Genomic DNA, 57,671 nt, shown 5'->3' on the forward strand with positions numbered 1-57,671 from the left:
CAAGCTTTATTAGGCTTTTTCTTTTTGTGTAAAGGCATGAGGCCGCGTCCAAATTCTGGGCGCGGCCTCATGCCTTTCAAATTACATAACGCGTTACCGCGCCGCTGTTAACTGTTCACTATTCCCTGTTAACTGCCTTTAATGATTCCCCGCAGCGCCACGCCCACCACTTCGTCCACCAACGCCTGGATCTCTTCTTCGGTTTCGCCATCGCGAGGGTGATACCAGTTAATCACCGAGTTCATGGCACCAAACACTGGCTTGATGGACACCCGTGGGCGCAAGGCACACATGGTGCCTTCGGCCATACCTTCTTCAAGGACAGTCATAAACAGGGCTTCGCAGCGATTGCGGCGTTCCTGGAGCCTGGTGAGCTGGCTGCGCTGGTCTTCGGTAGTGCTGTTGCGCAGCACCATTTGCACCGCCTCGGACACCGCCCGCTGATAGGGCTGGGTCTCGATCAGGGTACGCACATAGCGACGCGCCATTTCCGTGAAACGTTGCGGTGCAGGCAAGGACTGCTCGGCCACCGGTTCCACCTCGGCGAACAGCGCGTCCATGGCGCGATGGTGAATCTCGAAAAACAGCTCTGCCTTGGAACCAAAGTAGTGATAAACCATGCCCTTGGTGGCCGATAGTCGGCGGGCAATATCATCAATACTGGTTGCGTTGAAGCCTCGCTCCATAAAACACAAGGCCGCCGCGTCCAGAATGGCATTACGGGGTTCACAGGCCAGTGCTTCGCTTTGATCCGCCATGGGTCCTCGGTCCTCTGTATTCGCTAGCAGGCTGTTGAACAGCCTGCTTGTGGGCCGCCAGCATCCCGGCCGGGCCCCGGTTGTTTTCTTGAATTTTGGCACAGCCGCCACCCACCACCATTGACCTTGACGCGCCCGGTGTCGGAAATCTCGCCCTTCACGCCGCTTTTCACCCTTTACGGTCATTTACGCCGCCCTGCATACTGCCGTTTTCAAAATATAATTCTGAAATTATGCGTTTGTGCCATGTCACAAGCACAATCAGGGAGAGCACAATGAGCAGAGAGACAGTCCGGATCGAGGACCTGCAAACCCGAATCGGTGAAAGCCCGGGTCAATCCACCTGGCGCACCGTGGATCAGCGGCGCATCGATGGCTTTGCCGATCTGACGGAAGATCCGCAATGGATTCACACCGATCCCGCGCGCGCGGCAAAGGAAAGCCCCTTTGGCGCCACCATTGCCCACGGGTTTCTCTCCCTGTCACTGCTGTCGGCCATGGCCATGGATGTTCTCCCCGTCATTGAGGGCCAGGTGATGGGCATCAATTACGGGTTCGACAAAGTGCGTTTCATGAACCCGGTCCGCGAGGGCAGCAAGGTGCGTGGCCAGTTCACCCTGATGGAAGTGAAACGTCGCTCAGATAACGAGTGGCAACTGCGCCATGGTGTGCAGGTGGAAATTGAAGGCCAGGAAAAACCTGCTCTGATCGCCGAATGGTTGAGTCTGGTGATCGTACCGGCATAACCGCACACCTGTAGGAGAGCCTGTCAGGCCGCAGAATACGAAGCAGGTTTTTATCACAGAGGTCACAGGGTGCATCGAGAAAAGCCTTTCTCAGCCTCTGTGACGAATTTGATCTGGCGCCCCATTCGCGTCTCACGTGTCGCGCCTGCCTTTAGTGACGGCCAGCGGCATAAACCCTTGGAGAAGCAAGCATGACCATTCGATTTGATAACCAGGTGGCGATCGTCACCGGTGCCGGAAACGGCCTGGGGAAATCCCACGCACTGGAACTGGCCCGTCTGGGCGCGAAGGTGGTGGTCAACGATTTTGGTGGCGCCCGTGACGGCAGTGGCGGTTCCAGCGAAGCGGCGGAAAAAGTCGTGGCAGAGATTCAGGCGGCTGGCGGCGAAGCCATTGCCAACGGCGCCGACGTGTCCAGCCCCGAGCAGGTGGAGGCCATGGTCAAGCAGGCCATGGGCACCTGGGGACGGGTCGATGTGCTGATCAACAATGCCGGGATTTTGCGCGACAAGAGCTTTGCCAAAATGACCCAGGACGACTGGGACAAAGTAGTGGCCGTACATCTCACCGGCTCTGAAATTTGCTCCCGGGCGGTATGGCCGATCATGCGCGAACAAAGCTATGGTCGCATCGTCATGACCACCTCCACATCAGGGCTCTATGGCAACTTTGGCCAGGCCAACTACGGCGCCGCCAAAATGGCAGTGGCCGGACTGATGAATACGCTTTGCCTGGAAGGCGAGAAATACGACATCAAGATCAACTGCATTGCACCCACTGCCGCTACCCGCATGACCGAGGATCTGATGCCCCCGGAAGTGCTGGCCATGCTGGAACCCAAAGCAATCACTCCGGCCGTGCTGTTCCTGTGCAGCCAGCAGGCCCCCACCCATCGCATCGTTCTGGCTGGGGCCGGTTGCTATGCCATGGTTCGCCTGATGGAAAGCGAAGGCGTCTACCTGGATGAAAACGAACGCAACGTGGATGGCGTAGCCGCCCACTTCGAACGCATTGGCAACATGGACAACGCCCGGGAAATTCTCGCTGGCGGCGACCACGTCACCAAGATCCTGACCAAGGCCGCCCACGCCAAGGGCATCAAGCTTTAAACTGATTGGAGAGGCATCATGAGAGAAGCCGTTATCGTATCCACCGCTCGCACCCCCATTGGCAAGGCCTACCGGGGCGCGTTCAACGACACTCAAGCCCAGGCATTGGGTGGCCATGCCATCAAGCACGCTGTCGAGCGCGCCGGCATTGATCCGGAAACCATTCAGGACGTGATCATGGGCGCCGCCCTGCAACAAGGCAGCACCGGCGGCAACGTGGCTCGCCAATGCGCCCTGCGTGCGGGCCTGCCCACCAGCGTGTCCGGGATGAGCATGGACCGCCAGTGCGCCTCCGGTCTGATGGCCATCGCCACCGCCGCCAAGGAAATCATCGTCGACAACATGGACGTGGCCGTGGCCGGCGGCCTGGAATCCATTTCCCTGGTCCAGAACGACAAGATGAATACCTTCCGTGCCGGCGACCCCTGGCTCAAACAGCACCGTCCGGACATCTATATGTCCATGCTGGAAACCGCCGAGATCGTGGCTGACCGCTACAAGGTATCCCGCGACGCCCAGGATGAGTACGCCTACCAATCACAGATGCGCACCGCCGCGGCCCAGCAGGCCGGCAAGTTCGATGATGAAATCGTCCCCATGACCAGCATCATGAAAGTGATGAACAAGGAGACCAAGGAAATTTCCGATGTGGAAGTGACCCTGGATAAGGACGAAGGCAACCGCCCGCAGACCACTCTGGAAGGCCTGCAAAGCCTGCAGCCTGTGTTCAAGGGCGGCCAGCAGGTTCAGGAAGGCGGCTTTATCACTGCCGGTAACGCCTCCCAGCTGTCGGACGGTGCCAGTGCCTGTGTCCTGATGGAAGCGAGCGAAGCCGAGCGTCTCGGTCTACAACCCCTTGGCGCCTACCGCGGCATGGCGGTGGCCGGATGTGATCCCGATGAAATGGGCATCGGTCCTGTCTTCGCGGTGCCGAAACTGCTCAAACGGTTTGGTCTTACCGTGGACGATATCGGCCTGTGGGAGCTGAACGAAGCCTTTGCCAGCCAGTGCCTGTACAGCCGCGACCGTCTTGGTATCGACCCCGAAAAATACAACGTCAACGGCGGCGCCATTTCCATTGGTCACCCCTATGGCATGTCTGGGGCACGGATGACCGGCCACGCCCTGATCGAAGGCAAGCGTCGTGGCGTGAAGTACGTAGTCGTCACCATGTGCATCGGCGGTGGCATGGGCGCTGCTGGCCTGTTTGAAGTGTTCTAATTCATTCCTTTCCGCCTGATCCGGAAAGACTTCCCCTTCGGGGCGCCGCCTGGCGCCCCTTTTTTTTGGTTCTTCGCAGATTGGAGGAAAAACCCCGATTACCTCCTCCCTGCTTGCCGCAGGAGCGTCACTGGCGGCGCGATTTTGGGCGTTGGGGAACGCGCCACCAGCGGCGCCCCTACAGATAGTCTTTGTTGTGTGCCATTGCAGGCTCTTGCATGGCATTTCGCGTGCAAACCGCCCCCACAGGCAACCCATAAATGTGGCTTGCCAGGGAAACCACACAGAAAGCATTAACGACACCAGGGAAACACGGTGGGGCCCAAAATCACAAACACGTTTTTTAAAAAAAACCGGCTAAACCCGCAAAAATGTCACAAAAATGGAATCACCTTCCATCTGTTACCCAGAGTAACGAACATCATTCGAAAATATACATATATCGATTAATAGTATATTTCTCTGTCGCAATCGGATCGAAACCTGGTTCAAACGTCCTATTTTTTCTCCATAGCAGGGTGACATGACCCCCCTCAAAGTCACCGTATTGGTCTCTCGTCGTATTGACCACATACCAGTCAGTATGTATGAATTGATCACGACAGATCATTTTTTCGGAATTGTGATCCATAAAAATGAAACTGCCAGTTTCATCACCCGCAGGGACCCTCCCGCAATGCCCAGGCATTACCGGGAGGTCGGGTGAAGCAAGACGTGCGCTACAACACTTTTAAAACAAAAACGGACAGTCTGCCCGGGATCATCATCGGGCAGTGGGAGAGCAAAATAATGCGAAGCAAAGCAATCGCTGTTGGCTACAGCAGTGCCCTTGCGCTGGGCCTGTTGACTGCCTCAGCGCCGGCCTTGGCCGGCGGTGAAATCAAATTCAGCGACGATTTCAGTGCCAAGTGGAACCTCAAGGCCTCGGTCGGGGCCACCGCAAGAATGGAGTCTGCCAGCAAGGACAACCTGTTTGCCGGCGACACTCCTGGCGGCACCGCAGGATCCGCAGTATCTGACGACGGCAATCTGAATTATCAGGCTGGAGACATCGTCTCCTCCGTGGCCAAGGCCGTAGGCGATGTGAATCTGCAATTCCGCAATTTCGGCCTGTTTGCCCGAGCCAAGACCTGGTACGACTACACCCAGAAGGAAAAAGACGTACCGCATGGTAACTATCCAAACGGCTTTATTCCTGATGAACCGCTCAGTGATGACGGTTTCCACCGTAACTCAAAATTTCAGGGTGCAACCTTCCAGGAAGTCTATGTCCACGGCAAATTCGAGTTGAAGGGTCAGCCGCTGAAAATCGCCGCAGGACGCCAACTGTTGCTCTGGGGTCGTAGCCTCTACTCCCGTGGCTCTCTGGGCTCACTCAACGCCATCGACCTGGCCGCGCTGCATCGCCCAGGCGCGGAATACACAGAGTTCCTGACCCCCTCTGGCATGCTGACCCTGGACTACAAGTTCACCGACAACCTGAGCATGAAGTCTTTCTACCAGTATGAATGGCGCCCAGCGAATCTGGATGGCTGTGGCACCTTCTTTTCAACTTTGGACAATACCGCTCTGGGTTGTGATGCCACCTTTTCCAGCTCGGTGATCCTGCCCAATCAGGACGCCTATAACGCCGGGGTCTATATTCCCCGTGTTGACGAAAACGAGCCCGAAGACGGCGGCCAGTTTGGCTTGAAGTTTGACTATGCCTTCCCCGAAGCCAAGGCCAAGGTAGGCACCTATTTCCTGAACTATCACAGCCGTCTTCCCTACTACTCGGTGACCAAGGAGAGCAGCGCGTTACCCCAGGGCATTACACCGGGCAACGATGTGGCTTATTTCTATGAGTACCCGGAAGATATTCAGGTCTTTGGCCTGACCGCCGACAAGACCTTCGAAGGGGTGGGCAACCTTGCGTTAAACCTCAGTTACCTGCCGGACATGCCGATCCAGATCAACACCCCGGATCTGACAACCTCCCGGGTACTGGAAGCGAATGGCGTACCGGCCTCTGCCGTGCAGGGCGCCGGCTATTCCATCCCGCAGGGCACCATTGATTACGTCTACGACTCCGGCAGCCAGGTCCATGGGTACCAGGAGTTCGACATTCAGCGTGCCGAGCTGGCCTTCACCACTGTGATCCCGCAAGTGCTTGGCGCACAGAAGACCATTGTCTCCATGCAAGTCGGTTCCGAGTACATTCCGGACCTGCCGGACCAGGAAGAGATGCGCTTCCGTCGTCACACCAACTACGGCGTGGGTGATCTGGATGATGATGGCTATGTCACGGATTTCAGCTGGGGCTACCAGCTGACCCTCAAATCGACTTACGCCAATGCCATTGGTGCCATGACACTGACGCCGGCTGTCACCCTCAAGCATGGTGTAGAAGGCTTTTCCAGCGACGATGCCATGCAGGAAGACTCGCGCAGCCTCGGGGTCAGCCTGGGCATGGCCTACAAGAAGCTGACGGCAGACCTGTCGTACACCACCTACAACGACGCCAGCTACAGTGTTGTTGAAGACCGTGACTACCTGTCCTTCAGCACCGCCTACAACTTCTGAAACGGATAGCGACCTGTCGGCGGGCGCCGGCAGGTCTACGAGGATGAGACTATGAAACAACTGAAGATTGCTCTTACTGCCGTGCTTGCTGTCGTACTGTCAGCCTGCCTCAGCGGCTACCACGATACCAAAGTGATCAATTCCGACACGGGCACCCAGGCTACCCCGAAAGGGCCTTACCAATCCCTTGTGGTGGGCGTTCTGGTCGATCATGAACTGCGCGGCCACCTGGAAGATGCCATCGTTGCCCGCTTCGCCGAAATGGGTGTCAAAGCTACAGCGGCCTACACCGTCTTTGGGGACAAGGGCGTTGAAGGCAAAAGCCTGGATTACCTGGCAAAACGCATGAAGGAAAACGGCTTTGACAGCGCTCTGGCCATTCATCTTGAAGACCAGACCTCCAAGACGGTTGAAGTCAAAGGCGATCCCGGTGTCAGCGTTCCGGCCAGTGCCGGCATGACCATGACCCCCCAGGTTTACAGCCCGGACTTCTTTGTAAACGAGGATATCTATACTGCCCGGCTCGAACTCTGGGACGTAGACCAGAAGGCCATTGTCTGGACCGGACGCACCGTGAGCTTCAACACCGGCGGTTTCAAAGGACTGGAGAAAGGTGCCTCACACTACGCCAAGACCATCACCGATGCCATTTCGGAGGCCGGCATTTACCCGTAAAACAGCAACTCCATTGTCTCCACCTTCCAGGCCCACTTCGGTGGGCTTTTTTTTGGCTCTAAGTGGATAAGCCCGCCTCTTCGCAGGAGCGTGCGGTGAGCCATTCCCTCAAATCCTCGTTCGACGAAAAGGGTTCTTCGCAGATTTGAGGGAAACTTGCGAGGTCTAGTTGGGCATCTGACGTCTACACGGGGCAAACAACCACGACGAAACCACCCGAAACGTCACAACTAGCGACCGCAGCCCTTCATCTGCTGCTCATAACGGTTGGCCATCTGCGCGGTGCGCTGGGCGGCACCTTTCATCCATTTATTGTTCTTCCAGGTACCACGGGCATAGCCTCCGTGGCCGGCATAATAATTGAGATACAGACTGTAGGTGTCGTTGCGGGGCACGCCATTCTTCTTGTAGCTCTGGTAGTGATACCAGCCCACAAACTGGATAGCGTCCTTGAAATCATCACGGTCGGCACCACGACGCCCCGTTTCCTGTTTGTACCAGTCCCAGGTGCTGTCCAGCGCCTGGGGGTAGCCATAGGCCGTCGACGGGCGTTTCCAGGGGATGAAACCCAGCAGCTTGGTTCGCGGCGGTTTGGCCTTGGCGTTGAAACCGGATTCCTTGTAGATGGTCGCCATCAGCACCGGCACCGGTACGCCGTATTCCTTCTCGGTGTTCCTGGCGTACTTGTACCAGTTGTTAAACCAGCCCCCCCGTTGATCGAACACCGCACACACATTGTCTGTGTTAGTGGGCGTGCCGGCACAGCCACTCAAGACCAATGCCATCAGCAACAGGGTCAGCCAGTGTTTCATAATGCTCCCGGGTCGATACCGTGCTCGTTGAACAAGGACAGTAGCGCGGCCTCGTCACACACCTCAACCCCCAGCGCCTCGGCCTTGGCCAGTTTGGAGCCCGCCGAGGCACCTGCGGCGACCATGGACGTGTTCTTCGACACCGAGCCGGCCACTTTTGCCCCCAGCTGCTGCAGCCCTTTCTTGGCCTGATCCCGGGTAAAGGCTTCCAGCGTGCCGGTCAACACCCAGGTCTGGCCATCCAGTGGGCGGCTCTCCGCCTGGGCCGGTGCCCGTGCCTGCAGTTCGCTGGCCATGGCTTCGGCATCTTCCAGCCGTGCCTGCCACTGGTTCTCCGCCAGCGCCTTGCGCAGTTGCAGCATGACACCAGAGCGCACGCCCTTGGGTTCTGCTCCCGCGCCTTCCGCCGCCCCTGCCACCAGCCCGGCCACGGTGGTGTAATGGCTGGCCAGGGTTTCCAGCGACTTGTCACCAATGCCTTCCAGATCCATGCCCAGGCGCTTGGCAGATTTCAGCAGGTGTGCCAGCGTCAGGGAGGCAGTAAAGGCTGCCGAGGGTTGGCCATCGGATTGGGGCGACACCCCTGCCGACAGCAGTCCATCGATCACCGCTTCGTTGTCAGCTTCGGCAAAGAAAGCGCCAATGGCCTTGGCCACTTCCATGCCCACATCGGGCACCGCCAGCAGCAACAACGGCGGCGCCCGGCGAATGGTTTGCAGATCACCGAAGCAATCGGCCAGGTTCTTGGCCGTTTCCTCGCCAATCTGCAGGATGCCCAGGGAAAACAGGAAGCGCCCCAGACTCACTGTCTTCGAGACCTCGAGGGCAGCAATCAGGTTCTCGGCGGACTTGTCGCCCATCCTTTCCAGCCCGGCCACTTGCTCGGGCTTGAGACGGTATAGGTCGGCCACCGTGGCAATCAGTTCCTGATCCACCAGGGCGTCCACCAGCTTGTCGCCCAACCCATCAATATCCATGGCTCGCCGCGACGCGAAATGCTTGATCGCCTCGCGTTGCTGGGCACCACAGATCAAACCGCCGGTACAGCGAGCCACCACTTCGCCATCGCCGCGGAGAATATCGCTGCCACAAACCGGACAATGGCTGGGCAAGGTGATGATTTGAGCCTCCGCCGGGCGCCGCTCAGGGATAGGGCGAACCACTTTGGGAATCACGTCCCCGGCCCGGTACACCACCACGGTATCGCCGATACGAATATCCAGCCGCTGGATCTCATCAATATTATGCAGGGTGGCATTACTGACCGTGACGCCCCCCACCGACACCGGCTCCAACCGCGCCACCGGCGTCAACGCGCCGGTACGACCGACCTGCCAGTCGACGCCGTTGAGCGTGGTCAGCTCTTCCTGAGCCGGGAATTTGTGGGCGGTGGCCCAGCGCGGCGCGCGGCTGACAAAGCCCAGATCCCGCTGCCAATCAAAGCGGTCCACCTTGTACACCACACCATCGATGTCGTAATCGAGCCGATCACGCTTGTCGAGAATTCCATGATAAAAGGTCAGCAACTGGTCCACGCCCTGGCAGACCCGCACTTCCGGGTTCACCCGCAGGCCCCAGTCACGCAGCATATCGAGCATGCCGGAGTGGGTGGCCGGCTCATCCACGCCTTCCAGCTGCGCCATGGAATAGGCATAGAATTCCAGCGGACGATCGGCAGTGATGCGAGAATCCAGCTGACGCAGACTCCCTGCCGCCGCATTACGCGGGTTGGCGAAGACCTTCTGCCCGGCGGCTTCCTGGCGCTCATTTAATTTGGCAAAGCCGGCATGGGGCATCACCACCTCGCCGCGCACTTCCAGCCGCTCAGGCAGTTTCTCTCCACGCAACGTCAGTGGCACTGAACGAATAGTGCGCGCATTGGTAGTAATGTTCTCGCCGGTCTGACCGTCACCACGGGTGGCGGCTCGCACCAGTTCACCGTTTTCATAGAGCAGGGAAATGGCCAGACCATCCAGCTTGGGTTCGGCGACATAAGCCACCTCGCCATCAACATCCAGGCGTTCACGTACCCGCTGATCAAACGCCCGCAGTTCGTCGTCGTCAAACACATTGTCGAGGCTGAGCATGGGCACTTCATGCTGAACCTGATCAAAGGCATCCAGCGGCACATCACCCACCCGCTGGGTCGGCGAATCCCCCGTTATCAGTTCCGGATGTGCGTCTTCCAACGCCTTCAATTCACGATACAGGCGGTCATATTCCGCATCCGGCACCGCCGGATCGTCGAGAACGTAGTAACGGTAGGACCAGTCGTTGAGCTGGTCGCGAAGGGATTGGGCTTGTTGGGAAAGGTCGTTGTTATTGGGCACGTTAAAGGCAGTGAACAGTTAATAGTGAATAGTTAACAGCGATTCGCCCGTAGGGCAGAAATCGGCGACGGCCGATCTTCGCCAAAAAAACGGCGGAGATTGCCAATAGCAATTTCCGCCCTACGGTTTTGATTTTACTCATAGCTGACAGCTCGTAGCTCACAGCGGCTGTTACGCGCTCGGCACCCGCTGGCGACGCTCGAATTCCTGCACCTTCTGACGCAGGTGTTCCATCATCTGCGGGGTCAGCACGCTGTGTTGTTCGTCCTTCAGTTCGCCGTCCAGTTCCGTGGCCAGGCGTTGGCAGATGGACAACATGCGATCCAGCGAACCGATGGCATCGGTCGGGCCTGGCAGCTTCATGAAAAAGGTAACCCCGGCAAAGGTTTTTTCTTCCATGGTATCCAGGTCGAAGGTACCCGGCTCCACCGCATTGGCCATGGAAAACTGCAATTGATCACGGCCATCCACACTGACATGGCGATGGAAGATATTCATCTGACCATAGCGCAGACCGGACTCCAGCAACATCCGCAGCAACTCACCGCCGTCAAAGGGCGCGCCACGACGGGCAATCAGGTGCACCACGATCACTTCCAGCACGGGCTGGGGTTCACGGGGGGCCTCGGGCTTGCGTGCTGCCGGCTTCTGGGCCTTCGGCGCCGGAGCCGGTTCAGGTTCCGGGGTGGGCTCTGGCACGGGCTCAGGCTCAGGGGCGGCCTCGTAGGCCGGCTCCTGCACAACCTCGGGCTCTGCCGGTTCATCGCCGGCGAACAGGCTTTGCTGCTCGGCGGCACGGGCCTCGCTAACCGCTTCATCCGGTTCCATGACCGTGGGCGGGGTTGCTTCCTGCTCGGCCGTGTCCTGCGGAAAAATACTGTCCTGCTTGATAGCCTCACGCACAACCCGGGCAGTACCTATCACCTCCGGGTTATAACCGTCCTGCTCTTCCTCCTGCGCATCCCGGTAACGGGGGTCGATACGCATGCGCAACCGGCCATGCCGCTCACGAATCATGCGCCGCACGCCGTCGGCGAGAATCAGCAGAATCAGAATTACCAGAATGCCAATCAGTGTTTCCAGGTTCAGGCCCATTGCCTCGTCTTCCTTGCTTACGCTGATTATGTCGCCCGAAGGCGACACGTATTCCTCACATGGCTGCCATTTCGGCAGCTTCTTCCACATCCACCGATACCAGACGGGAGACCCCAGGCTCGTGCATGGTCACCCCCATCAGGGTAGCAGCCATCTCCATCGCAATCTTGTTGTGTGTGATGTAGATGAATTGGACTTTTGCAGACATTTCCGACACCAGGTTACAGAAACGGCCCACGTTGGCGTCATCCAGCGGGGCATCTACCTCATCCAGCAGACAGAACGGTGCCGGGTTGAGCTGGAAGATACTGAACACCAGTGACAATGCGGTGAGCGCCTTCTCACCACCGGACAACAGGTGAATCGTGCTGTTCCGCTTGCCGGGCGGCCGCGCCATGATCGCCACCCCGGTATCCAGCAGGTCTTCGCCGGTCAGTTCCAGGTAGGCATGGCCGCCGCCGAATACCTTCGGGAACAGCTCCTGCAAGCCGCGGTTGATCCGGTCGAAGTACTCCTTGAAGCGCGCCCGGGTTTCGCGGTCGATCTTGCGAATGGCGTTTTCCAGGGTCTTGAGGGCGTCTTCCAGATCGTCATTCTGGCTGTCCAGGTAGTTCTTGCGCTCAGACTGCTGCTGATACTCATCAATGGCCGCCAGGTTAATCTGGCCCAAACGGGAAATGCGCTGCCCGATCAGGTCCATCTCCTGCGCCCACTCCTGTTCGTTGGCTTCCTCGGGCAGGTTGTCGAGAATCGTCTTCAGGTCGAAGTTCTGCTCGGACAGCTGCTCCGCCACCGTCTGGCGACGGGTGCTCAGATCCTGCCACTGCATGCGCTTCTGGTCCATGGTGCTGCGGATTTCCTGGGCCTGGCGCTCGTACTGCCCACGCTGGCCTTCCAGATTGCGCATCTCGTGGTCCACGGTTTCCAGCTCACGGCGGGCTTCGGTGAGCTTGTGCTCTGCCTCCAGGCGCACTGCCAGCTTTTCTTCCAGCTGTTGCTGCAGCTCGGCGCCCGGGTCGTCGCCCTCCCGGGTCTGCTCTTCCAGCAGGGCCTTGCGCTCGGCCATGGCCTGCACCTGCGCTTCCAGGCGAGACAGGTTCTGGCGCAGGGAATCGGCCTGAGTCTTGGCCCCCTGCACTTCCATAGCGACCTGGTGGGATTGATCCCGGTCATGACGGGCCTTCTGGCGGGCCTCGTCGAGCTTCAGACGCAGTTCGTCACGGCGTGACAACAGCGCTTCGCGCTGGCCACTGTCCGCCTCCATGGCGTCCAGCGCTTCCGCCAGCACCGCCCGGCCCTCTTTCATCTGTTCCTGTTCCTGCTCGAGCTGCTCGTTGGCTTCGTCCATTTCCTTGCCAAGGCGCTCACGGCGCATGGTGATCTGCTCCAGACGCACCTGACGGGCACTGACCTGGGCATTGATCTCGCCCAGATCGCGGTTCAGGCGCGCCGCCTGGCGCTGAACGTCCTCACGCTCTTCCTCCAGCTCACCGATTTGCTCACGGGTGCTTTCCAGCTGCTCCTTGAGCTCATCCACGGTGACCTGCAGGGTCTCAATCTCATCTTCCAGGCTTTCCAGTTCGCGGCGTCGCTCCAGAATGCCGGCTTCCTGGTCTTCCTCTTTGGCCACTTTCAGCCAGTCCGGCCCGAGCCAGATACCGTCACGGGTCACCACCGACTCGTGCGCCGCCAGCTGCCCGCGCAGGGTGAGGGCTGCATCCAGGTTATCGGCCACATACACCCCGGCCAGCAGCCCTTCCGGGACCTGACCGTCAACCTTGTCACGGAGCAAGTCGCCCGCACTGCCCTCGCCTTTGACACCGGCTGGGCTCACCAACGCAAGACGACCATGATCCAGATCGCCCAGCCAATCGCTGACCTGATCCAGCCCGTTGACCGCCACGGCCTGCAGGGCGTCGCCAAGCACCGCTTCGAGGGCCTTCTCCCAACCTTCCGCCACCTGGACCTGATCTGCCAACCGCGGCTCGGCGTCGAGCTCGTGGCGATTGAGCCAGTCACTGACCGCTCCGTCATCGCCCATGGCCGCTTTCTGCAAGGCTTCCAGCGAGGTGCGACGGCCTTTCAGCGCCTGCAGCTTCTCGCGGGCCTCTTCCAGCTGGCGGCCCCGATCGCCGTTTTCGCGGCGCATCTGGTTAATCTCTTCCTGCAGGCTCTCACTGCGCAGCTCGCTTTCCTCGGTCTGGGCACGGAACTGCTCCACCTGCTCTTCCAGCTGACGCATTTCCTGCGCCAGCGGGCCGGCGTCCAGAGACTCCTGCTCTTTCTTGAGCCGCTCAATGCGGTCCTGCAGGCGCTCCTGGGATTTCTCCAGATGCTGGATGCGGGACTGTTCTACCTCGGCCTGCCGGCGCGATTCGCCAGATTTGCCGTTGAATTCTTCCCATGCCTGCTGCCAGTTCTGCATGGCCTCTTCGGCCAGCGCCAGCGCCTCACTGGAGACCTCCTGCTGCTCGCTGATCATTTCCAGCTCGGGCTCACGCTCGGCCAGAATGGCATCCAGCTCGGCCACTTTTTCCGTGTCCATCGTCAGGTGCTCGTCGGACTCCCGGAAGCTGGCATTGATCTGATCCAGCTCTTCATAGAGCTGCTGCTTGCGCTCGCGCTGGTTCTGGATGTTCTGCTCCAGCCGCGCCACCTCGGCACCCAGGGCGTAGAAGTGCTGCTGCACTTCGTTAAACCGCTCCTGCACCTCGTGGTGCTGCTCTCGGAGCCGCTCCACCTCGGCATCCACATGGCGCTGCTCCGCCACCTTGGCTTCGATGGAGACGTCCAGCTCGCCAATCACATGGTCAAGCTGCTGCACCTGGGTATCCAGGCCTTTCCAGCGCAATGCCTTGAGCTGAGCGCCCTTGAGACGCTCTTCTTCCTTGTATTGCTTGTACTTTTCCGCCGCATTGGCCTGACGGCTCAAGCGCTCCAGCTGGCGCTCCAGTTCTTCGCGGATGTCGGTCAGGCGCTCCAGGTTCTCGCGAGTACGGCGGATGCGGTTTTCCGTCTCACGACGACGCGCCTTGTACTTGGAGATCCCGGCGGCTTCTTCGATGTAAACCCGCAGCTCTTCCGGTTTCGCCTCGATCAGGCGGGAAATCATGCCCTGCTCGATAATCGCGTAACTGCGCGGCCCCAGGCCCGTACCCAAGAAGATATCGGCAATGTCCTTGCGACGGCATTTGGTGCCATTCAGGAAATAATTGGATTGGCCATCCCGGGTCACCTGGCGCTTGACGGAAATCTCGTTGAACTTGCCGTATTCACCGGTGACGGTGGCATCGGAGTTATCGAAGATCAGCTCGATAGAGGCCTGGGCCACCGGTTTGCGGGCGTTGGAGCCGTTGAAAATCACGTCGGCCATGGACTCGCCGCGCAAGTGCTTGGCGGAGGATTCCCCCATCACCCAGCGAACCGCATCAATGATATTGGACTTCCCACACCCGTTGGGCCCCACCACAGCGGTGAGATTTTCCGGGAAATTGGTGGTGGTAGGGTCCACAAAGGACTTGAACCCGGCCAGTTTTATGGATTTCAGTCGCATAGTGTCTGCTTAACTCGGGCCAGCAGGCCAAATAATGGGCGAAAATCTGTGTTTCGCCGCCCCCTTAAGCCGTAACGGCGCACCGTGGGCATAACAGGCTGTTGAAAAGCCCCTTGCATGCTCAGCGTGGCCTGAAGGGTGCAGCTGTTGTGTTTTGTCGCGACGGACATGGTCGTTCCCTTTCCTAGCGGCAAAGCGCAGCAGATGCGCCCTTCAGGCCGCGCCCTACGGGTCTTCCAGGCTGGCCCGCACTCGTTGTTGCGCTTTCTTGATGGATGGACATACACCTTCAAAAGCGCGCCCCTCTTGACCTTTTGGCCCATAGAGGGGGCGAACCAGCCTGAAAGACTGAGTACGCAACGGGCTTTTTAACAGCCTGTCAAAAGGGCTAAGTCTAGCGACAACCGGCAGTGAATTCATCAGGCGAGATACCGATAAAGGCCGCTACACGCCTTACTCAGCACACTGCATGCCCAAGGTCGGTCAGCTTTTACCGAATTTGATGATTGAGCAGCGGCCAGGCCTAGCAGTGATTCCACCGAAAAGCTGATGCTTCGCCAATCGCGGTCGAACGACCGCTCCCACAGGAAAGGATGGTGCCTTTCCTGGCAGCTTGCCGCTTTCCCCCACCCTGTGCAGCAGGGGACGCGACAGGTACCATTTCCACAACCTGTCTTTTCCTCGCAGCCGACAGCTCCAAGCTCGCAGCTGCTCTTACCCAAGGATTGCCTGTGTCCCAGATTGCCGACGCCATCAGCTACCTCAAACGCAGCCTGCAGCTGGCCCGCACCCGGGAACTGCGGCCGTATGTCATTGTGCCGCTGATTTTCAACATCCTGGTGTTCGGTGGCCTGTATTGGGCCAGCGGCAGCTGGATTGCCGGCTGGATCACCGCCAGCACCGCCGACTGGGCCCTCACCGGCACCTGGAGCTTCCTGAACGGTGCCATCGACTTCATCCTCGATGCCGCCATCATCCTGGTGTGGATCCTGTTATTGGCGCTGTTCGCCAGCATCTTCTCCATCGGCGTGCAGCTGATCGCGGCACCGTTCATGGGGTTCCTGGCGGAAAAAGTGGATTTCCAGGTGACCGGTCACCCCATGCCGGAAGAATCCATCCCCGCCATGATCGTGCGGACCTTCAAGCGCGAACTGCGCAAAACCTGGTACTGGCTGTGGCGTGCCCTGCTGGTTCTGCTGGTGGTCGGGGTCATTTACTTCATCCCGGTCATCAACGTGTTCGCCTCCGCCATCTGGTTCCTGTGGTCCGGCTGGCTGCTGGGCATGCAGTACATCGATTTCGGCGCCGATAACCGCCAGGTCCCCTTCGAGGTAATGCTCGAGCGACTGAAAACCCGACGTTGGCTGGTACTCACCTTCGGCGCCGTGGTCATGGCGCTTACCATGATCCCGCTGGTTAACCTGTTCATCATGCCGGTGGCGGTAATTGCGGGGACGCTGATTTGGGTGGAGCAGCTGAGTGAACAAGGAACAGTTAACAGTTAACAGCGGCGCGAGCCGCGTTTGTTTTTGTCTTCAAGCAATGAGGCCGCGCCCAACCCATGGGCGCGGCCTCATGGTTCCAGGAACCTAAAAAGCTTAACGCGCACTGTTCACTGTTAACTATTCACTGTTAACTGCTCTCTAGCGCATAAAACCTAACTCACGCAGCTGATGAATCTGATCCCTTGTCGCCGCCGCATCTTCGAATTCCAGGTTCTTGGCGTGCGCCATCATCTTCGCTTCCAGCTTTTCGATTTCCTTGGCCAGCTGAGCGGGTGACATGGACTCGTAGGGTGAGGTTGGCTCGGCCACTTTCTTCTGCGGGCCCTTGCCCGCCTTGCGGTCAAACTGGCTGCCGCCACTGTCGTCCATGATGTCACGGACTTTCTTGTTGAGGGCCTGCGGGGTGATGCCATTCGCCTTGTTAAAGGCTTCCTGCTTCTCCCGGCGACGGTTGGTTTCGTCGATGGCCCGCTCCATGGAGCCGGTCATCTTGTCGGCATAAAGAATGGCGCGTCCCTTCACATTCCGCGCAGCACGGCCAATCGTCTGGATCAGCGAGCGCTCGGCCCGCAGGAAACCTTCCTTGTCGGCATCCAGAATCGCCACCAGCGCAACTTCCGGCATATCCAGGCCTTCTCGCAACAGGTTGATCCCCACCAACACGTCGAACTTGCCCAGCCGCAGGTCACGGATAATTTCTACCCGCTCCACGGTATCAATGTCGGAGTGCAGATAACGCACACTGATCCCATGCTCGCCCAGGTACTCGGTCAGGTCCTCTGCCATGCGCTTGGTGAGCGTGGTCACCAACACCCGCTCGCCCTTCTCGATGGCCTCTTTGGCCTCCCCCAGCAAGTCGTCCACCTGGGTGGTAGCCGGGCGAATCTCGATTTGTGGGTCCACCAGGCCGGTGGGGCGCACCACCTGTTCCACCACCTGGCCCGCGTACTTCTCCTCATAGGGGCCAGGGGTCGCCGACACAAACACCATCTGGGGGGCCAGCTGCTCCCACTCCTCGAATTTCAACGGACGGTTATCCATGGCGGAAGGCAGCCGGAAGCCGAAGTTGACCAGCGTTTCCTTTCGGGAGCGGTCACCTTTATACATGGCTCCCAACTGCGGGATGGTCACATGGGACTCGTCCGCAATCAGCAGCGCATTCTCGGGCAGATAATCGAACAGGGTCGGCGGCGCTTCGCCAGGGGCGCGACCGGAAAACAAACGGGAATAGTTTTCCACCCCGTTGCAGTAACCCAGTTCCTGCAGCATTTCGATATCGAACCGGGTGCGCTGCTCCAGTCGCTGGGCTTCCACCAGCTTGTTTTGCTCTTTCAATTCCTTGAGCCGCTCATCCAGCTCTTCCTTGATCATGTCCACCGCTTTCAACACCACCTCCCGTGGGGTGACGTAGTGGCTCTTGGGGTACACCGTGATGCGACTGACCCGCTTGATCACCTCGCCGGTGAGCGGATCGAAAATGCTGATGGACTCCACCTCATCGTCGAACAACTCGATGCGCACCGCTTCCTTTTCTTCTTCCGCCGGAAAGATATCGATCACATCGCCGCGCACTCGATACGTGGCCCGGCGAAAATCCATTTCGTTGCGGGTGTACTGCAGCTCCGCCAGACGGCGCAGCAGATCACGCTGATCGATGCTGTCGCCACGCACCAGGTGCAATACCATCGCGTGGTAGCTGGCCGGATCACCCAGACCATAAATGGCTGATACCGTGGCCACGATGATGGTGTCCTGTCGCTCCAGAATCGCCTTGGTGGCCGACAGTCGCATTTGCTCAATCTGCTCGTTCACCGACGCATCTTTCTCGATAAAGGTATCGGAGCTCGGCACATAGGCTTCCGGCTGGTAGTAATCGTAGTACGAGACGAAATACTCCACTGCGTTTTCCGGGAAGAACTCCTTGAACTCCCCGTACAACTGCGCCGCCAGCGTCTTGTTGGGTGCCATGATGATCGTCGGACGCCCGGTCTGCTGGATCACATTGGCCATGGTGAACGTCTTGCCCGACCCGGTTACCCCCAGCAGGGTCTGATGCCCCAAACCATTGTTGATCCCCTCGATCAGCTGGGCAATCGCAGTGGGCTGATCGCCCGCAGGCTGGTAATCGGAATGGAGCTTGAACAGGCTTTCAGACATGAGGGCTTCCTGATGGCCGCCGCCCGGAGGGCAGCAAAATCACAGTGGCAAAATCGGCACCTAGTGTAGCAGAGCTGGCATGGCAAAGGCGTGATGACAGCAACCCCTCTGCGGGGGCAGCGGCACCTCGATGATTCTGATGAGCCAGTCAATCGCGGTCGAACGACCGCCCCCACAGAAAACACCTCCTGCCCGACGTGGGAGCGGTCGTTCGACCGCGAAGCCTCCCCGCCCCCACAGGAAATACGGGACATTAGCTACCAAGTCCGGTAAAATGCACGCCCCTTTCTACGTCCGACGCTGCGTCAAAAGCGCCGCCGAGCGACTACTCAGACGAACGAGGAGTGCATGTCCGATATCAGCCTTTCCGACCGCGTACAACGCATCAAGCCCTCTCCCACCCTAGCCATCACCGCAAAAGCCGGTGAGCTGCGCGCTCAGGGCAAAGACATTATTGGGCTGGGTGCCGGTGAGCCGGATTTCGATACCCCGGAACATATCAAGCAGGCCGCTATTGAAGCGATTAACGCCGGCAAGACCAAATACACCCCGGTCGACGGCACTCCCGGTCTGAAAAAAGCCATTATCGACAAGTACAAGCGCGATAACGGCCTGGACTATGAAGCCAACCAGATTCTGGTCTCCAGCGGTGGCAAGCAGTCCTTCTTCAACATGGCTCTGGCCCTGCTGAACGACGGTGACGAAGCCATCATCCCCGCCCCTTACTGGGTCAGCTACCCGGACATGGTGCTGGTCGCTGGCGGCGTACCGAAAATCATCGAAACCGACGTAAACAGTCGCTTCAAGATCACCCCGGAGCAACTGGAAGCTGCGATCACCCCGAAAACCCGCCTGTTCGTGATCAACAGCCCCTCCAACCCCTCCGGCATGGCCTATTCCATCGAAGAGCTGGCTGCCCTGGGTGACGTGCTGAAGAAACATCCGGACATCATCGTCGCCACCGACGACATGTACGAGCACATCCTGTGGACCGGCAAGCCGTTCGTGAACATCGTCAACGCCACCCCGGAGCTGTACGACCGCACCGTAGTCATGAATGGGGTCTCCAAGGCCTACTCCATGACCGGCTGGCGCATCGGCTATGCCGCTGGCCCGCAGAAACTGATTGCGGCCATGAAGAAAGTGCAGTCCCAGTCCACCTCCAACCCGGCCTCCATCAGTCAGGCCGCCGCAGAAGCCGCGCTGGCTGGCGACCAAGGCTGTGTCGACGAGATGGTCAAGGCATTCAAGGAGCGCCATGACTACCTGACCGCAGCACTGGATGCCCTGCCCGGCGTGAAATGCGCCCAGGGCGACGGCACCTTCTATGCGTTCCCGGACTTCTCTGAGGCAATCGCCAACATGGACGGCATCGAAACCGATACCGATCTGGCCGCCCTGCTGCTGGAGACCGCAGAAGTGGCACTGGTACCCGGTTCCGCCTTCGGCGCCCCCGGCTGCATGCGCCTGTCTTTTGCCGTTGGCATGGACACCCTGAAGGAAGCCATCAGCCGAATTGAGAAGGCACTGGCTAAATAAGCAACAAACGCACCCCCGGGGTGTTGACGACCCCGGGGCGCGTCACTAATATACGCGCCTCAAGACATTCCGCCTTAGCTCAGTTGGTAGAGCAAATGACTGTTAATCATTGGGTCGCTGGTTCGAGCCCAGCAGGCGGAGCCAAATAGAAAGGGCCTACCCATCGGGTAGGCCCTTTTTCTTTGCCCAATGATTGGCGGCTTTTCTGTCCATCGTGAGCAACTACCCACCACGACACAGACACAAGACTATACCGGGCCGCCGTTGTCACCCACCCCGAAGACACAAACCTGCCAGCACATTAGCGCATCACATATCGATAAAAGACTCGCGGTGTAGCCATCCCCGCTCACAGGATAAATTACGCCGTCCGGAATAGCATCGAATTGAGGATGGTTGCCATCATGGTAGAATCCCCCACCGCCTGAGGCTATCCATCATATGGAGACAGGCTTTGACACTTTCGAGCCGGAACGAACTGAACATGCACAAGGGTCCGATTACCATTTCCCCGTCCCGTCATAATCGGTGGTATGAGCGAATTCTGCTAAACCCATTGATTGGACATTTTTGGGGACTCACAAGCATCGTTCTCGGCGCACAATTTCTCAGCTATCAAACCTGGGTGCAAAACAGCAACCAATCCATCACCCTGGTACTGCTATCCGTTATCTACGTCATCAGCGTATATCTGAGCAAGAACATCGCCAAGTTTGCGGGCGGCAAAGCGCTTTCCCACATACTTGGCACCAGCCTGCTCGCCATCTCACTGGCGATGATGGTAGTTCTTTTAGTCCGTATTGGTTACGCGCGCAGTTCGTTGATTATTGGCTGTACTCTTTTAATTGCCGTTCAACTGCTTGGCGTACTCATCAGCAGGCGATTCCGAAAGCTCAAAGTCGCTATCGTCCCCTCCCCGGCCATTGAAAACTTACTGCCCCGAAATGCCAAAAATCTCGAGTTCAGGACACTTGAAAAGCCCGAACTTGGCGAAACCCGCTTTGATGGGATTGTGGTGGACATGGACGCAGAACTTGGGAGCGACTGGATACGCTTTATCAGCCACTGCAACATTTCCGGCATACCGGTTTTCAATGCCCGCAAGGTAACAGAAACACTCGATGGCAAAGTCAATCTCGCCACGCTGCAAAGTACAGATCTCGCCAACCTGCAACCGCAGCCGGTCTATCTTGCAGCCAAGAGAGCCTTCGATATCGCGGCAACTCTTGCGGTGGCGCCACTGCTAATCCCTGTGTGTATTGTGGTCGCCCTTCTGATTCGGCTTGATTCACCCGGAGCGGCTATTTTTGTACAGCAACGAATCGGAAAGGGGAACACCGTCTTCCGCATGTACAAGTTCCGGTCAATGCGCCCGCTCGAGGAAGACAACGCAGCGCCACAGTTTGCCGATCAGGACGCGCATCGAATTACCCGCCTGGGGGCCTTCATACGCAAGTTTCGCATTGATGAACTACCGCAGTTTCTGAATGTCTTCAAAGGCGACATGAGCCTGATTGGCCCAAGACCGGAACAACCCGGATTTGTCGAACAGTTTGAGAACGAAGTCCCCTACTATAGCTATCGCCATATCGTCCGCCCTGGAATTACCGGTTGGGCACAAGTAAATCATGGCTACGCAGCAGACACCGAAAGTACAAAAGAAAAAGTCGAGCACGATTTCTATTACATCAAGCATCTCTCGCCTGGACTGGATTTCTTAATTGTTATTCGCACATTAAGAACAATTTTCACAGGGTTCGGAGCGATATGAGCACTCGCATGAATTGGCCGCTGGTAACAGTCTACATACCGACATACAACCGGCCCGAGATGCTTGAGCGCGCCGTAGACTCGGTGCTTAGCCAAGGTTATGACAACCTTGAAATCCTGGTAGTGGACGATAGCTCCGAATCCATCCATCAGAAAAAACTAGAGCAGCTGTCCTGCCAGAAAGGGTTCACCCTGTTAACAAACAGACATCAAAAAGGGGCATGTGGAGCAAGAAATACAGCCATCATGAATGCAAAGGGGCTCTTTATTACCGGGCTGGATGATGATGATGAATTCCTGCCAAATCGAATTGAACAAATGCTGGAAGCATTTGATCATGAAAAATATGCGGCTGTATCTACAACCACCTTTGTACAACTGGGTAACAATGATCGTGTTTTAAGGAATGCTGACCGAGGAGTCTTTCACACAGAAGATCAGCTCCATTACAACAAGATTGGTAACCAGGTTTTCACGCTGACCGAAAGGCTCAAGAGCATCGGAGGCTTTGATGAAAACCTGCCGGCATTTCAGGATTACGATGCATGGCTACGCCTCTCATGTGACTACGGACCGATTCTGAAAATAGATCTGCCAAGCTACATCACTCATACCGAGCACGAAAACCGGATCTCGAGCAGCTCGCAAAAAAAAGAAAGGGGCCTGCAGTTATTCAGACAAAAGCATGCCGCATTAATGAACAAAGAACACAAAAAATCCTTAAAGCTACTGGAAATGCAGCACTCTGGTAAAAAGATCCCCCTGTGGGAGCTGTTTTCCGTCATTTCAACAAAAAACTGGAAACCCGCAGTCAGTCTCTACCTGGACCAAAACGTACCCAGCCTGGCAAAGCATATCCGGTTATTGAAGTTGATGATGGCGAGGGCACGATGAGCCACACCAAGTTAACGCTTGCTATAAGCACCCTTACATCCAGGCTAGACGCCGCACTTACAGTATTTGATAAGCTTACGCCGTGCGATTCGGTAGAGATGCTTATTCTGGTTCAAGGGGGCGCCTCAGAGGCAGAAAACGGAACAGATTCAGGTACGGTACGGATCGAATATCTTGATACCCTGGGTCTCAGCCATAGTCGAAATGCTGCTCTTGAAATTTCCAAAGGCGACTTTGTCTGGTTTCTTGACGATGATGTGGCGATCGATAACCAGGACCTTAACTGGCTACTTCGACAGCTTGGGAACCACTCCGCCGTTCATATTGGCCAGATAAAATGCTCTGATTGCGACAACCTTTATAAAGACTACTCTCGAAACAGAGAGGGAAAGGTTGGTGCACTTAGAACAAGCTCTATCGAAATCATTGCCCCAAGGCAGAAAATCCAGGATGCTGGAATCAAGTTCAATACACAAATTGGCTTGGGTACCGCATTTCCCTCTGGAGAAGAAAACCTGTTCTTGCTGGACGCGCTTGCGTCAGGGCTCATTTTTCAACACCTGAACCGCCCGATCATCAGTCACCCTTGCCTGCTCGAAGAACGAAAACCCGGCAATAGCTGGAAAAATCAAGCATTGGTGAGATCAAAAGGAATTATTGCAAGGCATGTCGGGGGTATCACCGGCATTACACTTGCCATTTGGTGGGGTGCAAGAGCCTCTTACTATAACCGCTCACCCATCGGCATGCTGTGGGTTCTAAGCTCTCTGGTCCATGGCCAATCAATCACGAACGGGATCCGAGATAATAAACGATGAAGCAACATAACGATTTCGCTGAAGCCTCCCTTTCCGTTACGGCACCCACAGTGAGCATCATCACCCCCTGCTTTAATGCAGAACACACGCTTAAAAAAACCGTCGACTCCGTTCTGGCCCAATCTTTCCAGGAATGGGAGCTGCTGCTTATAGACGATCGCTCCACTGACAACACCTATGATGTGGCACAGAAACTGGCAAGGACTGACAGCCGTATCAAGGTATTACAGCTTGCGAACAACGGCGGCGCAGCCAAGGCGAGAAACCATGGAATCGAGCACGCAACAGGACAGTTCATTGCATTTATTGATGCTGACGATCAATGGGAAACAGAAAAACTGAGCACACAAATCAAATGGATGATCGAACAACAGTGCCCGCTTTCCTATACCGCCTATAGCAGATCAACCCCTGAAGGGGCGCTCATCAATTGGGTTGGTGTCCCCAAAAAGATAAACTATCGGGAATTGTTAAAAACAAACTACATAGGATGCTCGACGGCTATATATGACTCTAAAGCTATTGGCAAAGTCTACATGCCGGATATCCGCAGAAGGCAAGATTACGGGCTGTGGTTACGCATCCTTAAATTAATTCCGGAAGCGAGGGGGATTAATACCCCGCTGACAGACTATCTCGTGCATGACCAGTCTTTATCAAGCAACAAAAAAGTCAGTGCGAGCTACAACTGGAAGATCTACAGACAAATCGAAGGGCTCTCTCTGCTCACAAGTGCTTACTATTTTTTTCAGTATGCAATCAGGGGAATACTGAGAACTAAAGCACCCGGGCTATCAACCAAGCTCGGACTGTTACACACTACGGACAAGAAAATTCAGCCCAAGGGCCCGCCGGGCTCATCGCGTAAAGCATAACCGAGCTTTTCCGCTACGACTCTGGTACGCTGAATGACATAGCGAGCCTGATCTTCTGACAAAGACGCTTTCCAGCCATCAATATTTTGAGTGATTTTTCTTGATACCTGCCGGGACCTGACGCGCATATTCGAGCTAGTGGTTTCATTGTCCAGATAGGCCGTCTCTCCCGCATCGAGAATAGCAGGATCATAAGACAGGCCGGCAAAACGACAAACCTCACCAAAGACCTTCTCGGGCGACATCGTAAGATCCTCGAACCGAACGACCAAAACCTGCTCCTTCTCGGCCAATGCAAGCACCTGATTATTATCGTTTATCCACCGATCAATGCATAAATCCAGATCATGGAAACGCTTATTAAGGGATGAAACCGTGTCCAGAGGATTTCGAATCATGGCAACCATTTTATGGTCTGGCACAACCTTGCTAATTCTATCCACACAGTAAAGATGCTTCGGTGTTTTTTCTAATACGCATTGTTTTTTATCGGAGAGTGCAAAATCCTGCCATTCGGCGAGAATTCTTGAAGACATATAAAGGGAGTTTTTGTACGGGAGGAAAAGATTGCTTTCTTTACCGATGGAAAGAATATCGTTATGTCTTCCAAGCTTTGCTGCCAACAGGGTGGTCCCACTATGCCCACAGCCAACAACAAAAACCGTATTAACCGTAATTCTGACAGGGCGAAAAAACCAGTCTTCGATTTTGGTGACTGCACGCTTCAAAAGATACTTGAACAAGAAGCGAAAAGTTACCTTATGAATCACCAAAGACTTAATCGTGAACATCCCTTTAGCATTCTCTGGCATTATTTTGTCGATACCCGACTCCAAATTCGCCTCCAATACATCGCGAATAATCAGGCGTTGATTACCTGAGCAGAAACTGATTCAGCACATTGGCATAGCAGGAAGCGATGAACCCTTTGGGTTGCCCATTGAAGAAATAGGCATTCCTGATATCCCATGATCTGGAGAGGCTGGAATCAGGATCAGACGCCGAGGGGATATACATATAACCTGCCTGGTTATAAACCGTAATTTCGCCCAACCACCAATGCGTCCCATCAAAAAGCAGATCCACTCTGACATGATCAAAATGAGAGCCAAGCAGACTGGCAATAGTGACAGCCTCTTCAATTCCAGCGGGCAAGGTCAACTTATGATCCTGACCGGCTACGGTCGCCTGTTCAGGGCTACTTATCAGCTCACCGTTTGGGTCATATTCCCATGCATTAGCCCGAATTTCACTAAAGCGGCCTGAGATATGAACAATTCGTTTAACTTCTTTACCAAAGGTAAAGATCTTGACTTCATCAAGGTCGCGGGAAACTCCGGCTATCAAGTCCTCCCAGAAATATTTACGCGGCACACAGGAATAAGCCCACTCACCATGTTCATAACCATGGTTATAAGAAAGCCAGTCACTTGCCACCCTCTCAATTTCTGCTCGTGAGATTCCCCCTTCTTCAACAAGAAGATTAGTTCCACAACCATGATTTGCCTTCAAAACGCCGGCTCGGCTTATCAGTTCCTCAGGCAACGCATCAATGGATAAGCCCTCCCAGCGAACGGGGGATATGTTAAGTTCGGGAACCTGTTTCGCCACCCATGCCTTACACGCGATTTTATCTGAGAGCGTAATAAACCCGGGGTTGCGATCAACAAGCTTTCGCCACAGAAACTTTTCGTTGATCGACCGCGGGAAGGCAATATCAGGAAAGCACCCTGTTCGCCGATAAAAGTACGCGATTAGAACAGGATGCCTAAGCCAGAAAAAGCCGTTTACGGCGATTCGCCAGAGGAAAATCTTCATTGCAGATTCACTTCACGGCTTTTGCGTATAGAAGCGACCACCGAAGTCCGAATCCGCCTTCGACTTCATCAACACCCAAAAGCTCCGTTAGCGTAGAAGCAATCGCATTTTGGTCTGCTTTCACCAACCCGAATAATGACTGGCAAAACCCAACAAGGTCATTAAAGGTTGAAAAGGTCCAATAGAATTCGCGAAATGTCTCTTCAATTTTATCGAAGCCTGCCTCCGAAAGCAGAGAGGTAAAATCTCCGCGTCGAAAAAACACTCCTTCGTGGCCCGTCAAGGTCCATTGGTCAACGGGGCCATTAAGAAACGTTGCCACAGGGGTTTCATCAAGCACATCAGCAACAGCGATTACTCCACCGCTTTTCAACGCCGAGTGGCAACCTTTAAAAAAGTCAAGAATTTGCTCTCGATCCAAATGATGCAAACCCGCAAGACTGCCAGCCTTGTCGAGTGGGCGCCCGAAATCGGGCATCAGAAAAATATCAGAATGATAGGTCTCATATCGACCACCAAGAGGCTTGGCAAAATCTTCAGATGGCTCGACGCAAACCGGGGCAGAGCCCGAGCGATGAAGGCCATCCGCCAGATACCCGCCGCCGGCCGGAGCATCGAGAATAAGCTCACCAGGCCTCGGATCGAGCATTTCAATGAGAATCGCCCTTTCTTTTTCTCTGGCGTCAGGAAAGCGATCCATTGCTGCATTGTAGCTTTCCCCCCGCACGTCAAATACATCCGTATAAAAAGACACGCTATATTCCTTTAAAAGTTTAAAATTTCATTACCACTTGATTATTTGCCAACTAAACCCGTTAGCAACAAAGTAGATAGTTAAGCCCCTTCGATTAACTCAATGCATGCTTATTCTTTGAGAAAAGACAGAACCACTGCACGCTTCAGGCCACCCCTGGCATTAATGCTCGTCGGGGAATGCAAGGGTTTATTCAGGAACCCCTAATTTGACACTATTCTTCCAAACACAACCAGATATTAATTCCTGGTTTTAATTAATGCGGGTATTCGCTTGGCAGAATCCCAGACACGTCCACCCCCTGGAACAAACAAGACGGCGAGCTTTAAAACGTAACGAACATCCGGATAAGCAATAAAATTTGAAAAAATCAGCCGATAATCAATCTTTTCATTCAGCCCCTTTGAAATGGCAACATATTTCACTGCCGCCAAAGCTGAAGCGATAGAGAGAAAACGCCTCTCCAACCTTGAAAGACTATTCTTTTTCTCGGTCAGACTCGCAAGGAGAACTTCCGCCCCTTTTAGATGCTGATCGCTCTTTGCTCCAGTCATGATCGATGATGGCCTGACTCTTTTGAAATAGAGCACCTCATCGAGCACAAAAAACTCATCTACCGAAAGCATTAATCGATAAAAAAATTCCGTATCTTCATGAAAATATTCATGAAACTTCAACCCCTTCTCTTTCCATATCGATCGTTTAGTCACATAGAGAAAGGCATTGACAGTCCAGCGCCCTTGCTCACAAAAGCAAGAAATGATTTTCTTTCTGTCAGCCCTCCCGGCAGGCAGGCCACGAGAGTGATCGGGAAAACAGCTGCGGTCGATATTTCCCTCATCCAGAAACAAATCACCAGATATAAGAACACACTCGACCTCCGGCTCATCTTCAAATACCTGCTTGAAGCGCTCAATAGCATCGGGCGCAAGCATGTCATCAGAATCCAGGAAGTAAACATAATCTTGCGTTGCAAGATCAATTCCCGTGTTCCTGGCCGGGCCAGGCCCCTGGTTTTCCTGTGAATGCACTATCACAGGAAAAGGAAACACAAATTCATCAATAATTTTTAGCGAGTCATCTGTACTACCGTCATCAACGATAACCAACTCATCCGGGTGCTCAGACTGCTCAACAAGGGCCACCAAAGACGATCTCAGATATTTTTCTGCATTGAACACCGGTAAAACAACTGAAAGCCCACCCATATCCCTTCTCTCTTCCACTTATTCTTTTAATCGCCCCTCATAAAAATGAGGGACGAATCTTGACCCGTTTAATAACGCAGTAGGCAACAAATACATTAACAACAAAATGGCCAGCCACTGTACCTAATGCGGCACCAGAAGCACCCCACAGTGGAATCAAGGCAACAGCGATACCCGCACTTACGATTAACCCCAGCAACTGCGACCAGACGACATCGCGCTCAAAGCCTGTCATTGCCAACAAAATGAGTGCCGCGCCAAACAAAACATTCACCAGCTGCCCAATCGACAATATTACCAAAGGGAGATAAGAAATCTCTTTAAAGTCATCACCAAAAACCATCCCCACTATATTTTCGCCAAACACAATAAACACGAGTGCAATGGGAAGTGATAACAGAAGACCATTCAGAGCCGACTGTGACAGGATTTTTTTTACTTTACGTCGATCATGGTTCCTCCATGCCTCGACAATATAAGGCGGGATAACAATATTTATTAACACCAATGCCATACCGACAAAATACGCGCCTCGCTCAGCCACCCGGAATGCAGCCACGGCTTGGTCAGTATCCATAAACCCAAGCAGCAACATTGCCATATGGGTTCCAAGGACTTTTATCAGGTTAATGAAGAAAAAGGGCAGCAACATTCTTATCCAGTTGCCCGTTGCATACCGCTCACCTTGCCTGGCACCAGAAAAACTTTCTTTGCTTGTCAGCACAAACCATGACAAGAACAAAACCAGGACCATCGCGACCATTTGGGATAGCAGCCCACTTGCAACAGTAAGCTCACCAAACCAGAAAACCAGCGCGACAATAGCAAGCAAAAAGAGTGGATGCAGGAAAAGGGAAAGAAACACAACCCAAAAAGGTTCTTTCATTCCCTTCAATAGCCCGTCCCTGACCGCCCCCAGCCCCATTAAGGGAAGCATCACAATAACGATCCAGAGGTAGGACCATTTTTCACCATCAGGTATTAGTGACAGCTGTATCGCCAGAAGCCCAAGCATGCAGAACAATGCTGAACATGAAACCACCCAGACAAACGCTGCCCTTGCAACACTCTTGAACCTGTCCAGGTCTTCATCGTGCCTTGCAATTGCAACTTCTCTTGTCAGAATAGACCTGACTCCACCTGTAACAGGAACAGCAAGTACGGCGAGCAGAGTCATCATGAATGAGTACTGGCCAAAAGATTCAGCCCCCAGATTACGGGCCAGTACGATGCTCGTTATCAAGCTAACCGGGATTGCAACTATCCGGAAAAAACCCATCCCTAACAGTTTGGACAGCAGCCCTCCCCGCTTTTTTTTAACATTCTCTTTATCAGGCATTTCCGTATTCCCACCGAAGCCAGTTCGCCATCGGCTATCTGTGATTCAACCCGCAAGGCGCAGTTAAAAGCCAGATTAATTAGCCATATATTCCTTTATTGCCTGATAGTCCGATTGATAGCCAAATCTCTCCACATCTTCCCGGTAACGATTGAAGACAAGATCCAGAATATCTTTATTTTTATAGTAGTCCCGATAGTCGTAACTGGCAGACCGGTTGGCAAACTCAAGACTGGAAAAGCCGAACCTCTCCACCAAAGAAGGATAGCTTTCATTGATCTCTTCCAGCTTGAAGATATCTTGTGGTTTGTGGGGAGCCAGATGGTCCACCAGATAGCTCTGACTCATAAAATGGCGATCGCAGACCCGGTCAGGAATTTTTGCTATTTTTCTTACAAACTCCTCAAATGAATCTGACAGCTTCAAGTACCCGCCAAGATACTCATCATACAGAAAGCCGCTTCGTTTTATTTTTTCCATATCTTCAAACTTGTTAATATACGCTGAAACCAGGCGAGCAAAGGGGTTTCTTACGTAGGTAAACACGTATTTGTCTTCCAGACCCTTCACTTTTCCCCTTATCATCAACCGTGCTATTGCTGCCCGTCGTTTTTCGACATTATTCGCGACTTCCTCACCCTCTGCAGCAACAACCATTGAACGTTTTATAGATGTGCAAGCGGCTTTTGGCATTACCAGGTATGCCACACCAACGTCTTCAACAATCAAATAATCGGGTTTTTCTATCTTGCCAGCGACAAAGAACTTGCCTGCGTGCACGACTAATTTAACAACTCGTTTTAGCCGGTCAAAAAGTGCAACCGCAAAGAACTTCATAAAATCTACTTTCTCACCCATTTTTATGCCTCGGGCCTGCTATACCATTCTCATGGTCAATAACCATTGGGGTTAGCACTTTGCCAAGCCCAATGATCTCGACACATATCGCCAATTCCATGTTTCGCTTCCCAGCCAAGTCGCTCTTTCGCCCTCTGAGGATCCGAAAAGCATATTGCGACATCACCAGGACGCCGCTCCGACAATTCGTAGGTTATTTCCTTGCCGGAAGCCTGTTCGAAAGCTGACACCATTTCCAGTACGCTATACCCTTTCCCTGTTCCCAAATTCACAGTTTCCAGTCCACCATTGGCTTCCAGGAACTCCAGTGCGGCCAGATGCCCTGCAGCAAGATCCATAACGTGAATATAATCGCGAACCCCGGTTCCATCCTTGGTTGGATAGTCACTACCGAATACAGTGAGTTTATCGCGCTTCCCTACAGCGACCTGGGCAATGTATGGCATCAGGTTATTGGGAATACCGGCTGGGTCTTCTCCAATCCTACCGCTTTCATGAGCTCCTACCGGGTTGAAGTAACGAAGTAATACCAACCCCCAGCGGTTATCCGCGCGATAAAGATCGCGAAGCATATTCTCAATGTGCAGCTTCGTAGCCCCATAGGGGTTGGTGGCGCACAGAGGCGAGTCCTCTCGGATCGGAACAGAGGCCGGGTCACCGTAAACCGTGGCAGAAGAGCTGAATACCAATCGCTGCACACCCGCACGATCCATCGCCTCAAGCAAACGGATCGTCCCGACAACATTGCAATCATAGTAGCGCAGCGGCTGAGCAACCGATTCCCCCACCGCCTTGAGACCGGCAAAGTGGATCACCGAAGCGATGTCGTGGTCGGAAAACAGCGTATCCAGGCACTCTCCATCGCGAATGTCACCCTTGATAAAAGTCAGCTCTCGTCCTGTCAGCGTTTGCACGCGCCGCAGGCTTTCCTCACTGCTGTTGGAAAGATTATCCAGTACCACCACCTCATATCCCGCTTCCAGCAGCAGCAGGACGGTATGAGAACCGATATAGCCGGCTCCGCCGGTCACTAGCACTTTTTTCATTGGGGCATCCTGTTCCGGGGGTTCGTCCTAGACAGCAACAATCTTAACGCAGGAGCTTACCTGCAAGCGATTTTCCATACCGCTACAGTGATAGGAACGCTGCGGGCCGGCACCCAGGGGGTGTCAACCCACTGCCGCCATGGCTTTGGCAACATTGTCCTCGAAAAGCGCACGGATCCGGCCAAGCGCCTCGTCGTTTTCTGCCTCAAACCGGAGCACCAGCTTCGGTGAAGTATTGGACGCCCGACACAGGCCCCAGCCATCGGCATAATCCATGCGGATGCCATCAATCACCCTACGCTCCCCCTCACCAAATTCCGCCTGGGTCTGCAGATAGTCCACAATCGCAAACTTGCTTTCTTCCGTCACATCAATATTGATTTCCGGGGTAGTGCACAGTGAGGGATAGCTGGCGAAAAGAGCATCTGCATCGTTGCCGGAACGGCTGATAATGCCCAAAATCCGGGCAGCGGCCACCAGCGCATCATCAAATCCGTACCAGTCTTCGGCAAAGAAGATATGGCCGCTCATCTCCCCGGCCAGCAGTGCGCCGGTTTCCTTCATGCGCGCCTTGATCAGTGAATGGCCGGTCTGCCACATCTCTGGCTCACCACCCGCTCGACGAATCACCTCGAAGAGAATGCCGGTGCACTTCACGTCAAAAATGACCTTTGCCCCAGGGTGCCGGCTTACCATGTCCTCCGCCAGAGCCATCAGCAAGATATCAGGAAAGACCACCTCGCCCGAAGGTGTCACAACCCCTACCCGGTCACCGTCCCCATCAAACGCCAGCCCCAGATCCGCTTTCTCCGATTTGACCGCATCTATCAGATCCACCAGATTCTTCATGTCACCTGGATCAGGATGGTGATTCGGGAAGCTACCATCTATCTCGCTGAACAGCGGTACCACGTCACAGCCCAGGACGCTCAGCACGGCCGGAGCCTGGATCCCCGTGATACCGTTACCGCAATCCACCACTACCTTCATTGGCGCGGCAAGGGAATGGTTATCCAGAAAAGCCCGCTGATAGCTCTCCAGGATCTCCAGTTCCCGATATTTTCCCTGCCCTTCAGCCAGCTCGTCATCAAGAATACGCTCGCGCAAGGCGGTGATGCGCTCACCGGACAAGGTGACCCCGTTAATCACGATCTTGAAACCGTTATAGTTACCCGGATTGTGGCTACCGGTCAGCATGACCCCAGAGTTAAGCCCCTCAATGTGGTAAGTCGCAAAATAGAGGGTCGGCGTCGGCACCATGCCAACATTGACCACATCACATCCCGCCGCCCGAAGACCATCACTCAGCGCCTGCAACAGCGCAGGCCCGGACAAGCGCCCATCACGCCCGACGGCGATCGCGGTCTGCCCCTGTGCCAGCACCTCAGAACCAATCGCTCGACCGATCTGAAAGGCAATCTCGTCTGAAAGGGTTTCCCCATAGATGCCGCGGATATCATAGGCACGAAAAATGGAGGCGGGCACAGCATGACTCATAGGTGATCTTCCTGAACGGAAAGAGTTTGGGACTCTCATGATACGTGAAATCAGTTGGTATCGCAGAAAGGAAGCCGCACAACCCAACCCGCTCAAGACCGGTAAGGCAAAAGCCGGGGTGTGGGCAACTCCCCATGCTTACAGGCGAATTTTAGCCTGGTGCTGAGTATATTGACGCTGCCGACTAGTCGCGGCTTTTTTGCTTCCGGGCAATGTGTCGGGCCAGCGCCTGTGACGAGGCATCCAGACCTTCAGCGTTATCCGGGTCGGTGAGTACCGCGAGCATATCAGTAGCGATCAGCTTCCCCATCTCTACCCCCCACTGATCGAAGGGATTGATACCCCAAATCACCGCCTGCACAAACACTTTATGTTCATACATTGCCAACAACGCACCCAAGGTCCCCGGCGACAACTCGTCCAATACCAGGGTGGTGCTGGGTTGATTGCCACGGTAACGCTTGTAGGCAGGAAGGGCGACTTTCGGGTCCAGTGCACGCTCGCCCAGGGCCAGCAAACGTGATTGGGCCAGACAGTTCGCATTGGCAAGGGCATGCTGACCTTCCAGCTCTACCGCTGCATCGGAGTGCATGTCCTCTGTATAGCGCCGTGCGGTCATCAGGAACTCACAGGCGATAGGCTGGGTCCCCTGATGCAACAGCTGAAAAAAGGCGTGCTGGGCATTCGGGCCAACCTCACCCCAGATCACCGGACAGGTATCGTAGTCCAGTGGCTCACCTGCCCGGGATACGCTCTTGCCGTTGGATTCCATCTCCAACTGTTCCAGGTAGGCCGGCAGGTGCTTCAGGCGTCCATCGTAGGGCAACACCGCGCGGGCAGGAATCTTCAGAAAATTGATATTCCAGACATCCACCAGAGCCAACATCACGGGAAGATTCTTTTGCCAGGGCATACTACGGCAATGCAGATCCATAGCATGGGCACCGCCCAGCATCTCACGAAAGCCGTCCATCCCAACCGTTAAGGCGATAGGCAGGCCAATAGCAGACCACAACGAATAGCGACCACCAACCCAGTCCCAGAACTGCAGTTGATTTGCTGGCATGATGCCCCACTCTGCCATGCGCCGGGGATTGGCAGAGATGCCAATAAAATGGCATCGCAATAACGATTCACTTGCATAGTCCAGGCCCAATCCTCGGGCAAGCCACTGACGTGCAGTCTTGGCGTTATGCAACGTATCCACTGTCGTAAACGATTTGGAAGAGACCAGAAACAGCGTAGTGCGAGGGTTTAGCTCCTGAAGAACCTGCGAGACCTGACTGCCATCCATCGACGAAGCAAAGTGAATCCGGGGCCGCGCCTGACCTTCGGGAGGGAGGCTGCATTGCAGTGCAAACGCCGCCATCAAAGGGCCAAGATCGGACCCTCCTACCCCAACGTTGACCACATCGGTAATCGCATCCCCGAGAACTCCACGCCAGTGACCTTTAAGGATACGCTCCACCATTCTCTCCATGGCATCCAGTTGCTCATGGACCTGTGGCGCATGTCCTGCTTCCTCTCGTAAACACCAGTGCTTTGCCGCTCGTCCCTCAGTGCAATTTACCTCAGCCCCATCAAACAAGGCATCCAGCCAATGACGAAGCTGACGCTCTTCCGCCAGCGCCACCAGTAAATCGCGGGCCTCATCGCTCATGCGCTGCTTGCTAAAGTCCGCCAATAGCCCGCAGGCATCAATGTTGAAGCGCTCAAAACGCTGCTCATCCGCCTCAAACAAGTCCGCAAGATGCAATGCTTTTTCCTGCGCAGCGCACTGAGTCAATTGCGACCAAAGGGAACTGATACTAAGAACGTCCTGATCCGGTACCATGTTTAACGCCCTATTCCTCGATAGATCAGCCCTTGCTCCCTGACAAAAGCCGGCTCGTAAATATTGCGGCCATCCAGGATCAACGGTTCACGCATCCTGCGCTTCAAGCGCTGCCAATCCGGGCTCCAGTAGGGCTTCCACTCAGTAATCAACATCAGCGCATCCGCACCCTCAGCGGCATCATAGGGATCATCACACAGTGTCAGCTCGCCCCTGCCCTGGGCCCAGTTTTGCAGATCCGGCAATGCCTTGGGGTCATGGGCAGTTACCTCAACCCCTTGTGCCCACAACGCCTCAATGACCTTCAAAGCCGGAGCATTATCGACCCGGTGGGTGCCGGGCTTGAACGCAACGCCCCACAAGGCCACTTTTTTGCCTGCCAAATTCCCGTGATGAAACTGCCAGAACTTGCGAAAAAGCACCTCTTTCTGTCGCTCATTGGTTTGCAGCACACGCTCAAGCAAGCCAGGCTCAGCCGCCAGCTTATTCAAAGCGTCTACCAGCGCCAGAACGTTGCTGCTCAGGCCCGGACCACCAAATCCACAACCGGGGTACAAGTAGGATTCGCCAATCCGCGGGTCGGCCCCCATGGCCACCCGTACAACATCGATATCCACCCCCAGCGACTCAGACAAACAGGCCATATCGTTCATATAGCTGATACGTGTCGCCAGAATGCCGCTGATCGCGAGTTTGGCAAATTCCGCCTCACGCAGACTCATGACATGAATCACGTCCTTGCGACGGTTGAAGGGGCGCAGCAACTCTCGAACCAGGGACTCCCCCTCTCCCTCTTCACAGCCAAGCAGAATGCTGTCCGGGCGGGTAAAGGTCTGGAAGGCATTCCCTTCCTGGATCAAATCCGGCAAAGCCACCAGCACAGCGCGCGGGTCAATCTGCTTGATAATATCCCGCAACTGCTCGGCAGCCCCTACTGGCCCCACGGTCTGGTTGACTATCACGCCGCACCCCGTGGAGGAGGCCAGGCGCCTTGCCAGGCCCTCTGCCGCGGCCTGCTCACCTGGCGGAAAAGCCAAAAAAACCGCGTCCGGTGCGGTCTGGGGCAACTCCTGCCAGAAACCCGGGATCAGACGGCCGCTCTCTAGCTGGTCCGCAAACAGGCGATCCAGCCCCTGCTCCCGGAACAAGGGGCGCCCGCAGGCAAGCCGCTCACGTGATGCCGGCTCAACAACGCGCCAGTTAACACGGTGGCCCGTCTGCGCCATGGCCGTAGCCGTTACCTGAGCGCACAAGGTGTCACCATAAACCGTTATATGCATGCTATCCCTTGGTTGTTCACCCGTTGAACCATCCATCGCGTGCAAACCGATACGACAACACGCGTCTCTCTCCTGGCGGCGTTTAAATTCCCTTTCGATCGAATACTGTCAATTTGCTGCAGATTCGGCCAGTTCTGCCGCCATGAGTTCCCTTGCCTTCTCACCCAGCTGAGGGTGACGGGAGGCATAATGCAGAATGGCCTGCAAATAGCCGACCTTATTGCCGCAGTCAAAGGTCCGCCCCCGCATAACGTATGCGTCCACCCGGGCGCGTTGCATCAGGGTTGCAATGGCATCGGTAAGCTGAATTTCGTTCCCTGCGCCCGGCGGCGTTTTGGCCAGAATGCCCATAATGTCGCCTGGAAGCACATATCGACCTACTACCGATAGGCATGATGGCGCCGCATCCACTGCGGGTTTTTCCACTACCGATGTCATTGGTGCAGACTCACCCGATGCTGGCACCTTGCCTTCGAGCGCCACAATACCGTATTGATCGACGCGCTCCTCCGGCACCTCTCTTACCATTATCTGGGCCGCACCACTGGCGCGGTAATGCTCCACCATGGCTCCCAAGTCTTCCTTCTGACCATCACAATCCACCAGCACATCAGCCAATAGCACCGCAAACGGTTCATTGCCCACCACTGGTGCGGCACACGCCACCGCATGCCCCAGCCCCAACGCCTGGTGCTGGCGCACGGAGATCACACTCACATCCTCAGGCAGAATATCGCGCACCTCAGCCAACAGCGCATGCTTGCCCTTGGCCTCAAGCTGCTGCTCCAACTCAAACTGACTATCAAAATAGTCTTCAATAGTGGTTTTCGCTGAGTGCGACACAAGAATGATTTCCTTGATACCAGCCCTCACGGCTTCCTTCACCACGTACTCAATGGCAGGGCGATCGACAATGGGCAGCATCTCCTTGGGAATAGATTTTGAGGCCGGCAACATCCTGGAGCCAAACCCAGCCACCGGTATAACCGCTTTTCTAACCATCATTCCCTCTACTTAAACACCGTTTACCGAGCCATAACACGAGCAACCCCAGACTCGCACCAAGTGCATTGTCCACCACATCCCACCAGCTGGTAGAGCGATACGGAATCCACAGTTGCATCAGTTCAATCAATCCACCTAACGTCATTACCATGACAAAGACCGATAAGGGGGATCGTCCGATCCCCCCCAGCAACAACGCGATCAAGGCACAAAAAAATACATGGGCGTACCCAGCAATACTGCCTAGTGACAAGCTCTTGCTGACCGCCTCGCGGATATCTCCGGGCAACAAAGCTCCACCAACAAAAGCGAGAGTAATGACGGCCAGCGGAGTCATTCTCAAAAGGCTAGGCATAAAGTATCAACTAATCACTGCCGAACAGATCACGGGTGTACACCTTATCCGCCACCGCCTCCAGTTCATCTACCATGCGGTTGGCAACGATGACATCACTCGCACCAACAAACTGATCAAAATCCTGCACGACTTCGGACCCGAAGAAGGTTGCATCCGCCAAAGCCGGCTCGTACACCAGAACCTCAACCCCCTTGGCTTTCAGGCGTTTCATTACACCCTGTATCGACGAAGCCCGAAAGTTATCCGACCCCGCCTTCATTACCAGGCGGTACACCCCCACTCTCTTCGGGGCACGGCGGAGAATATCCTCGGCCACAAAATCTTTACGGGTCCGGTTCGCATCCACAATCGCCTGAATCAGGTTGTTGGGCACATCACGGTAATTGGCGAGTAACTGCTTGGTATCCTTTGGTAGACAGTAACCGCCGTAACCGAACGAGGGGTTGTTGTAGTGGTCACCAATACGTGGATCCAGACAAACCCCATCGATAATCTGCCGGGTATCCAACCCGTGAGAGGCCGCGTAGCTGTCCAGCTCATTGAAGTAGGCTACCCGCATGGCCAGGTAGGTATTGGCAAACAACTTGATGGCCTCTGCCTCCGTGGAATCCGTGAACAGCATAGGGACATCTTCACGAATCGCACCTTCAGAGAGTAAGCCCGCAAAGGTACGTGCAGCATCGCAGTCTCCGCCAACCACAATTCTGGAGGGATAGAGATTGTCATAGAGGGCCCGGCCCTCACGGAGAAACTCCGGTGAAAACAGCAACCGAGAAGACGGAAAGGTTTGCTGCAGAGAGGCCGTATATCCCACTGGCACCGTAGACTTGATAATGATGCAGGTATCAGGATTAACCGCCTGCACATCGCGGATCACCGCTTCAACAGAGCGAGTGTCAAAATAGTGGGTTTCGGGGTCATAGTCCGTGGGGGTCGCTACCACCACAAAATCAGCCCCTTCGAAAGCGGTGGCTTTATCCGTGGTTGCCGTCAGCGCCAGCGGCTTGTTTGCCAGATAATCCTGGATCATCTCGTCTTCAATAGGGGAAATCCGACGCTGGATTTTCTCTACCTTGTCGGCATCAATATCGAGCGCCACCACCGTATTGTTCTGGGCCAGCAACACGGCGTTGGACAGCCCAACGTAACCCGTCCCGGCAACCGCAATCTTCATTCTCGCCCCCTAAGTTAAGACAAATATCCGGCCCTCCAGGCCGGACATGGAAAGCGCTCCAGTATACCGCCAGAGAGCGCCAACCAACACCTCCCGGGGCGGGCGGTGAAAGCCCCAATAGCCCCAACCTCAGGTATCTTACGCTGCCTGCCCCCCCTTTTGTTTGACCTGTCAGGGTGTCTCCCGCGTCGGCCGCAAAATCCTGCCGACAGGGCCAATGAGACAACGCCCAGGGTTCCGTCTTACGCTCCGCCGTAAACGTCCATGAGCCCCAAAAAAAGGCCGCACCCACTGACGGGCGCGGCCTTTTTCCGAACAAGGCGGAACCCTGGGTTCCACCCTGTAACGCGGTGCATTAAATGATCGCGGCGATCAGCTGCTTCACGCAGGCCTCAATGTCGTTTTCAGCCGTATTGACCACCACTTCAGGCTTCTCCGGCGCCTCATAGGGGCTATCGATACCGGTAAACTCCTTGATGATGCCCTGGCGAGCTTTCTGATAGAGCCCCTTGGGATCACGCTTTTCGCACTCTTCCAGCGGTGCATCCACAAAGACCTCCACGAACTCACCGTCCTCAAACAGCTCACGAGCTGCATCACGGTCAGCACGGAACGGGCTGATGAAGGCAGTTACGACGATCAAACCGGCATCGACCATCAGCTTGGCCACTTCAGATACCCGACGAATGTTCTCGGTCCGGTCCTCATCACTCATACCCAGGTTCTTGTTCAGGCCATGCCGTACGTTATCCCCATCCAGCAGATAGGTGTGCTTACCCTGCTCGGTCAAGGCCACCTCAAGGGCGTTGGCCAATGTGGACTTGCCAGAGCCAGACAAACCGGTCAACCAGATGCACTTCGGCTTCTGATCCTTCACCTTGGCACGGTCAGCCTTGGAGATATTGGATTCATGCCAAACAACATGGGCTTTGGATTCGTTGGCTTTTTCCTGGTACGGGGATTTGTCAGACATGCGTAATTCCTTATTTCAAAGTTACGAGTTACGAGTTACGAAAAGCAACTTCAACACTCATTCAATTCTCGCCTGATGCCATGAATCAAAGCACCAAGCATTCTGGAAAGTTGGTCGATTTCTGAAAGCCAAACACCGGCCACATGACCATCGATGTAGTCGATTTCGCTCCCAATATGAATTTGGGTTCTGAGTTCGCCGACTGAACCTTTTGCATAACTCCAGAACCGCCCCCTGTCACGAAGTGACACCCTTTCAAATCCCTCAGCAATATTACTGGGCACGGAAAGTGCAGACCGGGTTATCTGGTCTTTGAATCCAAAATCCCGGGATTCCTTGAAATGCCGGTACATCTCGACGCAAAGCGCCGCAGACCGGCGCCATACTTCCATCTCTTCAAATCGCATCCCTGCTTTGCTCCTTTTTACCCAGGACATCCTTGTCCCATATTGTTTTATTGCCTTTCGAAACTCGTTACCGCTTTTTAAAACCCCCAAACCACTGGAATCACAGCAAGACTAATCGCCCCGACAACCACACTCATCGGCAATCCAATCCGCAGATAATCCCTGAAGGTATAGCCACCGGGGCCCATCACCATCAGGTTGGTCTGGTAGCCCAGAGGGGTCATAAAGCTTGCCGAAGCAGCAAACATGACCGCCACGATAAACGGCATGGGGCTTACCCCAAGTTGTTCTGCCACACCAAGCGCGATGGGAAACACCAGCACCGCCGCCGCGTTATTGGTGATAACCTCAGTGAAGGCCGCGGTCAGCAAGTACACGATAACTAACGCCATAAACGGCGATAAGCCACTGTCCGGAAAGGCTTCCTGTACAATCCAGGCGGCAGCGCCGCTACTTTCCATTGCCTTGCCCAAGGCGAATGACGCCCCAATCACCACCAGCACCGGCAAATTCACACTCACATTCATGCGCGAACGGTTCACCGTCACACAGCGAAACGCCAGCATCAGCCCGGCCGCCACCATAGCCGCTTCCAGCGTGGACGCAACCCCCACGACATTAGCCAGGACCATCGCAACCAGGACACCCACCGCAATGGGAGCCCGGCGGAAATCCGGCGGGGTCGAATCCTTCAACGGGCTCACCAGCATGAAATCCCGACGGTAACGGTACTGCTCGACAAACTGCTGGCTGGTTTCCAGCAGCAGCGTATCACCGACCCGCAGCATCTGCTCCCCCACCTTGCCCGCCATCCGCCGGCCATTACGGCTAATGCTGAGGATGGCTGCCTGGTAACGGCTCCGAAACCCGGTCTCCTTGACGGTTTTGCCAATCCCCGGAAACTCCGGGCTCAGCACAACTTCAACCAGATGGCGCTGATGGTTGTTCAACCCCAGTTTGTGGACTGCCCCATGAGCGGACTGAAGACCACTGATACGCTGCAACTCACGAGCGCACTCCGGCACACCAACGAACGCCAGCAGGTCGCCTTCCTGAAGCGTCATCTCCGGACCAACAGCCGTAAACAGTTTGTCGCCCCGTTGTATCTCGGTGAGGTAGCCATAGGTCAGGCTTCGCAGACCCGCGTCCTGAATAGTTCGCCCGGCCAAATTACTGCCTTTGGCCACCAACATTTCCACATGGTATTCGCGAGCATGCTCCCATTGCTCCACCGTGCCCTCACGCTCTGGCAAGAGATAACGGCCCAGCAGCAGCATGAACAGCCCGCCACCCAACAGAACCGGGATACCGACCCAGGCCACATCAAAAATGCCAAACGCAGGAAGCCCTTTTTCCTGTACCAGACCGTCAACAACCAGGTTGGTACTGGTGCCAATCAACGTACAGGTGCCGCCCAGGATCGCCGCATAGCTAAGCGGCAACAGCAGTTTGGAAGCTGACAGCCGCAGCCTTTGCGCCCATTCCTGAACCGCCGGAATCATCATTGCGACTACCGTGGTATTGTTCAGGAAAGCGCTGAGCAGAGAGGCCGGTGCAATCAGCCGAAGTTGACTGGAAAAAATGCTTTTGGGCTGCCCCAACAACCGGTGGGCCACCCAATAAATCGCCCCCGTGTCACGCAATGCCGCAGCGACCACATACAGCGCAGCAATGGTCATCAGACCGGGGTTGGCAAACCCGGCCAATGCCTCTGCAGGCGTGATGATACCGGCAACCAGCACCGCCACCAACGCCGCCATCATGGTCAGGTCTGCCGGCAAGCGGTTAGTCGCCAACGCCCCTAACACCGAGGCCACAACAAGCAGCGTAATCAGAATATCCAGGCTCACTCAGCGAATCCTTACGGCGCAGAAACAACGGCAATGAACGCCGCATTTTACAGCGAAAAAAAGATATAAGAAGAGGTTACTCATTCGATATAGGCATAAGCAAAGAGTGAGAAGCCAGCAGCAAGCAGATGGGGGTCACTCTCAGAGGTAGCCTTTGACGCTCATGCCGGCCCGCACCGGGCTGGGCCCAAAGACGTCTGCCCTTAACATGCCCCCTGAAGCCCACCCCTCACTCCGGGAAAGACATAGCTCCAACAGCACGGCTCGGCAGCTCACGGGTGGGCATCGCTGCGGCTTTCTCATTTCCCACCGACCCGGGGGCATAGCCTGCTACATAGCTGCGCAGCAGTGCCTTCATGGCATCGTTGTCACCGCGCGACAACGCCTTGCGGAACGCCTCCAGAGCGAAATGAATTTCATCCCAGCTTAGCGTCTCCTCGCTGGCCTGCATGATCATGTCATGCTCAGTGCGGACGCTGCATTCACCGATAATCAGCTCTTCATACAGCTTTTCACCCGGACGCAACCCCGTAAATTCCAGGGCAATATCGCCTTGCGGGTTAGTGTCATCCTTCACCGTCAGGCCCATCAAATGCACCATGGTGGCGGCAAGATCCACAATACGCACAGGATCTCCCATATCCAGCACGAACACTTCTCCGCCTTTGGCCATAGCCCCCGCCTGAATCACTAATTGGGAAGCTTCCGGGATGGTCATAAAATAGCGAATAACCTCCGGATGGGTCACAGTGATCGGCCCACCACGACGAATCTGGTCACGGAACAACGGCACAACAGACCCGGAAGACCCGAGCACATTCCCGAACCGCACCATGGAGAACACGGTACCGGAATCACGAGACGCCATGGCCTGCAACACTAATTCAGCAAAGCGTTTGGTAGCGCCCATGACGTTGGTAGGCCGCACTGCCTTATCCGTGGACACCAGAATAAAGTGCTTCACCCCTGCCGCCTCGGCTCCTTGAGCGGACTCCAGTGTCCCAAGAATATTGTTGCGCACCCCTGAAGAGGGGTTCGCCTCCACAATTGGCACATGCTTATAGGCGGCCGCATGGTAGACGGTATCAATCCGGTGCGTCCGGCACAGTTGCTCCATGAGCCCCCGGTTCACCACGGAACCCAGCACCGGCACTATTTCTACCTTGAGCTTGCGTCCCTCTACTTCCTGCTCAAGCTCTTTCTCAATGGCATAAAGCGAAAACTCGCTCTGCTCTAACAGCACTAACCGGCTAGGAGCCAGCTTCAGAATCTGCCGACACAATTCACTGCCGATAGACCCCCCCGCGCCAGTGACCAGGACATCCTTGCCGCTGATACAGCGATGCAAGAGGTCCTGACGGGGTGGTACAGAATCCCTGCCCAGAAGATCCTCGATGGACACATCACGCACTTCTTCCAGGCGAGCCTTGCCCATCGCAATATCGACCAGTGCAGGCACGGTTTGTACGCGCAAGTTCAGCGTTTCCAGCCAGCGAACAATTGCCATACGACGAGAACGGCTAATAGAGGGCACCGCCAGCAATACCGCAGACACCTTCTTTTCCCGCGCGGCTTTTTCCAGTACATCACGCGAGACAATCGGCACTCCGGCAAGCAAGGTCCGATGTTTTCTCACATCGTCGTCTACCACCAGCGACGGAAAAAATTCAGTACTGGATTGCAACCCGGACACTAGCTGGGCACCTGCGCCTCCCGCCCCGAATACCGCCACAGGCTGGCGATTCAGTCCACCGCCCAGCACGCTCACCAAAAAGCGGCGCATCAGGAAACGGCTACCGCCCAGGTACAAGGTGGCGAGCATACCCCAAATCAGGAACACCGAACGCGGCACCGAAGCATCCGGTACCATATAAGACAAGCCGGCCAATACGCTCACTGAAACCAGCACCCCGGCAATCAACGACCACGCCACTTCCGCGCCGAGATAACGCACAATGGAGCGGTAAAACCCCGAGAGGTAAAGCACGGGCACCGCTACCAGCGGGGCAGCGATAAATAACCAGAGATCATCGAATTGGGGGGTAAAAGTATTCAGTCGCAGGGCGTAGGCCACCGCAACCAAGATGGGCAAGGCAATAAGGTCAGTGCCCAGCATGATGCAGCGCTTCAAAAAGCGCGAAGTCGACACCAACCGGGAAACAGAAGGGTAAAGCCACTCACTAGCCATCAGGGTCCATCCATGTGACCGAAATACGGTCCGGTAAATCAAAACAGTCAATGTGACCGAATTCACATTTCCTTGACCGAAGCGCGATTATAGCCCTTTCCGCGAAATATCCAACTGTCCTGCGGAAAATGAACACTATTCGCACCCCAAGAGATCAATTGCAGCCCAAACACAGCAAAAAAACCACAACGCAGATCATAGCCGCGCCGTCTTTTGCGATTTATTGCAATTACGACAAGGCCCTACCTCACCTTTCCCCGCGCCAGCCACTCGGTTTACCTCTGAGGGCAGCATGCCTGCAACTGAAGCCCTTCCGCCTGGTAAAGGTGCTCAAGGGCCTGCACAAGAGCGTGCTTGGCATCGTCATCGCCATGAACCACCCGGATTTGCGCAGGCCAATGCTGCATTCCTCTCACAAAGTTCAACAGATCCCGCTGATCGCCATGGGCCGAGTAACCGCTGATAGACGTCACCGGCAAGCGAATCGGAAACGATTGGCCTTCCAGCACGACACTCCCGCCCTGGCCCCGGGATTGAATCGTTCTGCCGGGTGTACCGACCGCCTGGTAGCCCACAAACAAGAGATTATGCCGAGGGTCGCCAAGCATGGCCTTCAGGTAATTTACAATGCGCCCCCCAGCACACATACCGCTGGCCGCAATCACGACTGCCGGGCGACCACTGTCTGCCAAATGCCGCACCATCTTCTGGTGGGCGGTATGGGTATCCACCGTCAGCAGCTGGCGAAACCCCAGTGGCCTTCGGCCCTGACGGTATCGGGCCCTTGCCTCTTGGTCCCAGCAAGGCTCCAGCTCCCGATAAATCCGGGTAAACCGGGTGGCCAAGGGGGAGTCAAGCACAACAGGCAAGTCCGTCCAATTCACTCCCTCGGCCAGTTCCCTGTCAGCATTGCGATGAATCAGGCTCTCCAGCTCGTAGAGCAATTCCTGGGTCCGACCAATACTGAAAGCAGGAATTAACAGCGTGCCTCTATCCTCCATCGCCCGAAGCAGAGCCCGCTCCAGCCGGGCAGTTCGCTCTGCACGACCTTCATGCAGGCGACCGCCATAGGTACTTTCTATCACCAGGCAATCTGCACGAGGCGGCGACTGCGGGGGAGCCAGAATAGGGGTATCCCGGGCACCGAGATCCCCTGAAAACACCGTAATATGGCCACCAGCATCCCGGCAGCTGACCGATGCAGACCCCATAATATGACCGGCAGGTAACAGTTGTATGTCAACGCTTACTCCCACCAGAGACACAGGCAACCAGTGATCATAAGGGACTGCCTGTAAACGGGAAGCCAACAACTGCAGGAACGCCTCTACCCGCTCCGGTTGCCGGCTGATGCCCAGCCGAAACGCATCCTCCAACACCACGGGTAACAATCGCGCGGACGGCACACTGCAGTAAATCGGGCCCTCATACCCCGCTGCCAATAGCCACGGCAGCCTACCCACGTGATCGACATGCACATGAGTCAGCACGACTGCCCGAACACGGGAAATATCGAAGTCGATAGCAAGATCTGACGCCGACGCGCCAGCCGGGCCGGTATCACGCCCCTGAAACAACCCACAGTCGATCAGTACAGAGGAAGACTCGCTTACCACCCACTCATGGGCCGACCCAGTTACCCCCTGCACTGCACCATGGTGCACCACATAAGGAAAGCTCCCATCCCGGGGCTCATCACGACAATCCATGTCGAATCCTCTATATAAGCTTCGAGCTGCGAGCTGCGAGAAAAGTCACCCAAGTCCCCCGCGCCTCGTTAGAAAAGCTTACCCCCGAAAGTCACAGCGTCCCCCCGTGGGAGCGACGATTCCGTCGCGATGCTCAGGCATCGGGCTTACGCGGTCATCCCCGGAGAGCATAACAAATGCCCGCTCCCCCCACTGCAACCGCCAGTGGGCAAACACACACTCCATTTGCTCATCCCAAATCAGAATTAACAGATCTAGCGCTCCGCATGGGACTTGATCCCAAGCATCGCCAGCAAATTAGGTCCAGGCATGGTCCAGATACCCAACTTGATCCAGACCAGCACCAGAGCAATCAGATTCTGCGAAACCAGCACGAACGCCAGAGCAACAGCAGCCCCTAGTGCCCCCAACAATGGAGTAAACACAAGAAACCCCAGCAGGCCAGCACCATTACATAACAGCGCAATATTCCGCATAACTCGTTCATGACCTGTCATGTTCAACAGGAAGCCCACAGACCCAGTCGCCACATTTACCAGCTGAGCCAGCGCAACAATCCGCAGCAACGACGCGGCGGAGTCAAATCCCTCCCCAAACAAACCCAGAATCCACTCAGGCACCAGCAAGCAAGCCACTAAAAATGGGGCCGACATCACCAGGCCAAGCAACGCAGCACGTCTGGCCAGCCCACCAAGCGCGCCCATATTTCCCTGGTGATAAAGCGCAGCAAAGCGAGGCGGAAAAATTGCATTTATCACCATTAAAACAAAGGCAACCGACACAGCAATTTGATGGGCCGATTTGAACAAGCCCAACTCAACGGAACCAAGAAACTTGCCCGCAATCATGATGCTCAGAACACCTTGCATAAAAGCGGCCAGGCTCATCACAAAAAAGGATTGGGAAGCATCCCGGAACGAAGCAATCTCGACGCCAGAAAGCCCGGATGTTTGATCCGCATCAGAAACCCGGCCGCGAAACCACCACGCCGTAGTCAAATGGCCCTGAATCGCAATTAAAATGGCAGAAACCAGGTAAACCCAGCCCAACATGGCCAGTGAGAGCGATCCTCCCACATGCAACCAGCCCAGCAGCAACAGCAACGCACCGGCAACAAGGGAAATCGCCCCATTCTCTTGCAAAGCCGCTGTCGCAGGCCTGCGGATAGCCTTAAAAAAACCCGCCAGCAAAAAACTCCAAGTATAAAAAGGAATCGCTAGGCCAACCCCCAGAAGCACCTCGGCAAGGCCTGGCATGACGAAAAAGTGCTCTATGTAATCGCCAAGGAGGCACACTGCGAGAGCAAGTGGCAGGCTCAGCCAGAGCGCACGGCGCCCCGCCCAATAGAGGTAGTTGCGCACCTGAGGCGACTCATAATCACGCCCCACAAAACGTACCAGGGCGTTATCCATGCCCCGCCGAGCGAGGATGCCCGCCCCCAACAACAGGCTCTGCGCCAACGCATAAACACCCACCCCCTTGGGGCCATAGAGATGACCGATCACCATCACCAACCCCAGCGCACCAAATGCCGATATCCCCTTTGCCAGAAAGGTGCGTATCAGAGCGCTGCCGGTTTCGCCCCTTAATCGGGACAGCAAGGCGGACACCATTTCAGTCCGGGGCCTGATCAGTGGTAATCACACCAAGGACCGCTTGTTTGAGCACCTCGCAGGTCTTGCCAATCTCGTCCTCACTCAAGGTCGGGTGCACCAAAAACATCAGCGACGATTCGCCCAACGCCTTAGCAACAGGCAAGCGCTCCTCTGGCCTCAACCCCAGATCCGCAAACGCTTTCTCCAGATACACTTCAGAACAGGAGCCAGAAAAACACGGCACGCCTTTGGCCACCATGGCATTCATGATCCGGTCACGTACCGCAGCCACGTCACCTTGAACCATTTGCTCGTCCACAAATACATAGCACTTGTAGCCAGCGTGGCCGATATCGGACGGGATCTCCGGCACCCTCAAGCCAGGCAGAGAAGCCGCCGTGCCCCAGATCGCCCTGCAGTTGGCTTGCCGTGCCGCCGTCCAGCCCGCCATCCGCTGCAACTGAATACGGCCAATAGCGGACTGCATCTCCGTTAGCCGCCAATTAGTGCCCACCGACTCATGCAGCCAGCGAAACCCCGGTGGGTGCTCACGTTCATACACCGCCTCCCAGCTTTTACCGTGATCCTTGAAGCTCCACATGCGCGACCACAGCTCACGATCATTACAGGTGACCATGCCACCCTCACCGCCGGTGCTCATGATCTTGTCCTGACAGAAGGACCAACACCCCACATGCCCAAGGCCACCCACCGGCTTACCCTTGTAAGTTGCCCCATGAGCCTGTGCACAATCTTCGATCACAAACAGGCCATGCCGCTCAGCCAGCGCCATCATGCCATCCATATCGCAAGGCCAACCGGCCAGGTGCACACACACAATCGCCTTGGTGTTCGGGGTAATCACCGCCGCCACAGTTTCAGGAGTGATGTTCTGGGTATCCAGATCTACATCGGCAAATACTGGAGTAGCACCGGCGTTGATCACCGACGTGGCAGACGCCAGGAAAGTACGCGGCGTCACCACCACTTCATCACCCGCACCAACACCCAGCCCCTGCAAGGCCAGATCCAGCGCCAAGGTGCCGTTGGCAACAGCAATGGCATACTCGGTACCGGCAAAGGCAGCAAACTCGCGCTCGAATTCACGCCCTTCCTGGCCGGTCCAGTAATTCACCTTGTTGGAAAGCAATACACGAGAAACCGCATCAGCCTCTTCCTGTGTAAAGGAAGGCCAGGTAGAAAACGGGCCGTTTAGCATAAGTCTTACTCTTAAAAAGCCATTAGAGCGCTGAGCAATCAGCCCAGAACCGTTGCAAGGATGTAGCGTAGATCACCGGAGAAAGACCAATCCCGAATATACTGGAGATTAATTTGTACTTTATCGGGATAAATGACCTCACGGTTATAACGTTCAGGATCATCCTGCGCAGCCAGGATTTCCTCCTCATCCCGATATTTCAGGGTCGCAGGCCCAGTAATACCAGGGCGAAGGGAAAGAACCGCCCGGTCTTCACCTTCCAGCCTGTCTGCATATCCTGGAACATCCGGTCGCGGTCCAACAAAACTCATCTGGCCCAGCAGAACATTCCAAAGCTGAGGCAACTCATCAATTTTTGTCTTCCTAAAGAAAGCACCCAGAGGGGTAATTCTGGGATCGCCAGACTGCGTTACCGTAGTCGTCGTCTTATCATCAGGCCGCATGGTTTTGATCTTCACCACTTTGAAGACTCTTCCACCTTTGCCCACCCTAGTCTGGATAAAAAAACCGCTGCTGCGGGTATCCAGCGTGGCAGCAATGTAGGCGATAAGAATTAGCCACCAGACCGCTATCAGACCGGCAAAAGCAACCAGAAAATCAAACGAGCGCTTCAGAAGCGACTGCACCGGTGACAATGCAAGTTTAGAGATAGTCATAACGCCTCAGGGTGTCCCCAACCAGCTCTTCGAGTTGCTTCACTTTCGCCTCTCCCAGGGATTGCCGCCCTTTCCCAAGACTTTTAGCGGAAACCCCTGCCACAGCACTGGATATCGACTCGTCGGATACCTCTCTTCCCATAAAGTCGAGAATCCGCTTTAGTTCTTCCTTCGGAGCCTGGACAAAATCCTCGTAACGAATACGTAGCACTTTACCCTCAGGCATAGTGGAGAAGGCATTTTCTGATTGCTCTACACACTTTTGCCATTGGAGTGCGCAAACCTCATCCAGATCATGTTTCTGGAGAATATCCTGCATATCATCCAAAGCCGGTCCCCAAAACGCGAGGCGCTTTTCCTTCGAAAAGAAGCGATAAAAACGCGCCCAGAAGTAGCGTAATGCGTAATAAGGCAAGTCCATTTTGGGCACAAAACGGACTTTTTCGAGGATGTAGGGGATATCCAACTTGGCTGTCCACCGCAACTTGGCGGAGCCAGTAGCATCAATGCCGTCCCGGTAGATAAAAAGATATTTGGCTTCAGGGACAACGGCATCAACAAAGGGAACCCGCAATGAGTTTGCGCAGGTTTTCTCCACCACAACTTCGGCGGCAGTCTGTTTGGCGATATGCTCAAACTGGCCACGAATATATTTCTTTACCGCTGGAGAGGCCTGATCAGCCGGGATCTCATCAGACGGATAACGAACATTGCCGTGCCGCCAGATGTAGTTAATTTCATCGCAGGGCCATGTATCAACACCTTCAAAGGTCGTTAATACATCTCTAAGCATATTGGTACCCGAGCGGGGAGCACCGATAATGACAAATGGCGAACTGTTCATATACTTCACTTTTGATTTTCGACCAGCAAGGCAGACCACTTTTTCAGGACTACTTGCTCTGTAAACGAATGATTAGCCAAGGATTCAGCTCGGCTGCGCATCGCCATTAGATCAGCGGTATTACTGGCTAGCCTGCCGATTGCATCAGCCAGTTTCTCGGCATTTCCCCCTGGCACCGACAAGCCAGCACCATTATCAGTAATATCCTTTGCAAGTTGACTCTCCGGTTCCACAGCCACAATGACCGGGCACCCCTGCTCAAGGTACGTCATGGTTTTACTGGGGTAAGCAAAACGGTAAAGCTCAGGTATCAGGCTCACAAATCCCGCTTGGGCTCTTTTCATTGCCTGTTTTGCGACTTCTACAGAATGGTGGCCTACGAAAGTCACACTCAACCCTTTCTCTTCAGCAATACGCTCCAGAGAGTTTCTCTCTACCCCCTCTCCCATCATGAGAAGCCTAATATCCCCTCGGCCACGGAGAAGCTCCATCGCATCCATCAGGATATCGAGCCCCTGAAACCGGCCGATATTACCCGCAAAAAGTAGAACGAAAGGTTCATCAGGCCATGTAAAAGGCAAATCGCCCGCCTCCAGAGCGTCTGAGGGGAGGCTGAAGTTATTAATTACACGGGTTTGAAGCTGACTTTCTGCCCCCCTGGCAACAAGACTGTCGGCCATATCACTTGATAGCAGAACCACAGGCCTGGCCTGGGAGCAGCTCCAGCTATCCATTCTTGAAAGCAGGTTAAACACCCGGGGGTTACGGAACTCGCCGGAAATCCGACCAATCTCGGGGTGGATATCCATGCAATGGTAGATAAATCTCGCACCAGAGAGTTTTGCCGCCAACGCCACAAACCAGCCGGCCAGAACTGGAGGCGCAGTCGACACCATCAGCACGTCGTATCGCTTACGGATAACTGCCTGAAATATCACACCAACGCCAAGCCGTAACGCATTCAATATCCGGACAATGGGCCGCCCGGACTCATGCGGCAGTTTCAACCTGATTACCTGCGCCCCATCAATCGTTTCCCTGGCGGCCTGACGGCTATTCTCCACAGCCGATTTGTAAGACGGCTGCGAGGAAAGCACATCAACATCATGGCCATCCTTTACCCACTGCCCGACGATCTGCTTCAGCATCGAAGCATAGGGTGGAGTGTCGGGCCAGTAGTAGCGATGAACAGCCAGAACCTTGAGAGCCGCCTTATCAGTTCCAGTCATAACGGCTGAATTCATCCATGTTCTTCCAGTGGCCAGCCAGCTTGGCCGTGCCGGTTATCAAACGCACCACCCGCTCTGAAACATTGCGTACCTTGTAAGCTTCCGGGATTTCCCGCTCAGTACCAGAGAAGATATCTCGGGATGCCGTGGCGATACGCACTCCATCAATCAACACGTCTTTATCCAGCCCGGTCAACGCAATGGCACCAGTATCCAGGGCTTCCGGGCGCTCTATAGAACGGCGCAACGTTACAGCCGGGAAATCAAGAATAGACGACTCTTCACTAATGGTGCCGCTATCGGAAATGGCGCAGAAAGCCGTCATCTGCAGCTTGTTGTAGTCAAAGAACCCGAACGGTTTGAGGAACCGAATGGCATCGCTGTCGTCAGCGAGCCCCAATTTTTCCAGCCGATTGCGGGTACGGGGGTGGGTAGATACCACCACCGGGAAGCCAAACGCCTCATGAAGCGCCTGCAAGGCTTCCACCACTTTCACCAGATTATCGCGGCTATCGACATTCTCTTCGCGATGAACACTGACAATAAAGAAACGGCCCTCTTCCAGCCCCAAACGCTCAAGGATATCTGACTGCTGAATACTGGCCAGAGAATGCTCAAGCACCTCACGCATGGGGGAGCCAGTCAAATAGATAAAACGGTGTGACAAGCCTTCGCTGATTAAATGGCGGCGAGCATGCTCCGTGTAAACCAGATTGAAATCTGCCAGATGATCAACCAGCTTGCGGTTGATCTCCTCGGGCACGTTGGCATCAAAGCTGCGGTTGCCGGCTTCCATGTGGTAAGTAGGGATTTTCATCCGCTTGGCCATGAGTGTGGCGGTCGCACTGTTTGTGTCACCCAACACCAACACTGCATCCGGCTTTTCCTGCAACAATACTTCTTCAGTCTTGATCAAGATTTCGCCAAGGCTCCGCCCCAGGGAAGAGGTATCCACATTCAAAAAATGATCGGGTTTGCGAACCCCTAGTTCCTCAAAGAAAACATCATTCAGCTCGTAATCATAATTCTGGCCAGTATGGACAATCTTGTGATCCACCACCTGATCCAGCGCCGCCATCACACGGGCAAGTCGGATAATTTCCGGGCGTGTGCCCAGAATAGTCATTACTTTCATCAATCAGTTCTCCTGATCCTGCACAACCGGCAGAAAATAGGTATCCGGCGCTTCGGGGTCAAAAATCTCATGGCTCCAGAACAGCGTCATCAGCTCACCTTCCCCCACATTCGTAATGCTGTGGGTATGCAGCGTAGGCATATCGATATATACCGGCGCATCGCCCGACACCCGAAACTCAGTAACTTCATCACTGAACAGTCGTCGTAAGCGAATAATCGCTTCCCCTCGGATCACCAGAAAGCGTTCGACCTTGCCAAAATGGAAATGATTACCACGCGTAATTCCTGGCTTAGTAGTGGACAAAAAGGCCTGACCGCCATTATCCGCTTTCACCGCTTCAAACAGCGATCCTCGGTTATCCGTATGCAAAGTTAGATCACAGGGGTAATGGGCCGGATAGAGGAAAGAGCGCAGAGTATTGAAAAGCTGCAGATCAAAACTGTCACGTAAATCGGGGACCACATGACCAGTGTAACTCGCATGCATCGCAGCCAGCTTCCCCGCTACCTCTGCAGCTGAAATGGCTCTCCCTTTGAGGCGTAGCTCACCGGTTTGCTTTCTCTCGACAGCTTCAACAATGCGAGAACAGATATCCTGGGCATGCAGTAATTCCAACATCCCACCCGCATTAATCGACAGGGACTCACCTTCGACAATTTGCTGACAGAACGTGAACACTGCGGAATTATAAAAAGGCCGACCGCCCTCACCAAAAACATGAGGCAACACCAGATCAGAATAACGGGAACCCTTGACCTCTGACCAGGCTCGAAAAACCCGATCCGCTCCGGCTTTTCCCCTGCCATAGGCATTATCCCACGTCTTGTGAATGGTGTTGCTGTAAAGCAGGTGGGGCTCCGCCCCCACCCTGTCCAGTGCAGCCACGAGGCGCTCCGCCAGAGCGATATTCCCTTCCTCAAGGACTGCATCATCTGCCCGGTTGATCCCTGCGAGGTGCACCACCACATCCGCATTAGCCAACGCTGCTTCCAGCACTGCATCATCATTAAAGGCTTCACGGTTCAGCGCTACAACGGTGTCTTTCCAACCGTCCAGAACACTCAAGTGACACTGCAAATGCCAACCTAACAAGCCGGCAGCACCGGTAATCACCGTTTTCATAACAACTCCTGGAAACATCCTGTTATGGCGCGCACCCTGCTAATTCTCTGGGTTCCCATCGCCTTAAAATTCGCTACCCTTTCAGCGCCTCTTGCACCTCAGGCAATGTCAGCAGCAAGTCTTTTAATTCACTGCGGGTAAGCTGATGGGTATTGTGTGAGTGATAGTCTTCCGTTGAAGACTCCTCAACATCACCTTCCGTGAAAAACTTCGCGTAGTTCAAATCACGGTTATCGTAGCTAACGCGGTAATAATCTCCCATATCCTCTGAGCGGAGCAGCTCCTCAGCGCTGGCCAGGGTTTCAAAAAGCTTCTCGCCGTGACGCCAACCAATAATGCGGATTTCATTGTTGGCTTCAAAAATCTCACACAGCGCTTCAGCAAGCTGCTGAACGGTACAAGCAGGAGCCTTCTTAATGAAAATATCGCCCTGTCGAGCATTCTCGAATGCAAAGCTCACCAGCTCAATCGCATCATTCAGCGACAGCATGAACCGGGTCATTGTCGGCTCGGTAATAGTAAGCGGCTTGCCTTCCTTGATTTGCTTGATGAATAGCGGAATCACAGAGCCTCGAGAGCACATCACATTGCCATAGCGCACACAGGAAATGACGGTTTCATCATCACTGAGCTGGCGGCTTGATGCCTGGGCCACTTTTTCCATCATGGCTTTAGACATACCCATGGCATTGACTGGCATCACCGCTTTGTCAGTGCTCAGGCAAACAAGGCTTTTCACCCCCGCTTCAATGGCGCTATCGATCACATTCTGGCTGCCAATCACATTAGTCTTGACCGCTTCCATGGGGAAAAATTCACAGGAAGGCACCTGTTTGAGTGCTGCAGCATGAAAAACCAGATCGACCCCCCTCATAGCCTTGTCAACAGCAGCACGATCTCGCACATCACCGATGTAGAACTTCAGCTCAGGGCGCGCATAGGCAATACGCATTTCTTCCTGTTTAGCTTCGTCACGGCTCAAAATGCGAATCTCCCGATAGGCTTCCTTCAGGAGCTTATTAACCATCGTCTTACCAAAAGAGCCAGTTCCACCTGTAACTAGCACTACCAGTTCTTCAGTCATATGCCTTTCCTTGCTAATTCCTTTAACCATAAAACCGTGTTGGAAACTTCCATGTGAGACACATAATAATTATATCCATTGTCTCCCATAGCGTTTAATTTTCCATTAACCTTCAATTCCTGAAACTCAACAACCGCCTCATAGAGCCTTTCATTATCCCCGGCAGAAACTGCGACTCCTGCACCGACATAATCTTGAACGAAAGCCCCAAAGTCTGTATTTTCCTCAACACAGGCAACAACAGGCTTCTTGCAAGAGAAGTAATCGATAACTTTTGATGGAAAAGTCGGGTATGTAACACCAGCAACCGTCACAACCAAGCCAACATCTGCAGATTTCAGATAGTTTTTATAATCACTCCTTCCAACACTGCCCCAATAATATAGGTGTGGATTACTTTCAGCCTCTTCTTTAATTAGACAAGACAGGCTTCCATCACCAAAAACATGAACTCTAACCTTTGCCTCCTCAGCGTGAAGTCGCTTGGCCAAAAACACAATTTCCTCAATCCCCCTCCCACTCGTCAATTGCCCACCAAAAACAACATTAAGATAATCCTCGCTAAAATCATTCTCTCCTTCTGCCTCAATAAATTTTTTCCCTTTTCCCCAGACGGGAACCACGCTAGTCCGTCCTGCATACTCTGGATACAAACGAGAAAAAACATCTTTATTTTTTTCGCTCATGAGCGCCACATTATCATACTCATATATAGAAGCCTTCTCGAGCATCTTAGCAACACCAAAAGAGAGGCCATCATTAATTTTCCCTATTTGCCTATGATGGAACGGAAAAAAATCCCAGAGAAAAAGAACATTTATCGATGAACATGCGCGCTGCATTACTTTCGGGACAAACAAGAAAAACGATGATATTGAAAAACCAACAACAAAATCATATTTTTTATTTCTTTTTAGATAAAAAGAAAAAAGCAAAATCTTTAAATAATTAACAAATATCGACAAGTATCTAATCACACCCCTCGAATATTTTACAGGGAAGGCATACACATTGGCCCCATTCCAGCGACTCCTCCCAGCCTTCCACTTCCCGGACAAATCGAAAAGCAAAACATCGACATTCTCTTGGTGCTCCAACAAGGAAAGCACCAAATCATCGGTGAGCCATGGACTTTCCCCATTAAAAGACAGCTTTTTTGAAAGGATTAAAAAATCACTCATTCAAACATTCCTCTTTTTAGGAACGAATGCCCCCAGCAGAAAAAAAGATAACCAAAACAAATAACCCACATACAAGTCACCCGATTGAGCAAGCTGCAAATTTCCAGGCATATAAATCAATGAAAAAAACATGAATGAAAAGACTATAATGGCCGAAAAGTTCTCTCGTGTTATAGCCATCTTCCATGCCAAAGCCATAACCAACCCGAAAAACAGAATAACGAATGGAACCAATAGCAATGGGACATCATTAGCCAGCCAAACAAACCCCGTAGACCACAGCCCTTTACTGGCCCAACCCAGTGAATCGAGCTGAGAAACAACCATATTTCTATTCACATCGCCAAACACTTTTGATGAAAGATATTGCAGCGGGCGAGAATGGCCAAAGCCATATCCTGAGTTAAACTCTGCCCCAAAAGCTATTGACAAACCGTGGTAGCCTTGAGTTAGATACCTTGATAACATGAAAGCACCAAACTCCCCCCCGCTCTGCTCTGGATCGATTGCATTACATATTGCAGTACCCTTAAAGCAAACCTCATTCACACCCGAGAGTCTTTCGCCTTTTCTGTATGAGAAATTATAAACCAACATTAAAAGAGCAATTAAAACAAACAAAAGATAAAAAATCCTTTTCCTATCTTTTGAAAAAAAAGAAAACACATTTGGGTTTGCCATCAACAACGCCGAAAACACAAGGATAAGGACATCAAAACCCTCCTTATCCGTACCTCTATATACCGACATTGAAAAATAAAGAAATATAACAGCAACAAGATAGCGACCATTTCTTCTATATTTGAACCATGTATAAGAAAAATAAGGGATAACCGATATAACAAAGGGGCTTAGTAATGTCTTCAAAAGAATTAAACCACCCCTTTCGTCTCTACTGCCCGTAACAGTATCAACCATTGACTTATAAGCATCAGAAGGAGAAAGCAACAAATCAAAGAAAGAAAAGATACTATTCCCAGTGTATGAATATACAGTTGGAACAAAAAGAATCAGATAGAATAAAAACCCCAGAGCAGCGACTCTTTCTGGATTTTTAATATCGATTGCCCTAAAACTAAACTTCAGGCCAAAAAAATAGCCGGCAATCAAAAGTGCTGCCGAGAAGAGCACATACCCAAAAACAAGGAGCTTCGCACCACCGGGATAGTGGATAAAAAGATTAAAGCAGTAAAAAAACAGCGTCACAAACCAAAATCCCACAACAATACAAAGGGGAATATACGCTATCCGGCCGTTCAGTTTATTCATTTAAAGTCTCGACACCAATATCAGGAGTCATCCTTTATCACTACCCGAAAAAAAATGCTGAATTATCTTTACCTCCTCCTCTGTCGGCCTATCAACGACGACCCCATTTGAAACTCCAATTTTTGAAAACAAATCAGCAATAAATCTATAGTATTTTCGCGGAACTCTTTTAACTACCCAGCCGACCAAACCAATAGAAAACAGAGAATCTTTTAGCGTTTTTCTATTAGAAACATATCCTCTGCCAATCATTTTCTTTGTATTAATTTTTCGATCTTGAATAGCAGCAGCATCAACCAAAACACCCGTTTTCAGCAATTCATCAATTAGAGAACACTCATTGTCATAAGATAAATAGCATAGAGCACGATCACCAAATGCTGATGTCAGTAAAGAATCAAGATAGGAATACTTATAAATAAGCGCTTGATTAGCCTGAAGAGCAAAATCAATGCATTTATTATAACGATGGGAAAGCAAATGATATGATTCAACATAAAGGGAGTAAACTGCAGAAACTGGCTCCCTTCTAAAGACAATGACTTTTTCTATATCCAATATAGCTTTAAGCTCGGAAAGTCGTATTATTTTCTTCTGCCATAAGCTTTTATCAGTAT

General features: G+C 54.1%; 46 protein-coding genes and 1 tRNA gene (1 of these 47 running past the window's edge). 12 read left to right on the top strand and 35 right to left on the bottom strand.

Annotation, left to right across the window (positions count from 1 at the left end; all coding sequences use genetic code 11):
• Positions 1–128 precede the first annotated feature (128 nt).
• Positions 129–758 carry a TetR/AcrR family transcriptional regulator gene (locus Q672_RS24075; protein WP_022985018.1) on the bottom strand — a complete coding sequence of 210 codons (630 nt, stop codon included), beginning with the start codon at positions 756–758 and terminating at the stop codon, positions 129–131.
• Positions 759–1,033: 275 nt separating this feature from the next.
• Here Q672_RS24075 and Q672_RS24080 point away from each other — a divergent pair, with 275 nt between their 5' ends.
• The 5 genes from Q672_RS24080 to Q672_RS24100 all read left to right on the top strand — a co-directional run bounded on the left by Q672_RS24080 (position 1,034) and on the right by Q672_RS24100 (position 7,071).
• The gene (locus Q672_RS24080) at positions 1,034–1,504 is read left to right on the top strand and encodes a MaoC family dehydratase (protein ID WP_022985019.1); all 471 of its coding nucleotides are present in this window, start codon (positions 1,034–1,036) and stop codon (positions 1,502–1,504) included.
• 191 nt (positions 1,505–1,695) lie between these two features.
• Positions 1,696–2,613, top strand: coding sequence for an SDR family oxidoreductase (locus Q672_RS24085; protein WP_022985020.1), 918 nt, complete (start codon positions 1,696–1,698; stop codon positions 2,611–2,613).
• 18 nt (positions 2,614–2,631) lie between these two features.
• Positions 2,632–3,834 (top strand): acetyl-CoA C-acyltransferase, encoded by a 1,203-nt coding sequence (locus Q672_RS24090; RefSeq protein ID WP_022985021.1) that lies wholly within the window; start codon positions 2,632–2,634, stop codon positions 3,832–3,834.
• A 789-nt stretch (positions 3,835–4,623) separates the two neighbouring features.
• Positions 4,624–6,396: a DUF1302 domain-containing protein gene (locus Q672_RS24095; protein WP_052017495.1), complete on the top strand. Its 1,773-nt coding sequence runs from the start codon at positions 4,624–4,626 to the stop codon at positions 6,394–6,396.
• A gap of 51 nt (positions 6,397–6,447) precedes the next feature.
• On the top strand, positions 6,448–7,071 hold the full coding sequence (locus tag Q672_RS24100; protein WP_022985023.1) for a hypothetical protein: 624 nt from the start codon (positions 6,448–6,450) through the stop codon (positions 7,069–7,071).
• A gap of 230 nt (positions 7,072–7,301) precedes the next feature.
• Here the strand turns inward: Q672_RS24100 and Q672_RS24105 are convergent, their stop codons facing one another.
• The 4 genes from Q672_RS24105 to smc form a co-directional block, all read right to left on the bottom strand.
• A complete protein-coding gene (locus Q672_RS24105; RefSeq protein WP_022985025.1) occupies positions 7,302–7,883 on the bottom strand; it encodes a transglycosylase SLT domain-containing protein in 582 nt (193 codons plus the stop codon).
• Positions 7,880–10,213: an NAD-dependent DNA ligase LigA gene (gene ligA, locus Q672_RS24110; protein WP_022985026.1), complete on the bottom strand. Its 2,334-nt coding sequence runs from the start codon at positions 10,211–10,213 to the stop codon at positions 7,880–7,882. Before ligA ends, Q672_RS24105 begins: the two co-directional genes overlap by 4 nt.
• Positions 10,214–10,384: 171 nt before the next feature.
• The gene (gene zipA, locus Q672_RS24115; RefSeq protein ID WP_022985027.1) at positions 10,385–11,308 is read right to left on the bottom strand and encodes a cell division protein ZipA; all 924 of its coding nucleotides are present in this window, start codon (positions 11,306–11,308) and stop codon (positions 10,385–10,387) included.
• A 55-nt stretch (positions 11,309–11,363) separates the two neighbouring features.
• Complete coding sequence (gene smc, locus Q672_RS24120) at positions 11,364–14,861, bottom strand: chromosome segregation protein SMC (protein WP_022985028.1); 3,498 nt, start codon at positions 14,859–14,861, stop codon at positions 11,364–11,366.
• Between the two features lie 731 nt (positions 14,862–15,592).
• Between smc and cysZ the strand changes: the two genes are divergently transcribed.
• Positions 15,593–16,366, top strand: a complete 774-nt coding sequence (gene cysZ / locus Q672_RS24125) for a sulfate transporter CysZ (protein WP_022985029.1) — start codon at positions 15,593–15,595, stop codon at positions 16,364–16,366.
• A 138-nt stretch (positions 16,367–16,504) separates the two neighbouring features.
• Here the strand turns inward: cysZ and uvrB are convergent, their stop codons facing one another.
• On the bottom strand, positions 16,505–18,523 hold the full coding sequence (uvrB, locus tag Q672_RS24130) for an excinuclease ABC subunit UvrB (protein WP_022985030.1): 2,019 nt from the start codon (positions 18,521–18,523) through the stop codon (positions 16,505–16,507).
• A gap of 348 nt (positions 18,524–18,871) precedes the next feature.
• On the opposite strand from uvrB, the gene Q672_RS24135 reads away from it, so the two are divergent.
• The 6 genes from Q672_RS24135 to Q672_RS24160 all read left to right on the top strand — a co-directional run bounded on the left by Q672_RS24135 (position 18,872) and on the right by Q672_RS24160 (position 24,419).
• Positions 18,872–20,062, top strand: coding sequence for a pyridoxal phosphate-dependent aminotransferase (locus tag Q672_RS24135; RefSeq protein ID WP_022985031.1), 1,191 nt, complete (start codon positions 18,872–18,874; stop codon positions 20,060–20,062).
• Positions 20,063–20,130: 68 nt separating this feature from the next.
• Positions 20,131–20,206, top strand: a tRNA-Asn gene (locus Q672_RS24140).
• Positions 20,207–20,516: 310 nt separating this feature from the next.
• Entirely contained in the window at positions 20,517–21,833 is a 1,317-nt protein-coding gene (locus tag Q672_RS24145; RefSeq protein ID WP_233552473.1) for a sugar transferase, read from the top strand.
• A gap of 8 nt (positions 21,834–21,841) precedes the next feature.
• A complete protein-coding gene (locus Q672_RS24150; RefSeq protein WP_160169802.1) occupies positions 21,842–22,726 on the top strand; it encodes a glycosyltransferase in 885 nt (294 codons plus the stop codon).
• Positions 22,723–23,544 carry a glycosyltransferase family A protein gene (locus Q672_RS24155; RefSeq protein WP_022985034.1) on the top strand — a complete coding sequence of 274 codons (822 nt, stop codon included), beginning with the start codon at positions 22,723–22,725 and terminating at the stop codon, positions 23,542–23,544. Before Q672_RS24150 ends, Q672_RS24155 begins: the two co-directional genes overlap by 4 nt.
• Positions 23,541–24,419: a glycosyltransferase family 2 protein gene (locus tag Q672_RS24160; RefSeq protein ID WP_022985035.1), complete on the top strand. Its 879-nt coding sequence runs from the start codon at positions 23,541–23,543 to the stop codon at positions 24,417–24,419. Before Q672_RS24155 ends, Q672_RS24160 begins: the two co-directional genes overlap by 4 nt.
• On the opposite strand, the gene Q672_RS24165 is transcribed toward Q672_RS24160, so the two are convergent.
• The 29 genes from Q672_RS24165 to Q672_RS24305 all read right to left on the bottom strand — a co-directional run.
• Positions 24,380–25,231: a sulfotransferase family protein gene (locus tag Q672_RS24165; protein WP_160169803.1), complete on the bottom strand. Its 852-nt coding sequence runs from the start codon at positions 25,229–25,231 to the stop codon at positions 24,380–24,382. The genes Q672_RS24160 and Q672_RS24165 overlap by 40 nt on opposite strands.
• Before the next feature lie 61 nt (positions 25,232–25,292).
• Entirely contained in the window at positions 25,293–26,237 is a 945-nt protein-coding gene (locus Q672_RS24170) for an ATP-grasp fold amidoligase family protein (protein ID WP_022985037.1), read from the bottom strand.
• 7 nt (positions 26,238–26,244) lie between these two features.
• Positions 26,245–26,991 carry a class I SAM-dependent methyltransferase gene (locus Q672_RS24175; RefSeq protein WP_022985038.1) on the bottom strand — a complete coding sequence of 249 codons (747 nt, stop codon included), beginning with the start codon at positions 26,989–26,991 and terminating at the stop codon, positions 26,245–26,247.
• A gap of 239 nt (positions 26,992–27,230) precedes the next feature.
• Entirely contained in the window at positions 27,231–28,199 is a 969-nt protein-coding gene (locus tag Q672_RS24180; RefSeq protein WP_022985039.1) for a glycosyltransferase family 2 protein, read from the bottom strand.
• A 37-nt stretch (positions 28,200–28,236) separates the two neighbouring features.
• A complete protein-coding gene (locus Q672_RS24185) occupies positions 28,237–29,538 on the bottom strand; it encodes an oligosaccharide flippase family protein (RefSeq protein WP_022985040.1) in 1,302 nt (433 codons plus the stop codon).
• A 75-nt stretch (positions 29,539–29,613) separates the two neighbouring features.
• A complete protein-coding gene (locus tag Q672_RS24190) occupies positions 29,614–30,396 on the bottom strand; it encodes a sulfotransferase family 2 domain-containing protein (protein ID WP_022985041.1) in 783 nt (260 codons plus the stop codon).
• A gap of 35 nt (positions 30,397–30,431) precedes the next feature.
• Positions 30,432–31,442: a UDP-glucose 4-epimerase GalE gene (galE, locus tag Q672_RS24195; RefSeq protein ID WP_022985042.1), complete on the bottom strand. Its 1,011-nt coding sequence runs from the start codon at positions 31,440–31,442 to the stop codon at positions 30,432–30,434.
• A 123-nt stretch (positions 31,443–31,565) separates the two neighbouring features.
• A complete protein-coding gene (locus Q672_RS24200) occupies positions 31,566–32,939 on the bottom strand; it encodes a phosphomannomutase/phosphoglucomutase (RefSeq protein WP_022985043.1) in 1,374 nt (457 codons plus the stop codon).
• A gap of 184 nt (positions 32,940–33,123) precedes the next feature.
• Positions 33,124–34,773, bottom strand: a complete 1,650-nt coding sequence (gene pgi, locus Q672_RS24205) for a glucose-6-phosphate isomerase (protein WP_031226288.1) — start codon at positions 34,771–34,773, stop codon at positions 33,124–33,126.
• Positions 34,774–34,775: 2 nt separating this feature from the next.
• A complete protein-coding gene (locus tag Q672_RS24210; protein ID WP_031226290.1) occupies positions 34,776–36,053 on the bottom strand; it encodes a UDP-glucose dehydrogenase family protein in 1,278 nt (425 codons plus the stop codon).
• Positions 36,054–36,161: 108 nt separating this feature from the next.
• Positions 36,162–37,055, bottom strand: coding sequence for a UTP--glucose-1-phosphate uridylyltransferase GalU (galU, locus tag Q672_RS24215; RefSeq protein WP_031226292.1), 894 nt, complete (start codon positions 37,053–37,055; stop codon positions 36,162–36,164).
• Entirely contained in the window at positions 37,048–37,413 is a 366-nt protein-coding gene (locus Q672_RS24220) for a VanZ family protein (RefSeq protein WP_022985047.1), read from the bottom strand. Before Q672_RS24220 ends, galU begins: the two co-directional genes overlap by 8 nt.
• A 10-nt stretch (positions 37,414–37,423) precedes the next feature.
• Positions 37,424–38,590, bottom strand: coding sequence for a nucleotide sugar dehydrogenase (locus tag Q672_RS24225; protein ID WP_022985048.1), 1,167 nt, complete (start codon positions 38,588–38,590; stop codon positions 37,424–37,426).
• 355 nt (positions 38,591–38,945) lie between these two features.
• The gene (cysC, locus tag Q672_RS24230) at positions 38,946–39,563 is read right to left on the bottom strand and encodes an adenylyl-sulfate kinase (protein ID WP_022985049.1); all 618 of its coding nucleotides are present in this window, start codon (positions 39,561–39,563) and stop codon (positions 38,946–38,948) included.
• A 50-nt stretch (positions 39,564–39,613) separates the two neighbouring features.
• Complete coding sequence (locus Q672_RS24235) at positions 39,614–39,970, bottom strand: four helix bundle protein (protein ID WP_022985050.1); 357 nt, start codon at positions 39,968–39,970, stop codon at positions 39,614–39,616.
• 77 nt (positions 39,971–40,047) lie between these two features.
• Positions 40,048–41,820: an SLC13 family permease gene (locus tag Q672_RS24240; protein WP_022985051.1), complete on the bottom strand. Its 1,773-nt coding sequence runs from the start codon at positions 41,818–41,820 to the stop codon at positions 40,048–40,050.
• A gap of 229 nt (positions 41,821–42,049) precedes the next feature.
• Positions 42,050–44,008 (bottom strand): polysaccharide biosynthesis protein, encoded by a 1,959-nt coding sequence (locus Q672_RS24245; protein ID WP_022985052.1) that lies wholly within the window; start codon positions 44,006–44,008, stop codon positions 42,050–42,052.
• Positions 44,009–44,283: 275 nt separating this feature from the next.
• Entirely contained in the window at positions 44,284–45,717 is a 1,434-nt protein-coding gene (locus Q672_RS24250) for an MBL fold metallo-hydrolase (protein WP_022985053.1), read from the bottom strand.
• Positions 45,718–45,971: 254 nt separating this feature from the next.
• The gene (locus Q672_RS24255; RefSeq protein WP_160169804.1) at positions 45,972–47,327 is read right to left on the bottom strand and encodes a lipopolysaccharide biosynthesis protein; all 1,356 of its coding nucleotides are present in this window, start codon (positions 47,325–47,327) and stop codon (positions 45,972–45,974) included.
• A 4-nt stretch (positions 47,328–47,331) separates the two neighbouring features.
• On the bottom strand, positions 47,332–48,531 hold the full coding sequence (locus Q672_RS24260; protein ID WP_022985055.1) for a DegT/DnrJ/EryC1/StrS family aminotransferase: 1,200 nt from the start codon (positions 48,529–48,531) through the stop codon (positions 47,332–47,334).
• 38 nt (positions 48,532–48,569) lie between these two features.
• A complete protein-coding gene (locus tag Q672_RS24265; protein WP_022985056.1) occupies positions 48,570–49,187 on the bottom strand; it encodes a sugar transferase in 618 nt (205 codons plus the stop codon).
• Positions 49,174–50,031 (bottom strand): sulfotransferase family protein, encoded by an 858-nt coding sequence (locus tag Q672_RS24270; protein ID WP_031226300.1) that lies wholly within the window; start codon positions 50,029–50,031, stop codon positions 49,174–49,176. The genes Q672_RS24265 and Q672_RS24270 overlap by 14 nt, the downstream gene beginning before the upstream one ends.
• 5 nt (positions 50,032–50,036) lie before the next feature.
• Positions 50,037–51,275, bottom strand: coding sequence for a glycosyltransferase family 4 protein (locus Q672_RS24275; RefSeq protein WP_031226301.1), 1,239 nt, complete (start codon positions 51,273–51,275; stop codon positions 50,037–50,039).
• The gene (wecB, locus tag Q672_RS24280) at positions 51,247–52,395 is read right to left on the bottom strand and encodes a non-hydrolyzing UDP-N-acetylglucosamine 2-epimerase (RefSeq protein ID WP_022985059.1); all 1,149 of its coding nucleotides are present in this window, start codon (positions 52,393–52,395) and stop codon (positions 51,247–51,249) included. The genes Q672_RS24275 and wecB overlap by 29 nt, the downstream gene beginning before the upstream one ends.
• Positions 52,396–52,398: 3 nt before the next feature.
• Positions 52,399–53,520, bottom strand: a complete 1,122-nt coding sequence (locus tag Q672_RS24285; RefSeq protein ID WP_022985060.1) for a polysaccharide biosynthesis C-terminal domain-containing protein — start codon at positions 53,518–53,520, stop codon at positions 52,399–52,401.
• A 73-nt stretch (positions 53,521–53,593) separates the two neighbouring features.
• On the bottom strand, positions 53,594–54,604 hold the full coding sequence (locus tag Q672_RS24290) for a polysaccharide biosynthesis protein (RefSeq protein ID WP_022985061.1): 1,011 nt from the start codon (positions 54,602–54,604) through the stop codon (positions 53,594–53,596).
• Entirely contained in the window at positions 54,601–55,785 is a 1,185-nt protein-coding gene (locus Q672_RS24295) for a glycosyltransferase (protein WP_022985062.1), read from the bottom strand. The genes Q672_RS24290 and Q672_RS24295 overlap by 4 nt, the downstream gene beginning before the upstream one ends.
• Entirely contained in the window at positions 55,786–57,054 is a 1,269-nt protein-coding gene (locus Q672_RS24300; RefSeq protein WP_022985063.1) for a hypothetical protein, read from the bottom strand.
• A 27-nt stretch (positions 57,055–57,081) separates the two neighbouring features.
• A protein-coding gene (locus tag Q672_RS24305) for a hypothetical protein (RefSeq protein ID WP_152521823.1) crosses the window boundary here: on the bottom strand, positions 57,082–57,671 show its 3' portion. 265 nt of this gene lie beyond the right edge of the window; the window shows 590 of its 855 coding nt (coding positions 266–855); the start codon falls outside the window, past its right edge — the gene reads right to left on this strand; its stop codon occupies positions 57,082–57,084.

The sequence above is a fragment of the Alcanivorax sp. P2S70 genome (assembly GCF_000475295.1).
GTDB lineage: Bacteria > Pseudomonadota > Gammaproteobacteria > Pseudomonadales > Alcanivoracaceae > Alcanivorax > Alcanivorax profundi.

Coding starts and splice junctions, on each gene's coding strand:
- Q672_RS24300 (WP_022985063.1), bottom strand. CDS start 57,054: ATGAATAAACTGAACGGCCGGATAGCGTATATTCCCCTTTGTATTGTT.
- Q672_RS24285 (WP_022985060.1), bottom strand. CDS start 53,520: ATGAAAACGGTGATTACCGGTGCTGCCGGCTTGTTAGGTTGGCATTTG.
- Q672_RS24295 (WP_022985062.1), bottom strand. CDS start 55,785: ATGAGTGATTTTTTAATCCTTTCAAAAAAGCTGTCTTTTAATGGGGAA.
- smc (WP_022985028.1), bottom strand. CDS start 14,861: ATGCGACTGAAATCCATAAAACTGGCCGGGTTCAAGTCCTTTGTGGAC.
- wecB (WP_022985059.1), bottom strand. CDS start 52,395: ATGAAAGTAATGACTATTCTGGGCACACGCCCGGAAATTATCCGACTT.
- galE (WP_022985042.1), bottom strand. CDS start 31,442: ATGAAAAAAGTGCTAGTGACCGGCGGAGCCGGCTATATCGGTTCTCAT.
- Q672_RS24080 (WP_022985019.1), top strand. CDS start 1,034: ATGAGCAGAGAGACAGTCCGGATCGAGGACCTGCAAACCCGAATCGGT.
- Q672_RS24225 (WP_022985048.1), bottom strand. CDS start 38,590: ATGAAGATTGCGGTTGCCGGGACGGGTTACGTTGGGCTGTCCAACGCC.
- pgi (WP_031226288.1), bottom strand. CDS start 34,773: ATGGTACCGGATCAGGACGTTCTTAGTATCAGTTCCCTTTGGTCGCAA.
- Q672_RS24090 (WP_022985021.1), top strand. CDS start 2,632: ATGAGAGAAGCCGTTATCGTATCCACCGCTCGCACCCCCATTGGCAAG.
- galU (WP_031226292.1), bottom strand. CDS start 37,055: ATGGTTAGAAAAGCGGTTATACCGGTGGCTGGGTTTGGCTCCAGGATG.
- Q672_RS24180 (WP_022985039.1), bottom strand. CDS start 28,199: ATGGGTGGGCTTTCAGTTGTTTTACCGGTGTTCAATGCAGAAAAATAT.
- Q672_RS24190 (WP_022985041.1), bottom strand. CDS start 30,396: ATGGGTGAGAAAGTAGATTTTATGAAGTTCTTTGCGGTTGCACTTTTT.
- Q672_RS24160 (WP_022985035.1), top strand. CDS start 23,541: ATGAAGCAACATAACGATTTCGCTGAAGCCTCCCTTTCCGTTACGGCA.
- Q672_RS24260 (WP_022985055.1), bottom strand. CDS start 48,531: ATGCTAAACGGCCCGTTTTCTACCTGGCCTTCCTTTACACAGGAAGAG.
- Q672_RS24085 (WP_022985020.1), top strand. CDS start 1,696: ATGACCATTCGATTTGATAACCAGGTGGCGATCGTCACCGGTGCCGGA.
- Q672_RS24200 (WP_022985043.1), bottom strand. CDS start 32,939: ATGAGTCATGCTGTGCCCGCCTCCATTTTTCGTGCCTATGATATCCGC.
- Q672_RS24250 (WP_022985053.1), bottom strand. CDS start 45,717: ATGGATTGTCGTGATGAGCCCCGGGATGGGAGCTTTCCTTATGTGGTG.
- Q672_RS24265 (WP_022985056.1), bottom strand. CDS start 49,187: ATGACTATCTCTAAACTTGCATTGTCACCGGTGCAGTCGCTTCTGAAG.
- Q672_RS24270 (WP_031226300.1), bottom strand. CDS start 50,031: ATGAACAGTTCGCCATTTGTCATTATCGGTGCTCCCCGCTCGGGTACC.
- Q672_RS24245 (WP_022985052.1), bottom strand. CDS start 44,008: ATGGCTAGTGAGTGGCTTTACCCTTCTGTTTCCCGGTTGGTGTCGACT.
- uvrB (WP_022985030.1), bottom strand. CDS start 18,523: ATGTCTGAAAGCCTGTTCAAGCTCCATTCCGATTACCAGCCTGCGGGC.
- Q672_RS24155 (WP_022985034.1), top strand. CDS start 22,723: ATGAGCCACACCAAGTTAACGCTTGCTATAAGCACCCTTACATCCAGG.
- Q672_RS24100 (WP_022985023.1), top strand. CDS start 6,448: ATGAAACAACTGAAGATTGCTCTTACTGCCGTGCTTGCTGTCGTACTG.
- Q672_RS24170 (WP_022985037.1), bottom strand. CDS start 26,237: ATGAAGATTTTCCTCTGGCGAATCGCCGTAAACGGCTTTTTCTGGCTT.
- zipA (WP_022985027.1), bottom strand. CDS start 11,308: ATGGGCCTGAACCTGGAAACACTGATTGGCATTCTGGTAATTCTGATT.
- Q672_RS24095 (WP_052017495.1), top strand. CDS start 4,624: ATGCGAAGCAAAGCAATCGCTGTTGGCTACAGCAGTGCCCTTGCGCTG.
- Q672_RS24105 (WP_022985025.1), bottom strand. CDS start 7,883: ATGAAACACTGGCTGACCCTGTTGCTGATGGCATTGGTCTTGAGTGGC.
- Q672_RS24275 (WP_031226301.1), bottom strand. CDS start 51,275: ATGAATTCAGCCGTTATGACTGGAACTGATAAGGCGGCTCTCAAGGTT.
- Q672_RS24235 (WP_022985050.1), bottom strand. CDS start 39,970: ATGCGATTTGAAGAGATGGAAGTATGGCGCCGGTCTGCGGCGCTTTGC.
- Q672_RS24220 (WP_022985047.1), bottom strand. CDS start 37,413: ATGCCTAGCCTTTTGAGAATGACTCCGCTGGCCGTCATTACTCTCGCT.
- Q672_RS24135 (WP_022985031.1), top strand. CDS start 18,872: ATGTCCGATATCAGCCTTTCCGACCGCGTACAACGCATCAAGCCCTCT.
- Q672_RS24075 (WP_022985018.1), bottom strand. CDS start 758: ATGGCGGATCAAAGCGAAGCACTGGCCTGTGAACCCCGTAATGCCATT.
- Q672_RS24185 (WP_022985040.1), bottom strand. CDS start 29,538: ATGCCTGATAAAGAGAATGTTAAAAAAAAGCGGGGAGGGCTGCTGTCC.
- Q672_RS24210 (WP_031226290.1), bottom strand. CDS start 36,053: ATGCATATAACGGTTTATGGTGACACCTTGTGCGCTCAGGTAACGGCT.
- cysC (WP_022985049.1), bottom strand. CDS start 39,563: ATGTCTGACAAATCCCCGTACCAGGAAAAAGCCAACGAATCCAAAGCC.
- Q672_RS24290 (WP_022985061.1), bottom strand. CDS start 54,604: ATGACTGAAGAACTGGTAGTGCTAGTTACAGGTGGAACTGGCTCTTTT.
- Q672_RS24165 (WP_160169803.1), bottom strand. CDS start 25,231: ATGCCAGAGAATGCTAAAGGGATGTTCACGATTAAGTCTTTGGTGATT.
- Q672_RS24150 (WP_160169802.1), top strand. CDS start 21,842: ATGAATTGGCCGCTGGTAACAGTCTACATACCGACATACAACCGGCCC.